41 protein-coding genes and 1 pseudogene are annotated in these 45,408 nt (G+C 69.3%); 24 read left to right on the forward strand and 18 right to left on the reverse strand.

Annotated elements, in window-relative coordinates; genetic code table 11:
• Nucleotides 1–122: 122 nt before the first annotated feature.
• Nucleotides 123–2,105, reverse strand: a complete 1,983-nt coding sequence (locus tag ASG80_RS12385; RefSeq protein WP_200952557.1) for a hypothetical protein — start codon at nucleotides 2,103–2,105, stop codon at nucleotides 123–125.
• A 318-nt stretch (nucleotides 2,106–2,423) separates the two neighbouring features.
• On the opposite strand from ASG80_RS12385, the gene ASG80_RS12390 reads away from it, so the two are divergent.
• The 8 genes from ASG80_RS12390 to ASG80_RS12425 all read left to right on the forward strand — a co-directional run bounded on the left by ASG80_RS12390 (nucleotide 2,424) and on the right by ASG80_RS12425 (nucleotide 11,742).
• On the forward strand, nucleotides 2,424–3,569 hold the full coding sequence (locus tag ASG80_RS12390) for a substrate-binding domain-containing protein (protein WP_162256627.1): 1,146 nt from the start codon (nucleotides 2,424–2,426) through the stop codon (nucleotides 3,567–3,569).
• 211 nt (nucleotides 3,570–3,780) lie between these two features.
• Entirely contained in the window at nucleotides 3,781–5,388 is a 1,608-nt protein-coding gene (locus ASG80_RS12395; RefSeq protein WP_056731135.1) for a sugar ABC transporter ATP-binding protein, read from the forward strand.
• Nucleotides 5,385–6,419: an ABC transporter permease gene (locus tag ASG80_RS12400; protein ID WP_056731137.1), complete on the forward strand. Its 1,035-nt coding sequence runs from the start codon at nucleotides 5,385–5,387 to the stop codon at nucleotides 6,417–6,419. The genes ASG80_RS12395 and ASG80_RS12400 overlap by 4 nt, the downstream gene beginning before the upstream one ends.
• A 201-nt stretch (nucleotides 6,420–6,620) precedes the next feature.
• Nucleotides 6,621–6,914, forward strand: a complete 294-nt coding sequence (locus ASG80_RS12405; RefSeq protein ID WP_056731139.1) for a putative quinol monooxygenase — start codon at nucleotides 6,621–6,623, stop codon at nucleotides 6,912–6,914.
• Between the two features lie 9 nt (nucleotides 6,915–6,923).
• Nucleotides 6,924–7,868 (forward strand): fumarylacetoacetate hydrolase family protein, encoded by a 945-nt coding sequence (locus tag ASG80_RS12410; protein ID WP_056731141.1) that lies wholly within the window; start codon nucleotides 6,924–6,926, stop codon nucleotides 7,866–7,868.
• Nucleotides 7,865–9,247, forward strand: coding sequence for an NAD-dependent succinate-semialdehyde dehydrogenase (locus ASG80_RS12415; RefSeq protein ID WP_056731144.1), 1,383 nt, complete (start codon nucleotides 7,865–7,867; stop codon nucleotides 9,245–9,247). Before ASG80_RS12410 ends, ASG80_RS12415 begins: the two co-directional genes overlap by 4 nt.
• A gap of 106 nt (nucleotides 9,248–9,353) precedes the next feature.
• Nucleotides 9,354–10,697, forward strand: coding sequence for a CotH kinase family protein (locus tag ASG80_RS12420; protein ID WP_056731210.1), 1,344 nt, complete (start codon nucleotides 9,354–9,356; stop codon nucleotides 10,695–10,697).
• Nucleotides 10,698–10,782: 85 nt separating this feature from the next.
• A complete protein-coding gene (locus ASG80_RS12425; protein WP_056731145.1) occupies nucleotides 10,783–11,742 on the forward strand; it encodes a LysR family transcriptional regulator in 960 nt (319 codons plus the stop codon).
• Between the two features lie 81 nt (nucleotides 11,743–11,823).
• Here ASG80_RS12425 and ASG80_RS12430 read toward each other — a convergent pair whose 3' ends face one another.
• The 3 genes from ASG80_RS12430 to ASG80_RS12440 all read right to left on the reverse strand — a co-directional run bounded on the left by ASG80_RS12430 (nucleotide 11,824) and on the right by ASG80_RS12440 (nucleotide 14,314).
• Nucleotides 11,824–12,228, reverse strand: a complete 405-nt coding sequence (locus ASG80_RS12430; protein ID WP_056731147.1) for a nuclear transport factor 2 family protein — start codon at nucleotides 12,226–12,228, stop codon at nucleotides 11,824–11,826.
• A 269-nt stretch (nucleotides 12,229–12,497) separates the two neighbouring features.
• The gene (locus tag ASG80_RS12435) at nucleotides 12,498–13,085 is read right to left on the reverse strand and encodes a TetR/AcrR family transcriptional regulator (protein WP_162256628.1); all 588 of its coding nucleotides are present in this window, start codon (nucleotides 13,083–13,085) and stop codon (nucleotides 12,498–12,500) included.
• A 17-nt stretch (nucleotides 13,086–13,102) separates the two neighbouring features.
• Entirely contained in the window at nucleotides 13,103–14,314 is a 1,212-nt protein-coding gene (locus tag ASG80_RS12440; protein ID WP_056731151.1) for an NAD(P)/FAD-dependent oxidoreductase, read from the reverse strand.
• A 213-nt stretch (nucleotides 14,315–14,527) separates the two neighbouring features.
• Here ASG80_RS12440 and ASG80_RS12445 point away from each other — a divergent pair, with 213 nt between their 5' ends.
• Genes ASG80_RS12445 through ASG80_RS12470 form a run of 6 tightly spaced genes read left to right on the forward strand, consistent with a single transcriptional unit; the run spans nucleotide 14,528 to nucleotide 21,128 of the window.
• A complete protein-coding gene (locus ASG80_RS12445) occupies nucleotides 14,528–15,553 on the forward strand; it encodes a fumarylacetoacetate hydrolase family protein (protein ID WP_056731154.1) in 1,026 nt (341 codons plus the stop codon).
• Nucleotides 15,553–16,614 (forward strand): cyclase family protein, encoded by a 1,062-nt coding sequence (locus ASG80_RS12450; protein ID WP_082590267.1) that lies wholly within the window; start codon nucleotides 15,553–15,555, stop codon nucleotides 16,612–16,614. The genes ASG80_RS12445 and ASG80_RS12450 overlap by 1 nt, the downstream gene beginning before the upstream one ends.
• A 32-nt stretch (nucleotides 16,615–16,646) precedes the next feature.
• Nucleotides 16,647–17,780 (forward strand): FAD-dependent oxidoreductase, encoded by a 1,134-nt coding sequence (locus ASG80_RS12455; RefSeq protein ID WP_056731155.1) that lies wholly within the window; start codon nucleotides 16,647–16,649, stop codon nucleotides 17,778–17,780.
• Complete coding sequence (locus ASG80_RS12460) at nucleotides 17,777–18,871, forward strand: amidohydrolase family protein (RefSeq protein WP_056731157.1); 1,095 nt, start codon at nucleotides 17,777–17,779, stop codon at nucleotides 18,869–18,871. Before ASG80_RS12455 ends, ASG80_RS12460 begins: the two co-directional genes overlap by 4 nt.
• Nucleotides 18,868–19,851, forward strand: a complete 984-nt coding sequence (locus tag ASG80_RS12465; protein ID WP_056731159.1) for a fumarylacetoacetate hydrolase family protein — start codon at nucleotides 18,868–18,870, stop codon at nucleotides 19,849–19,851. The genes ASG80_RS12460 and ASG80_RS12465 overlap by 4 nt, the downstream gene beginning before the upstream one ends.
• Before the next feature lie 38 nt (nucleotides 19,852–19,889).
• Nucleotides 19,890–21,128 carry an MFS transporter gene (locus tag ASG80_RS12470; RefSeq protein ID WP_056731161.1) on the forward strand — a complete coding sequence of 413 codons (1,239 nt, stop codon included), beginning with the start codon at nucleotides 19,890–19,892 and terminating at the stop codon, nucleotides 21,126–21,128.
• An 87-nt stretch (nucleotides 21,129–21,215) separates the two neighbouring features.
• On the opposite strand, the gene ASG80_RS12475 is transcribed toward ASG80_RS12470, so the two are convergent.
• Nucleotides 21,216–22,148 carry a LysR family transcriptional regulator gene (locus tag ASG80_RS12475; protein ID WP_056731164.1) on the reverse strand — a complete coding sequence of 311 codons (933 nt, stop codon included), beginning with the start codon at nucleotides 22,146–22,148 and terminating at the stop codon, nucleotides 21,216–21,218.
• A 173-nt stretch (nucleotides 22,149–22,321) separates the two neighbouring features.
• Between ASG80_RS12475 and ASG80_RS12480 the strand changes: the two genes are divergently transcribed.
• The gene (locus ASG80_RS12480; RefSeq protein WP_056731165.1) at nucleotides 22,322–23,341 is read left to right on the forward strand and encodes a VOC family protein; all 1,020 of its coding nucleotides are present in this window, start codon (nucleotides 22,322–22,324) and stop codon (nucleotides 23,339–23,341) included.
• Between the two features lie 31 nt (nucleotides 23,342–23,372).
• Here ASG80_RS12480 and ASG80_RS12485 read toward each other — a convergent pair whose 3' ends face one another.
• On the reverse strand, nucleotides 23,373–24,272 hold the full coding sequence (locus tag ASG80_RS12485; RefSeq protein WP_082590269.1) for a siderophore-interacting protein: 900 nt from the start codon (nucleotides 24,270–24,272) through the stop codon (nucleotides 23,373–23,375).
• Nucleotides 24,273–24,442: 170 nt separating this feature from the next.
• Between ASG80_RS12485 and ASG80_RS12490 the strand changes: the two genes are divergently transcribed.
• The gene (locus ASG80_RS12490; RefSeq protein ID WP_056731167.1) at nucleotides 24,443–25,687 is read left to right on the forward strand and encodes an NAD(P)/FAD-dependent oxidoreductase; all 1,245 of its coding nucleotides are present in this window, start codon (nucleotides 24,443–24,445) and stop codon (nucleotides 25,685–25,687) included.
• Nucleotides 25,688–25,701: 14 nt separating this feature from the next.
• Here the strand turns inward: ASG80_RS12490 and ASG80_RS12495 are convergent, their stop codons facing one another.
• Together ASG80_RS12495 and fdhD are read right to left on the reverse strand one after the other, a co-directional pair.
• Nucleotides 25,702–27,984, reverse strand: coding sequence for an FdhF/YdeP family oxidoreductase (locus ASG80_RS12495; protein ID WP_056731169.1), 2,283 nt, complete (start codon nucleotides 27,982–27,984; stop codon nucleotides 25,702–25,704).
• A gap of 1 nt (nucleotide 27,985) precedes the next feature.
• Nucleotides 27,986–28,822, reverse strand: coding sequence for a formate dehydrogenase accessory sulfurtransferase FdhD (gene fdhD, locus ASG80_RS12500; protein WP_056731171.1), 837 nt, complete (start codon nucleotides 28,820–28,822; stop codon nucleotides 27,986–27,988).
• Nucleotides 28,823–28,875: 53 nt separating this feature from the next.
• Here fdhD and ASG80_RS24460 point away from each other — a divergent pair, with 53 nt between their 5' ends.
• Nucleotides 28,876–29,724 (forward strand): NTP transferase domain-containing protein, encoded by an 849-nt coding sequence (locus tag ASG80_RS24460; protein ID WP_082590271.1) that lies wholly within the window; start codon nucleotides 28,876–28,878, stop codon nucleotides 29,722–29,724.
• A complete protein-coding gene (locus ASG80_RS12510) occupies nucleotides 29,721–30,872 on the forward strand; it encodes a molybdopterin molybdotransferase MoeA (protein WP_056731174.1) in 1,152 nt (383 codons plus the stop codon). The genes ASG80_RS24460 and ASG80_RS12510 overlap by 4 nt, the downstream gene beginning before the upstream one ends.
• A gap of 66 nt (nucleotides 30,873–30,938) precedes the next feature.
• On the opposite strand, the gene ASG80_RS12515 is transcribed toward ASG80_RS12510, so the two are convergent.
• On the reverse strand, nucleotides 30,939–31,541 hold the full coding sequence (locus ASG80_RS12515; protein WP_056731176.1) for a DUF4232 domain-containing protein: 603 nt from the start codon (nucleotides 31,539–31,541) through the stop codon (nucleotides 30,939–30,941).
• A 140-nt stretch (nucleotides 31,542–31,681) separates the two neighbouring features.
• On the opposite strand from ASG80_RS12515, the gene ASG80_RS12520 reads away from it, so the two are divergent.
• Complete coding sequence (locus ASG80_RS12520; RefSeq protein WP_056731181.1) at nucleotides 31,682–33,580, forward strand: FAD-binding monooxygenase; 1,899 nt, start codon at nucleotides 31,682–31,684, stop codon at nucleotides 33,578–33,580.
• A 10-nt stretch (nucleotides 33,581–33,590) separates the two neighbouring features.
• Here the strand turns inward: ASG80_RS12520 and ASG80_RS12525 are convergent, their stop codons facing one another.
• The 3 genes from ASG80_RS12525 to ASG80_RS12535 all read right to left on the reverse strand — a co-directional run bounded on the left by ASG80_RS12525 (nucleotide 33,591) and on the right by ASG80_RS12535 (nucleotide 35,474).
• Nucleotides 33,591–34,370: a PspA/IM30 family protein gene (locus ASG80_RS12525; protein WP_056731183.1), complete on the reverse strand. Its 780-nt coding sequence runs from the start codon at nucleotides 34,368–34,370 to the stop codon at nucleotides 33,591–33,593.
• Nucleotides 34,367–35,032, reverse strand: coding sequence for a hypothetical protein (locus ASG80_RS12530; protein WP_056731184.1), 666 nt, complete (start codon nucleotides 35,030–35,032; stop codon nucleotides 34,367–34,369). The genes ASG80_RS12525 and ASG80_RS12530 overlap by 4 nt, the downstream gene beginning before the upstream one ends.
• A 199-nt stretch (nucleotides 35,033–35,231) precedes the next feature.
• The gene (locus ASG80_RS12535; protein WP_156401828.1) at nucleotides 35,232–35,474 is read right to left on the reverse strand and encodes a hypothetical protein; all 243 of its coding nucleotides are present in this window, start codon (nucleotides 35,472–35,474) and stop codon (nucleotides 35,232–35,234) included.
• Nucleotides 35,475–35,907: 433 nt separating this feature from the next.
• Between ASG80_RS12535 and ASG80_RS12540 the strand changes: the two genes are divergently transcribed.
• The 3 genes from ASG80_RS12540 to ASG80_RS12550 all read left to right on the forward strand — a co-directional run bounded on the left by ASG80_RS12540 (nucleotide 35,908) and on the right by ASG80_RS12550 (nucleotide 38,336).
• On the forward strand, nucleotides 35,908–36,864 hold the full coding sequence (locus tag ASG80_RS12540; protein ID WP_056731189.1) for an intradiol ring-cleavage dioxygenase: 957 nt from the start codon (nucleotides 35,908–35,910) through the stop codon (nucleotides 36,862–36,864).
• 242 nt (nucleotides 36,865–37,106) lie between these two features.
• A complete protein-coding gene (locus ASG80_RS12545) occupies nucleotides 37,107–37,970 on the forward strand; it encodes a carboxylesterase (protein WP_056731191.1) in 864 nt (287 codons plus the stop codon).
• Nucleotides 37,971–38,120: 150 nt separating this feature from the next.
• Nucleotides 38,121–38,336 carry a three-helix bundle dimerization domain-containing protein gene (locus ASG80_RS12550; protein ID WP_056731193.1) on the forward strand — a complete coding sequence of 72 codons (216 nt, stop codon included), beginning with the start codon at nucleotides 38,121–38,123 and terminating at the stop codon, nucleotides 38,334–38,336.
• 52 nt (nucleotides 38,337–38,388) lie between these two features.
• On the opposite strand, the gene ASG80_RS12555 is transcribed toward ASG80_RS12550, so the two are convergent.
• The 4 genes from ASG80_RS12555 to ASG80_RS12570 all read right to left on the reverse strand — a co-directional run bounded on the left by ASG80_RS12555 (nucleotide 38,389) and on the right by ASG80_RS12570 (nucleotide 42,397).
• Complete coding sequence (locus tag ASG80_RS12555) at nucleotides 38,389–40,506, reverse strand: acyltransferase family protein (protein WP_056731195.1); 2,118 nt, start codon at nucleotides 40,504–40,506, stop codon at nucleotides 38,389–38,391.
• 153 nt (nucleotides 40,507–40,659) lie between these two features.
• The gene (locus ASG80_RS12560) at nucleotides 40,660–41,094 is read right to left on the reverse strand and encodes an SRPBCC family protein (RefSeq protein WP_056731197.1); all 435 of its coding nucleotides are present in this window, start codon (nucleotides 41,092–41,094) and stop codon (nucleotides 40,660–40,662) included.
• Nucleotides 41,091–41,561 carry a MarR family winged helix-turn-helix transcriptional regulator gene (locus ASG80_RS12565; RefSeq protein ID WP_056731199.1) on the reverse strand — a complete coding sequence of 157 codons (471 nt, stop codon included), beginning with the start codon at nucleotides 41,559–41,561 and terminating at the stop codon, nucleotides 41,091–41,093. Before ASG80_RS12565 ends, ASG80_RS12560 begins: the two co-directional genes overlap by 4 nt.
• On the reverse strand, nucleotides 41,558–42,397 hold the full coding sequence (locus ASG80_RS12570; RefSeq protein WP_200952558.1) for an MBL fold metallo-hydrolase: 840 nt from the start codon (nucleotides 42,395–42,397) through the stop codon (nucleotides 41,558–41,560). Before ASG80_RS12570 ends, ASG80_RS12565 begins: the two co-directional genes overlap by 4 nt.
• 222 nt (nucleotides 42,398–42,619) lie before the next feature.
• Between ASG80_RS12570 and ASG80_RS12575 the strand changes: the two genes are divergently transcribed.
• Nucleotides 42,620–42,928, forward strand: a complete 309-nt coding sequence (locus ASG80_RS12575) for a hypothetical protein (protein ID WP_056731204.1) — start codon at nucleotides 42,620–42,622, stop codon at nucleotides 42,926–42,928.
• Between the two features lie 201 nt (nucleotides 42,929–43,129).
• Here the strand turns inward: ASG80_RS12575 and ASG80_RS12580 are convergent, their stop codons facing one another.
• Nucleotides 43,130–44,077 (reverse strand): carboxylesterase, encoded by a 948-nt coding sequence (locus tag ASG80_RS12580; protein ID WP_235508301.1) that lies wholly within the window; start codon nucleotides 44,075–44,077, stop codon nucleotides 43,130–43,132.
• Nucleotides 44,078–44,412: 335 nt separating this feature from the next.
• On the opposite strand from ASG80_RS12580, the pseudogene ASG80_RS24465 reads away from it, so the two are divergent.
• Nucleotides 44,413–44,615: pseudogene (locus tag ASG80_RS24465) on the forward strand (site-specific integrase); the annotation flags it as partial.
• 333 nt (nucleotides 44,616–44,948) lie between these two features.
• On the opposite strand, the gene ASG80_RS24470 reads toward ASG80_RS24465, so the two are convergent.
• Nucleotides 44,949–45,408, reverse strand: a 460-nt coding sequence (locus ASG80_RS24470) for a transposase (RefSeq protein ID WP_235508302.1), incomplete at its 5' end; no start/stop codon positions are given.

A 45,408-nucleotide genomic window follows, 5' to 3' on the forward strand; every position in this document is an offset into this window, starting at 1 on the left:
GCGCTGCCCCTCAGACAACAAACTTCGTGGATGCATACAACTGCTCCCCGGGAATCGGAACTGAATTTCTCAGTCCAACTCCCGGGGAGCAGTTCAGGACGACGCCCCCTTCTGTTCGATGCTCAGCCGAGCGTGATGACCACGTTGCCGGTGTACGTCGTGCCCGCCACGAGCGGGGTCACGACGCCGTCGACCGTGAGGACGGGGGCTTCGCCGTTCGAGCCCGCCAAGGTGGACCCCGCCTCGACGGTGAGGCTGCTCAGGTACGAGGTGCCCGTGACCGTCCAGGTGGAGTCGCCGGTGAGCGACACGATGACGCCGTTGTTGACGACTTCGGAGGCAGTGTTGGTCACGACGCCGAGTTCGCGGTACTCCGCCGAGGTGATCGTGTCGATCCGGTGCTTCGTCGTGGACGCCGTGACCACGCCGGTCAGCGCGGAGCCGTCGAGGTTCACGACGAGGTTGCGGGGCTGTGCCGGGCCGAAGCCGCCGATGTCGCCGCGCATGCCGTTGAAGAAGTCACCCGTCAGCGCGATGTCCGTGAAGGTCGTGACCGCGTCGGTGCCGTGCTGCGTGGTGACATCGAAGCTCGTGTTCTTGGTCACGGGGTTCGTGGGCTCGGTGTAGACGCCCGTGTTGAGCAGCAGCGGGGGAACGGGACCCGGGTCGTCGTTGTCCATCACCTGCAGCAGCACGCCGTTGCCGGCGTCTAGCGTGGCGCCCTCCGAGCCGTCGACCGTGACGCCGATCTGCTGGCCCTTGTCGAGGAAGAGGGTCTCGTCCGTCGCGATCGTGGTGCCGCCCGAGATGTCCACCGTTCCGCGGTTGTGCCACATGACGCCGAAGCGGTCGGACGTGATCGTCGTCGACTCCACCGGCAGCTGCGCCAGCTCCGTCGCCGAGAGGCCGAGCTCCAGTTCGGAGTTCAGCGCTGCGACGGCGTCCTTCGTGCTGTCCCCGTAGACGACGGAGCCGCCCGTCACGATGCTGGCGTACGTGGCCACGTCGAACGTGGTGCCGAGGAAGCGCTCGGTGGCGTTGCCGATGACGTAGGAGCCGTATCCGTCTTCGCCGCTGTTCGCGACGGTGCTGTTGATCGCGCTCAGCTTCGTGTCGGAGCCCGTGTCGACCGACAGCGCGCCCCAGTTCTCACTCGTGATCGAGGAGGAGATGTAGGTGGCCTGCGTGTTCTCCCCGAGGAGGTTGGTCGCCCGGTTGTTTCCTGCGATGCCCAGCATCCACGGGGCGTCCTGCATGTAGGACAGGTTCACCGACGACTGGTAGCCGCCGGGGAGCGTGCCGTCCGCCGTCGTGATCGTGGAGTTCTTGACGACCACGTTCGCGCCGTCCTTCGCCACGATCGCGGGACGCACGACGCCGGTGTTGTCGATCTTCGCCCCGTCGATGACGAGGAGCGTCTCCGCTCCCGATCCGATGATTCCGGCTCCCTGGCCGGCGAAGTCGCTGCGGCCGTTGCCCGTCAGGCTGATCCGCGGGTTGACGAGCGTGTAGTCGGCGTCGACGACGTAGATCCCGTTGAAGAGTTCGCCGGTCGACGTGATCCCGAGCCCCGTGGCCGCCGTGTCCCCGGCGACCCCGCTGACGGACGAGAGCACCGACTTGGAGCTGTCGACACCGTTCGCGTCCACATAGAGCGCCTGCCGGAAGTCGTAGGTCAGCCCGTTGAAGACGATGGGGTTCTCCGCCGCGACGGTGAGGACGATGTCGCCGCGGTACACGCCCGGATGCACCGTCGACTCCGTCGCGCCCGTCGACGCCACCTGCTGGCCCGTCTCGATGCCGTTCACGGTCAGGCTCAGCGCGAAGCCCTCGGGGGCGACCAGTGCGGCGCCCTCCTCGATCGTGAGCGACGTGAGCGTGGTGGTCTCGGTGACGACCGCCGTCTGGCCGGACTCCACCGTCAGTGTGTGCGTGCCGCTGCTGTTCCCGAGCCCGGTCGCGGCGGTTGGCGCGACGGCGTCCACCGTCGCCGCCACGGCGGCAGCGCCTCCTCCCAGGGTGGCGGTTGCCGAGAGCGCGATGACGGCTGCTCCCGTTGTCAGGGACAGGCGCCGCGCGCCCGCCGTTCGTACGAATGACCTCATGAACATCTCCTTCGACGGTTCATCGGGACGACCGCGTCCCCATGGCCCCCGCAGCAAAGCAGGATGTGGTGCGCTGCGAGAACCCCGATGCGCCGATAGGTGGCATCGACCGAGGTCTATGAATCAGCAATGAACTGCACCGCCACCCCTCTCCATCCGCCTATCCGCAGCGGCAATGCCAAGCATCAGCGGAGGACACTTCCCCGTCGACCGCATCGCTGGTGTGATGAGGGCGCTGGCGAAGATGCCAGACCCGACGCGAGGCGACATGGACATGCACCGACGCACCCGCCTCCAGACACACAGCAGGAGTCTCACGTGACCACAACAAAGAAGCTCGCGATGGCCGCGGCCATCGCCGCCCTCGCGCTCACGATGAGCGCGTGTTCCGACGGGGGATCCGCCTCGACGGACGGCTCCGGCACCGAAGAGAGCGTGAGTGCGGACGCGCAGGCCGCACTCGACAGTGCCTACGAGGGCATCGGCTCGACGCTCGACGACCTCGCCCCGGTCTCGACCGATCAGGCGCTCAGCGTCTACGTCGTCTCCTGCGGCGAGCAGGTCCCGAGCTGCGCCGTCCCGGCGGCCGCGGTCAAGGAGGCGGCCGAGACCGTCGGGTGGACCGGAACCATCGCCGACGGCAAGCTCAACCCCGAGGGCTTCGCGACCGCGATCCGCCAGGGCATCGCCGGCGGCGCCGACATCATCATCCCGATCGGCATCGGCTGCGGTGTCGCCCAGGCCGCCTTCCAGGAGGCGGTCGACGCCGGCATCACCGTGATCGGCGGCGGCGGTGTCGACGACTGCGACCCGAAGCTGTGGGCGTCCGAGCGGCTCTGGCTGGCCGACTACACCCCGCAGGAGCAGTGGGAGGCGTTCGGCAAGCTGCAGGCCGACTACGCGTACGGCAAGACCAACGGCGACGTCAAGGCGGTCGTGCTGAACTTCACCGGCCAGGTATGGGGCCAGTGGATCACCGACGGCTTCACGAAGGAGCTCGAGGCGCTCGGCGGCGGCGAGGTCCTCGACACCGTCGACGTGAGCGACCCCGAGTCGGCGGACGGCAGCTACGTGCAGAAGGTGACGACGGCCCTGCTGAGCCAGCCCGACGCGAACGTCCTCGTCGTGCCCATCGACGGCTGGCTGACCAACGGACTGGCCGCCTCCATCGTCCAGGCGGGTCTCGACGAGCAGCTGCTCGTCATCGGCCGCGGCGGTGACGAGCCGGCGCTCGACCTCATCCGCCAGGGCGGCTCGGGCATGGACGCGACGATCGGGTTCGCCGTGCAGTGGGGCGCGTGGGGCTCGATCGACACGGCGCTGCGCGTGCTCGCCGGTGAGGACGCCGCCTACATCGGGGAGTCGATGCAGGCGATCGACGCCGACGACAACATGGTCGACTCGGGGCAGTACACAGGCTCGGTCGACTTCCAGCCCCTCTTCGAGAAGGCGTGGGGCGTCTAGCAGCACGACAGGAGAGCGAGCCCCCGAGTTCCCCGTTCCCCGGAACTCGGGGGCTCGCTCGTGCCCGGTGCAGGCAGGCGACGATGGCGCGCCGTCGCTGATAGCAGGCATCAGCGACGGCGCCTTCCCGAGTCATCCCTGACGTGGTTGCATCGGTCTGTGCGGATCTCTGCCGCACGCACCCCGACAGGGCGCAGACGAAGGAGTCTCGATGGCGAACCAGGAGCACCCCGCAGCCGCGGCATCCGCCGGCACGGCTGCGCTCGCGCTCGACCTCCGCGGCGTCGACAAGCACTTCGGCGGTACGAGGGCGTTGCGCGCCGCATCCCTTGCCGTGCGACCCGGCACCGTGCACGCCCTGCTCGGCGGCAACGGCTCGGGCAAGAGCACCGCGATCAAGATCCTCGCGGGCGTCTACGAGGCGGATGCCGGTGAGCTCTCGATCTTCGGCGAGGACCACTCGCTCTCGGGCTACACCTCGACGACCGCCGCCGCAGCCGGCCTGCGCTTCGTGCACCAGGACCTCGGGTTGTTCGAGGACCTCTCGATCGAGGAGAACTTCGCCCTCGATGCGGGCTATCCGCGGAACGCGGTCGGGGGCGTGCGCTGGCGGGCGCTGCACCGACAGGTCGCGAAGGTGCTCAGCGAGTACGAGCTCGACGTCGATCCGCGCCGGCCCGTGCAGGACCTGCGGCCGTCCGACCGCACGATGGTGGCGATCGCCCGGGCCCTGCAGGGCTCCGAGTCGGAGCGCCTCATCCTCGTGCTCGACGAGCCGACCGCCTCCCTCGCGGCGCACGAGTCCGGCCTCCTGCTCGAGAAGGTCCGGCGCCTCGCGGACCGCGGCCAGACGGTCATCATCGTCAGTCACCGGCTGCAGGAGGTGCTGTCCGTCGCCCACGACTTCACCGTGTTCCGCGACGGCCGCGTGGTCGGGACCCTCGTGGACGCGAGCCCCACGGAGGATGAGCTCATCGCGATCATGGCCGGCGGACTCACCGTCGCCCTGCGTCCGACCGGGAGCGCGAGCCACACGACCGGTCGTCCCACTCTCGAGGTGAGCGGGCTCGTGTCCGGCCCGATCCGGAACGTGACGTTCACGGCGCACGAGGGCGAGATCCTGGGCATCGCGGGCCTGGTCGGCAGCGGCCGCAGCTCGCTCCTGCATGCCCTCTTCGGCGCGTTCGTGCCCAGCACGGGAACGATGATGCTCGGTGGCGCCCCGTATGCGCCGCACAGCGTCGACGACGCGATGCGTGCCGGTGTCGGCATGGTTCCCGAGAACCGCGTACGCGAGGCGGCGTTCATGGATCGCTCGGTGCGAGAGAACCTGTCCATCGCGATGATGATGGAGTACTGGAAGACGAAGTGGATGCCGAGGGCCCGCGAGACCCGTCGGGCCGAGGAACTCATCCAGCGGTTCGGCGTCAAGGTCGCGGACCCGTCGGCGCTGTTCTCCTCGATGTCGGGGGGAAACCAGCAGAAGGTCGTCATCGCGCGCTGGCTGCAACGCGAGCCGCGCCTGCTCCTGCTGGACGAACCCACCCAGGGCGTCGACGTCATGTCGCGCGCGGACATCTACGCCACCATCCGTCGCTCGGCCCAGGCGGGATGCTCGGTGGTCGTCGCGTCGAGTGATATGAGCGAGCTCCACGCCCTCTGCGACCGGATCCTGGTCCTCGCGCGGGGCCGCATCACACAGGAGGTGCTCGCGAGCGACGTCGATGTCGACAGCCTGACCAGCCTCGTGCTCCGCGAGCCGAGCACCCGCCGGACCATCTACGAACCCACCGCCTTCGAGGAGACGAGGACGTCATGACCAACACCGCAGCCCCGCCCACGTCGACACCGCCCGCCCCGGCGACCGAGTCGGTCGCCGTCGTCAAGCGCACGTCGCCGGTCGCGCGGATCTTCGAGAACTACGCGCTGCTCATCCTGACGGCGGCCGTGTTCCTGTTCTTCACGTTCTACCCGCCCTCGAGCGCGGCGTTCCCGACGATCAACAACCTCAACGTCATCCTCGGCAGCCAGGCGGTCGTCGCCACGATCGCGATCGCCGCGCTGTTCCCGCTGATCTCCGGATACTTCGACTTCTCACTCGGGGCGACCGCGGCGATGGCGCAGGTCCTGTGCGCCGGTTTCATGGCGAATTCGGGCTGGCCCATCTGGGCGGCAATCATCGTGCCGATCCTGATCGCCGGCGTGGTCGGCGTACTGAACGGCTTCCTGGTCACACGTCTTCACATGAGCCCGTTCGTGACGACCCTCGGCATGGCCATGCTGCTGTCGGGCGTCACCCTCTGGTACACGGGCGGCCAGACGATCATCTCGGGCATCGATCCCGCGATCACGCGGTTCGGTTCGACGCGGTTCATCGGGCTCCCCGTCGTCGTCTACATCGTGCTGGCCCTCGCGATCGTCGCGTGGTACTTCTTCACCCACACTCCGTACGGACGCTCCCTCTACGCGATCGGCTCGAACGCGGCATCCGCCCGACTCGTCGGCGTGCGCGTCGACCGCAACGTCTGGTGGAGCTTCATCGTCGCGGCGGTCATCGCCGGCGGCGCCGGGGTGATGCAGCTCGCCCGCATGGGCAGCGCCACGGCCTCGGGCGGCAACGAGCTGCTCTTCCCCGCCCTCGCCGCCGTCTTCCTCGGCGCGACCGCCATCACGCCAGGCTTCTTCAACGTCGTCGGCACGATCATCGGCGCGATCTTCGTGTCGATCTCCGTGAGCGGCTTGACCCTGTCGGGTGCGAGCGGATGGGCTGCGAACGTCTTCAACGGCCTGGCGCTGCTCGTGGCCGTCGGCCTCTCGACCTACCTCGGGCGCCGCAAGCGGCGCGGCTGACGCACGGAGGAAGGGGCTCGGTCGGACCGAGCCCCTTCGCCTTCGCCGCGGTCGGTCGCGATACCTGACATCGGCCTCTCGCCCTTCTGGCACCCCGCCCGCGTGCGTACCGTTGGGCTCGCGGTCCTGCGGATCGCCCACGTATGTGCGACGGGTGACGCGAAGAAGCGCCCACCCGACGCTCGACCGAAAGGAACCACCATGGCCCTCGTCCTCAGTGCCACCTGGATCGCCAAGGCCGGAGAGGAGCAGACCGTCCTCGACGCGCTGCGCAACCTCAGCCCGGCCTCTCGCGAGGAGCCCGGCAACCTGTACTACCAGGCCTACCAGGACCCCGAGGAGCCGCGCGTCTTCCGCATCTTCGAGATCTACCGGGACGAAGACGCGGTGACCGCGCACACGCAGTACGCGCACTTCCAGACGTGGGCGGCCGGCAAGGCGATCCCCGCCCTCGAGGAGCGTCGACGCGAGTTCTACCAGACGCTCGACTTCTAGGCCGCTGCCATGAAGCTCGCCCGCTACGAACATCACGGGTTCGCGCACCTCGGCATCATCCGGAACGGCATGGTGCAGTCGCTGCAGACGAACCTCGACGCGCTCGGCGTGCTCGCGTTGCCGATCGCGGAGCGCAACCTGCTCGAAGCCCAGGCGGGGCGCTACTTCCGCGCCCCGCTCGAGTCGGTGCGGCTGCTCCCGCCCGTCGAGCCGCGTGCGATGCGGGACTTCGTCGCGTTCGAGCGGCACATCGCGGGCATGAAGCAGGCCGAGGGCGCCGCGGGCGTGCCGGATGCCTGGTACGAGGCACCGGTCTTCCTCTTCATGAACCCCTGGTCGGTCGTCGGGGCTGAAGACGACGTGCCGGCGCCGCCGGATTCGTCCCTCCTCGACTTCGAGCTCGAGATCGCCGCCATCGTGGGCCGGACGGCCCGCAACGTGGCCGAGGAGGATGCGGCGGGCTGCATCGCCGGCTTCTGCATCATGAACGACTGGTCCGCACGCGACCTGCAGGGCCGTGAGATGTCGGTGGGCCTCGGCCCGTCGAAGGGCAAGGACTTCGCGACGACGATCGGCCCGTGGATCACGACCGCTGACGAGCTCGAGGACCACGTGGTCGACGGGCGGCTCGGGCTCGAGATGCGCGTCTCGGTGAACGGTGTCGAGGTCGGTCGCGACCACAGCTCCAACATGTCGTGGACGTTCCCGCAACTGCTCACCCATGCGTCGCGTGCGGCGACCGTGGGCGCCGGCGACATCCTGGCTTCCGGCACCTGCTCGTCGGGATCGCTCGGCGAGCTGTGGGCGCGTCGCGGCGAGCGCGTGCCGCCGCCCCTCGTTCCCGGTGACGTCGTCACGATGGAGATCGAGGGTCTCGGTCGCATCAGCAACCGCATCGTGCACCCCGAAGACGTGCCGGCGCGCGTGCGCAGCCTCGAGAGGACCACAACGTGAACGCCATCATCACGATCGACCCCGCGACGGGTGAGGAGCTCGGCCGCTACCCGGGCCTCGACGCACCGGCTCTGGATGCCTCGCTGCAGCGTGCTGCCGACGCGCAGCGCACGTGGCGCGAGGTGCCGGTGGAGCAGCGCGTGGAGCCCCTGCGCCGACTCGCGACGCTCCTTCGCGACGAAGCCCAGACGCACGCGGAGCTCATCAGCCGCGAGATGGGCAAGCCCGTGACCGAGGCGCTCGCCGAGGTGCGGAAGTGCGCCGTGACGTGCGACTACTACGCCGACCGCGCGGCGGAGTTCCTCGCGCAGCAGCCCGTCGAGACGGAAGCATCCGCGTCGTTCGTGGCATACGAGCCGCTCGGCGTCGTCCTCGCCGTCATGCCATGGAACTTCCCCTACTGGCAGGTCATCCGTTTTGCGGCGCCGACCCTCGCCGCCGGCAACGGCGGACTCCTCAAGCACGCCTCGAATGTCACGGGCTCGGCCATCGCGCTCGAGTCGCTCTTCCAGCGGGCGGGCTTCCCCGAGGGGCTCTTCCAGACCCTCGTGCTCACCGACCACGGCATGGTCGACGAGATCATCGCGGACCCGCGGGTGGCGGCCGTGACCCTCACCGGCTCGGAGGCCGCGGGTGCGAGTGTCGCCACGGCTGCCGGACGGGCGTTGAAGAAGACCGTGCTCGAACTCGGCGGGTCCGACCCGTTCGTGGTGCTGGCGGACGCCGACGTCGAGAAGGTCGCACCGCTCGCCGTGCGAGCGAGGTTCGTCAACACGGGCCAGAGCTGCCTGTGCGCCAAGCGCTTCCCGGTCGAGGCGGGGGTCATCGAGGACTTCGAACGCCGCGTGGGCGACCTCGTCGAGGCCCTCCGGATCGGCGATCCGCTCGACCCGGCCACGCAGATCGGCCCCTTGGCGAAGCCGTCGTTCGTCGACGACATCGACCGGCAGGTGCGGGAATCCGTCGCGCTCGGCGCTCGTGTGGTCACCGGCGGGCATCGCCTCGACGGGCCGGGCAACTACTACGCACCCACGGTGCTGGCCGACGTCACGCCCGACATGCCCGTGTTTCGCGAGGAGACGTTCGGACCGGTGATGGCGATCGTGCGGGCCGAAAGTGCCGACGAGGCGATCGAGCTGGCCGACGACACCCGCTACGGGCTGGCTGCGAGCGTGTGGACGGCGGACATGGAACGCGGTCTCCGGCTCGGCCGAGGCATCCGCTCGGGGGCGCTGTTCGTCAACTCGGTCGTCGTCTCCGACCCGCGGCTGCCGTTCGGCGGCGTCAAGCTCAGCGGCTACGGGCGCGAGCTGAGTCGTGAGGGGATGCTCGAGTTCACGAACATCCGCGCCGTCTGGGCGATGGAGTCCGTCGCGTAGGGGTGTTCGGCCGGTCGGCCGGTTCGGAGGGGGCTCGCAGTCAATCCATCGGAAGTGCATGGCCGAGACCAAGAGCGGGCATGCCGACGTTCGCTGGAGTGGCACCATGTCCCCGATCACGAGCAGCACCCGCATCCTCGCCGTCGGTGTCGCCCTGGTCCTCGGCGCGGGCCTCACGGCGTGTTCGACGTCGACGGCGTCAGGCACGTCGAGCTCGAGTTCCGCGGCATCCGCCGCACTGGCGGCCGACGGATTCTGGGACTCGTCGGCCGTGCACGACATCGCGCTCGAGGTCGACGATTCGGCACTCTCCGAGGCGATCGAGACGTACCTCGACTCGGGTGAGAAGGTGTGGGTGACGGCGACCGTCACCATCGACGGTGAGACGTTCACGAACGTCGGCCTGAAGCTCAAGGGCAACTCGAGCCTGCGCGGCATCTCGGCGGACGACGACCCGGCGACCCTGCCGTGGATCATCCGCCTGGACGAGTACGTGGACGGCCAGTCGCTCGACGGCGAGACGGAGTTCGTGGTCCGCGGCAACACCAGCGAGAGCTCGCTCAACGAGGGCGTCGCGCTCACGCTGCTCGCCGACTCGGGGCTCGCGAGCCAGGCCGCGGTGTCGTCGCGGTTCAGCGTGAACGGCAGCGACGAGACCCTGCGGCTCGTGGTGCAGAACCCGGGCGACGAGTGGGATGCGTCGGCCTTCGGCGACGACGGCGGCCTCCTGTACAAGGCGGAGAGCGGGGGCGACTACAGCTACCGCGGCGACGACCCCGAGGCGTACGTGGATGTCTTCGAGCAGGAGGCAGGCGACGACGAGCTCACCCCGCTCATCGAGTTCCTGCAGTTCATCAACGAGTCCGACGACGCCACGTTCGCGGCCGACCTCGACCAGGTGCTCGACGTCGAGTCGTTCGCGACCTACCTCGCGTTCCAGGACCTCGTCGACAACTTCGACGACATCGACGGCCCGGGCAACAACTCCTACCTGCACTACGACCCCGAGACGGGGCTCATGACGGTGGTGTCGTGGGACCTCAACCGCGCGTTCGGGGCGCGGAACGGCGGCCCGGATGGCGGCGCGGGCGGTGACCAGGGCGGCGGTGGCGGCCCGACGGGCGACATGCCCGCGCGTGAGACGACGGATGCCACGGATGCCGCGGATGCAACGGATGCCGCGGCCGGCGGCGCTGGAGGCGCAGCGCGTGGCGCCGGCGGCGGCATGGTCGGCGGCAACATCCTCTCGGAGCGCTTCCTCGAGAACGACGACTTCGCGGCACTCGTCGACACGGCATCCGCTGAGCTCACCGCCTCGCTCTACGACAGCGGGCGGGCGCAGGAGATCCTCGACGCGTGGACCGCGACCCTCGAGTCGCAGGCATCCGACCTCATCGACGTCGCCACCCTGCAGAGCGACGCCGACGCCGTGGCCGCGTACCTCGACTGATGGGCGGGAGCGGCCTCGGTAGAATGGGCCGCGGCGGTGTCCATCGCCGCGGCACGACCATCGCAGAAGGATCCGGGACAACGCCGTGACCGACGTCCGCAAACTCGATCTCAATCTCGTGGTCGTGCTCGACGCGCTCCTCGCGGAGCGCAACCTCACCCGCGCCGGCGAGCGGGTCGGCGCGTCGCAGCCGGCCGTGAGCAGCGCGCTCGCGCGACTGCGTGAGTTGTTCGACGACCCCCTGCTCGAGCGGGACGGTCGCGGCTTCGTGCTCACCCCGAGGGCCGAATCGCTCATCCCCGTCGTCGCCGAGTGCATGCGAGAGGTGCAGCGCATGTTCGACGTGCTGCCCGAGTTCGACCCCGCGACGAGCACCCGGACCTTCCTGGTGACCGCCTCCGACTATGTGCTCTCTGAGATCACGAGCCCACTGCTCTCGCTCCTCGCCGAGGAGGCGCCGCACACGCGCGTCGAGTTCGACGGGCTGCCCGTCGATCAGATGGTGTCGCCGGTCGACCTCCTCCGCCGGGACGTGACGATCGCAGGCACCGGACGCGGCGTACCCGGCAAGCGCGCGTCGCTCTTCTCCGACCGCTTCGTCTGCGTCGTGGATGCCGGCAACCCACAGCTTCACGACGGTGCGTTGTCCCTCGAGGCCATCGCGCGCCTGCGCCACGTGCGCTCGGTGTTCGGGCCGCACGCGTCGACGCATATCGACGACATGCTCAGCGCGGCGGGGATCGCGCCGATGACCGCGGTCACGGTGCAGGGATTCCTGCCGGTTCCGTTCGCCGTCACCGGCACGGACTGGGTCGGATGGGTGCCGGAGCGCACTGCGAACCGGTACGCGGGCAGCCTCGGGCTCGTCATCGCCGAGACGCCCATCGTGCCGAGCGTCCTCGTGGAGGCGGCCCACTGGCACCCGTCGAAGACGGCGGATCCCGCGCTGCAGTGGCTCGTGCGGCAGCTGCGGGCGGCATCCGAGATGGTCGAGTTCGGTGACGAGGCGGCATCCGACGAGACGCTCGCCGGCGACGACGTCTGATGCGCCGGCGCCGGGCGACCCTGCAGGAGCGGCGCGTGTCGAACCGGCGACCCGCTCTCAGTGCGGGATGCCGAGGTCGCGCTATTCGCCGCGGACGTCGGTGAACACGAACGAGTTGTAGGCGACCTGGATGTCCTTGAAGCGGTCGGTCTCGTCGAGCTCGTACATGATGAGGCCGTTGAACTCGAAGGTCTCGCGCTTCCTGACGGGACCGAAGAGCGTGTCGTCGCGGTCGGCGAGTGCCGTGAAGAGCGTGTTCATGCGGATCGCGATCATCGGGCCGTCGGTGACGAAGCGGGGGACGGTGAGCACTTCCCGGAACCTGCCCCAGATCCGCAGGTTGTAGTGGTCCTTCATGCCCTGGATGCCGGAGTACTCGAGCGTCCCGTTCTTCATGTGCATGTCGGGCGCGAGGTAGTCGTCGAACGCCGTGTCGTCCTCTTGGTTGAACCGGCGGATGTACTCGCGGAACCGCGCCTCGTGCATGCGGGACCCTCTCTGCTGCTCTGAATCGTCGAACCCGACGTTAGGTACGAACGCGCGATCGGGGAACGTCGTGGAGCGGATACCTTGCATGGGCTGGTGGCATGGCGGGAGGCGCGGTGCATCCACAGCAATGATGCCGAACATCCTCGATCGGCCACTGATAACGGTGGTCGAGGTTGGCATGGCGGTGGCATGCCCATCGCGGCGGCCCTCGATCCCGAGGCGTACCGGAGCTGACACGCCCGCGCCGGCAATGCCGACCCGAGTGGTCAGCCGTCCGCGTCGAGCATCCGCCGGGCGACGAAGTTGAGCCGGGCGGTGAAGGCCTCCCTGGACTCCGGCGTGCTCGACAGGAATCGCTCGCCGTACATGGCACGGAAGGCGCACTCGGTGTACAGCATCCAGGCGACCGGCACGACCATGTCCTCGCGGTCGTGGGGGAGCGCCGCGATGATGCGGCCGAGGACACGGCGGGATTCGGCCGCACCTCGATCCAACAGCTGCGGGTCGGAGGACGAGTGCCGGATCACCGCACGAAGGAACGCCGCGTGCATCTCGAAGACCTCGACGATCGCCTCGACGGTGCGCTCCACCGAGCCGGTGGCGCGTCCGAACGCGTGATCCTCAGTAGCGACGACCCGCGCGATGCCGCGCTCGTAGACGGCGAAGAACGGGCCGAGGCGTCCGTCGACCCGGGCGTAGATCGAAGGCGCCGACACGTCGGCGCGGCGGCACACCTCACTGATGGTCAGCGCCTCGTACCCGCCCTCCTCGAGGAGGGTGAGACCGGTGTCGAGGATGCGCTCCCAACCGACTCGGCTGCGCTCCTGCAAGGGTGGACGGACGATCTCGGACACCGGTCCATGTTCCCCCATCACCGCGCCGCGACGATACCCGTGCCCATCTCGTCGAGCTGCGCCACGATGTCCCGCGGGTTCCGTTCGCCCATCTGGCGCTGCAGCAGGGGCGTGTGGTCGAGCACGAAGTCGCGCAGCGGGCGCAGGGGCGCCGGAGCATGGTGGAACACCTGCCCCAGCACGTAGGCCGACTGCACCTGTTCGGTGGTGTGCGGGATTCTCGGCGTCTCGTAGTCGACGAGCGCCTGCGTCACGGCGGCGGTGTCGCCGAGGTCCACGCCGGCGAGCACCTGGCCGATGAAGTAGCCGTCGCAGATCGACATCCCGGCGCCGTAGGCGGCGTAGGGCGAGGTGGCGTGCGCGGCGTCCCCTGCGAGGGTGATTCGGCCCTTCGACCAGTGCTTCAGTGGCCTGAGGTCGCGGATGGGCCAGCGCTGCAGGTTCTCGCGCGGCGTCGCCGCCAGGAGCGCCGACAGGGGGCCGGGGAATCCGGCCGCGAGCTCGGTCGCGTGGGCGTGCAGGTCCGTCGGCGCCGGACGGTCGTCGGGCCACGCCTCGAGCACCCACCACTGGTAGCCGTCGCGGCCTTGACTGCGGATCGAGGTGTAGGAGCCCTGCACCGTGCGGTTGTGCGTCAGCACCACCTCGTTGGGTTCGGCGACGACCGAGGTGTCGAACGTGTACCCGCCGATGATGTGCAGGTTGTGGGCCCGCTTCGGGGTGTCACCCCAGAGATGGCGGCGCACCATCGAGTCGATGCCGTCGGCACCGATGAGCACGGGCGTCTCCACGACGGCGCCGTCGTCGAACGTGAGCGTGACGCCGTCGCCGTGATCGTGGATGCCGGTCAAGTGCCGGTCGGTCTGGAGGACGCCCTTGGGGATCGCCTCGAGCATCCTCGAGTAGAGGTCGGGTCGCAGCATTCCGATGAACCCGCCGCCGTACCGCTCGACGACGTCCTGCGGGATCTGGACGTCGGCGCGCACCCGCCCCTTCGCGTTGCGGAACGTCGCGTGGCACGGTGCGCCGAGATCCTCGGTGTCGACGCCCATCTCCTGCAGCGCCTTGATGGGCGGCGGCCAGAGGTTCAGGATGTTGCCCGCAGCGCGGGCCCGCGGATACCGCTCGTAGATGACGACGTCGTGACCGGCCTTCAGCAGGCCGAGGGCTGACGCCATCCCGGCCGGACCGGCGCCGAGGACCGCGATGTGGGGGCGGGGATCGTTCATTGCTCTCCTCCTCGGGTGCGATGACCAAAGCGTAAGACCATTACAGTTCTGGACTGATCGACGTCGCTGATACGCGGCATCAGACCGGGGTGCACCGCACTCCATCGATCGCGGTGATGACGAACATCAACGATCTGGCCTTCACTGATACCCCCTCCGGCGGTTGACTGGACTGACGCACGGCACCGACGCGTGCGGAATGGAGACCCACCCGTGACATCGTCGTCCGACGGCCTGACCGCGCCCTTCGCCCTCGTCCGCACCCGCGCGGGCGACGGCACGGAGCCGCGCCTCTGCCTCCTCGCGGGTGACCGGGTGCGACCGATCGGACCCGACGAGCTGGGCGCTCCCGACCTCAACGCGTTCCTCGCCGAGACGCCCGCGTCGTGGGGTCGACTCATCGCGGTCGCCGAGCAGGCTGACGCCACGTGGCATCCGCTCGCCGACGTCACCCTCACCGCGCCGGTGGCACCGCGCCAGGTGCTGCAGACCGGCGCGAACTACCGCACGCACGTCATCGATCTCGTTGCCGCCGGGCGGGCGAAGAACGACCCGCGCCCGATCGAGGAGCTGCGCGAGTGGGCGGCGGACATGATGGACCGCCGCGCTCGCGAGGGCTCGCCGTACTTCTTCATCGGCCTGCCCGCCGCGGTCGTCGGCGACGACGTCGACCTCGTGCTGCCGGGTTATAGCGACCAGCACGACTGGGAGCTCGAGCTCGCCGTCGTAATCGGCAAGGAGGCGTTCCGCGTCGACCGCGAGCACGCCATGGAGCACGTCGCCGGCTACACGATCGTGAACGACATCACCACGCGCGACCTCGTGTTCCGCGAGGACATGAAGGAGATCGGCACCGACTGGTATCGCGGCAAGAACGCGCCGGGCTTCCTGCCCACGGGTCCGTTCCTCGTGCCCGCGCCGTTCGTCGCCGACCCCGGTAACCTGCACCTCGAGCTCAGCCTCAACGGCCAGACGATGCAGGATGCCACGACCTCCGACCTGCTCTTCGACATTCCCGCGCTCATTTCGGGGGCGTCGCAGAACATGCCGCTGCTGCCCGGGGACCTGCTACTCACGGGCAGCCCGGCCGGCAACGGCATCGTGCACGGAAGGATGCTGCGGGACGGCGACGTGATGGTCGGCGCGATCGAGGGGCTGGGCGCGCAGACCGTGCGCGCGGTCGCCGAGACGACGACGGATGCCGCGACCGCCGCCGCTCCCGCCGAGGCGGTGGCGTGATGAGCTCGCCCGCCGCCGCGGCATCCGCTGCCCGTACCGCCACGACCACCCCGACCGAGGACCCCGCCGCGCTCGACCGCACCGACCCCGAGCGTCACATCGCCGAGGCCGCCGAGGCGTACCGCAACTGGGGCCGGTGGGGCGACGACGACCGCCTCGGCACACTCAACTTCATCGGCGCCGCCGAGCGCGCCCGCGCCGCCGCCCTGGTGCGCCGCGGCGCGAGCTTCTCGCTGTCGCAGCCCTTCGACATGGACGGCCCGCAGCAGGGCTGGCGGCGTCGCACCAACCCCGTGCACACCATGCTCGACACGGGCACGGATGCCGCCGCCGGCGCCCAAGGGTTCCCGCACGGCATCGGCGGGGCCGACGACGTCATCGCGATGCCGCTGCAGTGCTCGACGCAGTGGGACGGCCTCGGCCACATCTTCGATCGCGGCCTGGCGTGGAATGGACGTCCGGCGGGATCCGTGGTCACGAGCGACGGCGACCTCGTCACGGGCATCGAGCACGCGGCATCCGCTGTCGTCGGCCGCGGCGTGCTCCTCGACGTGGCCCGGTTCCTGCGGCCCAAGGTATCCGGCGACGACGGCACCGGTGCGGGCGAGCTGCCCGACGGCCACGCGATCACGGCCGCCGAGCTCGAGGCCTGCATCGCCGCCCAGGGCGCGACGAGCGCCGTCGGCCGCGGCGACCTCGTGCTCGTCCGCACCGGCCGCTTCGCGCGCGCCCTGCGCGAGGGCTGGAACGGCTACGCCGGCGGCCCGAGCGCGGGACTGTCGTTCACGACGGCCGGATGGCTGCACCGCACCGAGATCGCCGCGGTCGCGACCGACACGTGGGGCTTCGAGGTGCGGCCGAACGAGTTCGACGACGCGTTCCAGCCGCTGCACCAGGTCGTCATCCCGAACATGGGCCTGACGATCGGGGAGTTGTGGGATCTCGAGGCGCTCGCCGCCGACTGCGCCGCCGACGGCGTCTACGAGTTCCTGCTCGTCGCGCCGCCGCTGCCGATCACCGGGGCCGTCGGCTCGCCCGTGAACCCCATCGCCCTGAAGTAGGACCCGAACCCAATCCCGAAGGAGGGATCCCCATGATCGCAGTCTCCCGAGTGGCCGTCGTCGGCTCCGGCGTGGCCGGCACCGCCGCCGCCATCCTGCTCGCCGAGGGCGGCGTCGACGTGGACGTCTTCGAGCTCAAGCCCGACCTCTCCGCTCTCGGCTCGGGCATCACGCTGCAGGGCAACGCGCTGCGCGTGTTCGACCGGCTCGGCGTGTGGGAGAAGGTCAAGGAGGCCGGCTACCCGTTCGACGTGCTCGGCCTCCGCGCGCCTGGCCCCGAGGCCCAGGTGATCGCGCAGATCCCCGACGCGCCGACCGGCGGCCCCGACTATCCCGCGACCGCGGGCATGTACCGGCCCGACCTCGCGCGCATCCTGGCCGACCGCGCGACCGAGGTGGGCGCGCGGTTCCACTATGGCACCACGGTCGAAAGCTTCGAGCAGGACGCGGACGGCGTGGACATCACGCTGAGCGACGGTTCGACCGGCCGCTACGACCTGCTCATCGGCGCCGACGGCCTGCACTCGTCGATCCGCGCGCAGCTCGGAATCGAGGTCGAGCCGCAGCGCACGGGCATGGGCATCTGGCGCGCCTTCGTGCCGCGGCCGAAGGACGTCACGCACACCGACCTCTACTACGGCGGCCCCGTCTACATCGCCGGGTACTGTCCGACCAGCGACGACATGATGTACGCCTACGTCGTCGAGCCCGCGCAGGACCGGCACCTGCTCTCGCCGGAGCAGGGCGTCCAGGTGATGAAGGAACTCTCGCGGGGGTACGGCGGGCCGTGGAACGAGATCCGCGAATCGCTCGACGACGCGTCGCGCGTCAACTACACGTCGTTCACCCAGCACGTCGTGCCCGACGCGTGGAACCGCGGCCGGGTCGTCATCATCGGCGAGGCCGCGCACAGCTGCCCGCCCACGATCGCGCAGGGCGCCGCGCAGGCCGGCGAGGATGCGGTCGTGCTGTCCGAGCTGCTGCTCTCACGCGACGCCGTGAACCAGTCGCTCTGGGACGAGTTCCACGCGCGTCGCCTGCCGCGCGCGACCGAGGTCGTCGACGCATCCGTGCAGCTCGGCCAGTGGCAGATCGACCACGTGCAGGATGCCGACGTGCCCGGCCTCGTCCGCCGCATCGCGATGCTCGTGAGCCAGCCGGCATGAACGAGGTGCCTTCGACGGATGTCGCATCGCCCGCCGGTCACGGCGGACCCGTGGTCGACGTGCACGCTCACCTGCTGCTGCCCGCGCTGCAGCAGTCGATCGGCGCGCGCGACCCCGACGGGTTCGCCGCGGCGCAGGCCCTCGAGGCCCGGCGCAATGGGCCGGAGAGCCTCGCCACGTCGGGCCGCATGATCGGCGAGCGGATGGCGCTCCTCACCGCGCTCGTCGTGCGCCTCGCCGAGATGGACCGGCAGGGCGTCGACGTGCAGGTCGTGTCGCCGTCGCCGTCGCACTACTACCCCTGGGCGGGCGAGGAGCTCGCCGCGTGGGCCGCCCGCGAGGCGAGCCGTGCCATCGCCGAGCACGTCGCGGGCGCGCCCGACCGGCTGCTGGGCCTCGGGCTCGTGCCGCTGCAGCATCCGCATCTCGTGGTCGACGCGCTCGAGGACGCCGTGGTCGCGAACGGCCTCGCGGGCGTCGAGCTGTCGTCGTTCGCGGGTGACGTCGAGCTCTCCGACGAGCGGCTCGAGCCGTTCTGGACGCGCGCGGAGGAGCTCGACGCGATCGTGTTCCTGCACCCGTTCGGCTGCAGCCTCGACGAGCGGCTCGACCGCTACTACCTCTCGAACACCGTGGGGCAGCCCGTCGAGAACGCGGTCGCGCTGTCGCACCTGATCTTCTCCGGCGTGCTCGACCGACACCCGAGCCTGCGGCTGGTCGCCGCGCACGGCGGCGGCTACCTGCCCACGTTCCTGGGTCGCTCCGACCACGCGTGGCAGGTTCGGCCCGAGGCCCACGGATGCCGCGAGCTGCCGTCGTCGTACCTGCGCCGCCTGCGCTTCGACTCCCTCGTGCACACGCCGGGGGCGCTTGGTGCGCTGGTGGACGCCGCAGGCGCAGACCGGGTGCTGCTCGGCTCGGACTACCCGTTCGACATGGGCGTCGACGACCCCGTGGAGCGCGTGCACGACGCGGGGCTCGCCGAGGCGGACGCACGCGCCATCCTCTCGGGGAACGCGGCCGAGCTGCTCGGGTCGCGCCTGCCGCGCGCGCATGCAGGCGTCACGGTGACGGAAGGAGGAGCGGCATGAGGATCGCCAGGTGGACGCATCAGGGCACCGTCGCCGAAGGGTTCGTCATCGGCGACGGCGTCGTCCCGTTCCCGCGAGGGCTCACCGTCGCCGACGCGCTCGCCGCCGGCCTCGCCGAGCTGCCCGGGCTCGCCGCGGAGGTCGTGGATGCGGCATCCGTACCGCTCGTGCCGCTCGCCGAGGTCGAACTGCTCGCGCCGCTCACGCCCGCGAGCGTGCGCGACTTCGCGGCCTTCGAGGAGCACGTCGACGGCGTCACCGCGTCGGTCGACGGGGTCAGCCACGTCGCCCCCGAGTGGTACGAGCTGCCCACCTTCTACTTCACCAACCCGCACTCGATCATCGCGACGGGCGAGGAGGTGCGGCCGCCTACGACGGCGCGCCTCGACTTCGAGCTCGAGGTGGGCGTCGTCATCGGCGGCGTCGCGGGTTCCGACGGCCGCGATCTCGCCCCCGCGGACGCCGACTCGCACATCTTCGGTTACACGATCTTCAACGACTGGTCGGCACGCGACATCCAGGCCCGCGAGATGAAGGTGCGCCTCGGGCCCGCGAAGGGCAAGGACTTCGCCACGACGCTCGGCCCCTGGATCGTCACCGCCGACGAGTTCGTCGGCCTGGTCGACGACGACGGTTTCCTGGCCATCGAGCTCGAGGCCTTCGTCAACGGCGAACGAATCGGACACGACCTGCTCTCGAACATGGGCTGGCCGTTCCGTGACCTCGTGGCCTACGCGTCCCGCGACTCGCGCGTCGTGCCCAGCGATGTGCTCGGCTCGGGCACGGCCGGCAACGGCGGATGCCTCGCCGAGCTGTGGGGGCGAGCGGGGGAGCTCAGCCCGCCGCCGCTCGCCGAGGGCGATGAGGTCGTCATGCGCGCCGAGGGCATCGGCGAGATCCGCAACACCGTCGGACGTGCGGTTCACGTCCCCCCGATCCCTCCGGCACGGCATCGCTCGCGCGCCCGCCGTAGAGGGTAGCTCCACCCATCCACACACCCACCACCCGAGGAGTCTCAATGGCGAACACCTCAGTCCAGACCGCACCCGGCACCCGCCGGGCCGGTGTCCTCCAAGCCGAGCTGCTGCTCGCGGGCAGCTGCATGCCCGTGCTGGGGTCGGTGCTCCTGACGCCGATCCTGCCGCAGCTCTCGGCCGAGTTCGGCGGCGTGCCCGGGGGTGAGATCCTCGTACCGCTGGTCGTCGCGATCCCGGCGCTGATGATCGCGCTCTTCGCGCCGTTCGCCGGGCAGATCGTTGACAGTCTCGGGCGCAAGAAGCTGCTCATCGTCGCGATGTTCGTGTACACCCTCGTGGGCATCGCGCCGGCGTTCCTCGACACGCTCCCCGCGATCCTCGCGACGCGCGTCGGCGTCGGCATCACCGAGGCGGCCATCATGACGGTCTGCACCACGCTCATCGTCGACTACTGGCACGAACCCGAGCGGCGCGCGAAGTACCTCGCGCTCCAGACCATCGTCACCACCCTGGCCGCCACGGCCTTCATCGCGATCGGCGGCGCCGCGGGTGCGGCGGGCTGGCGCACACCCTTCTGGATCTACCTGGCCGCGGCGATCATCGCCGTGCCGATGATCTTCCTGCTGTGGGAGCCGAGCCGGGCCGACACCACCGATGAGCACGTACGAGCGCCCAAGGTGCCCATCCCGTGGCGCAGACTCGCGCTGCCCCTCATCGTCGGCCTGTTCGGCGGGTTCACGTTCTACGTGCTCATCATCGAGGGCGGCTACCTCCTCGTCGGCGCGGGCGTCGCACCGACCGACACGCCGACGATCGGCGGGATCGCGGCGGTCGCCTCGCTGGCGACGGCAGCCGGGGGCTTCACCTTCACGCGGATCGCCAAGGTCGGGCCGAAGCGGCTCCTCCCCGCGGCGTTCGCCCTGCAGGCGGCGGGAATGTTCCTCATCTGGCTGGTCGGCGGCGTTCCCGGCGTCGCCGCGGGGGCCATCGTCGGCGGCGCGGGCTCGGGCCTCCTGCTGCCGACGATGCTCACGTGGGCCCTCGCGTCCATCCGCTTCGAGGAGCGCGGGCGCGCTACCGGGCTGTGGACGGCGTCGTTCTTCTTCGGCCAGTTCCTCACGCCGATCCTGATGGGCGCGATCACCGCCGCGGTCGGCGGTGCGCTGCCTGTCGCGGTGGGCGTGGTGGGCATCACCTGCGCGGTCGCGGCGTTCCTGCTGGGATTCGGACTCAGGCGATCGGCGACCACTCAGGTCGACGAGGTGACCGCGACGGCGTGAGGTCGCGCAGACCGGGCGGGTCCGGCGCCTCGACGGCGTCGGCCCGGTCGGCTGCGCTCGCGCGCCCAGCCGGGCGGAGCCACGCGCTCAGGCGGTGTCGTCGCCCAGGCCCGCCGCGGCCTCGACGACGAGTGTGCGCAACCACTCGTGCTCGGGGTCGCGGCGATGCACCGGATGCCACCACATCGCGTTGTGGATGGGGGTCGCGTCGAACGGCGGCTCGAACACCCGCACCCCGGCGACGCGCATGGCATAGTCGGCGAGCCCGGCCTGGACGAGCGCGAGACGGTTCGTGCCGGCGATGAACATCGGCAGCGCGAGAAAGCTCTCGACCACCGACTCGACGTGGGGTTCGATGCCGAGCTGCTGGATCTGGCGGGTCGCCGACGTGAACGCCGTCCGCGACTGGTACGTGAACACCCAGGGCAGGCGGGCGACGTCGTCGATCGTGACCTGCTCGCCGATGGCGCGGTTGTCGTCGGCTGCGACGATGACCCAGCCGTCGGTCCAGAGGTCGGTGAAGGGGAGGTCGGTCAGGAATCCGTGTGGCATGAGCATGGCGTCGGCGCCGCGCAGGCGGTTGACGGCGTCCTCGACGATCTGCGGAGTGTGCAGCATGAAGCGGAAGCGCACGCCCGGCGCGCGTTCGGCCGCGAGTGCGGCCACGCGCCGACCCGTCGTCGAGAAGCTGTAGTCCGAGCCGTAGATCGAGAACTCGCGTGTCGACTGGCTGGGATCCCATTCCGCCTGGCTCTCGAACACGCGTCGCGCGGCATCCAGTGCCGCCGCGGTGTGCTCGGAGAGGCGGGACGCGAGCGGCGTGAGCTCGTAGGTGTTGCCGGTCCTCGCGAGGATCGGATCGTTGAAGTGCGTGCGGAGCCGCGCGAGTGATGCGCTGAGCGCCGGCTGGCTGAGGTGCAGGCGTTCGGCCGCGCGCGTGACGCTGCGCTCGGTGAGCAGCGCGTCGAGTGACACGAGCAGGTTGAGATCGAGTCGGGAGAGCGGGGCCCGGTCGGACACGACGTTGTGTTCCTTCGATGAGGTCAGGGGAGCTCAGTCTATCAGCGCGATCGATGTTCGGCATCATCACTTTCGGCTTCCCTGATACCGACGTCTGACCGAAAGTGGAAGGGTGCCGGCGCTCGGCACCCGAACCACGCGGCCAGCACCGCACCTCGAACGAAGGATCGACGATGATCAAACTCCTTTCCCACCTCTCCCACATCGAGATCACGGCGCCCGACCCCGCGGCATCCGTGGCGTACTACGAAGAGCAGGTCGGACTCCGCGCCATCGCCAGCGAGGGCGGCAAGACGTACCTCCGCAACTGGGGCGACTACTACACCTACAGCCTCGTCATCTCGCACGGACCAGAGCCGTCGCTCGCCGTGATGGCCTGGCGCACCACGAGCGACGAGGCCCTCGACGAGGCCGCGCGCCGCATCGAGGCCGCCGGCGTGCAGGGCGACTGGCACGACTCCGGCTTCGGCCATGGACGTTCCTACACCTTCACCGGCCCGTACGGCCACGCGATGCAGCTGTACTGGGAGGTCGAGAGGTACCACGCTGAGGGCAGGTTCGTGTCGATCTACCCCGACCGCCCCGAGCGTCGCTCTCGCCACGCCGTCGCACCCCGCCAGCTCGACCACGTCACCATCGCGGCCTCCGACGTGCGCGGATTCGCGAAGTGGTACAGCGACGTGCTCGGCTTCCGCATCATGGCCTACACGAACCTCGACGAGGGCCCCATCACGGTGTTCGGCGTGCTCACCACGAACGAGAAGTCGCACGACCTCGGCGTCGTGCTCGACGGCTCCACCCGGGCGGGACGCATCAACCACTACGCGTTCTGGGTCGACACCCGCGAGGACCTCCTGCAGGCGGCCGACGTGCTCATGGAGAACGGCACCGACATCGAGTACGGTCCCTCGATCCACGGCATCGGCGAGCAGAACTTCCTCTACTTCCGGGACCCGAGCGGCATGCGCGTCGAGGTGAACACTGGCGGATACCGCAACTACGTGCCCGACTGGGAGCCGAACGACTGGACCCCGTCGGGCGGCTCCAACAACTTCTACCGCAACTCGGCGATGCCGATGTCGATGACGGAGTCGTTCCCTCCCGCGGACGGCCCGAGCGCGACAGAGGAGGGCGTGCACCCCGACACCCGAGAGGCGCTCCTCAACCCCTACGCCAAGCACGGGCAGGGCTGAGCGGGCGGATGCCGCGTCGCCGGTCGCCCGATCACTCCTCCGGATCGTCGGGGTCGATCGGCGCGTGGTGGTCGAACGCCGCCGTTCCCCGCTTCCAGTAGCCGCTCAGCGCGAACTGGTCGCGGGGGAGGGCGAGCTCGCGTCGAAGGAATCGTCGCAGGGCCACCAGGCGGGATGCCTCGCCCGCCGCGAAGACGTACGTGCCGCCGTCGACGCCCGCGTCGCGGAGGGCGCCGACCAGGTCGTCGCCCGTCGCAGTGACGACCGCCTCGCGACCGGTCTCGGCTCGGAGGTAGGTGCGGACCCACTCGAGCTCGCCCGCCACGTCGGCGAGCACCTCGACCCGCGTGGACGCGGGCACCTCGGCGAGCCATCGGCCGGCGGCCGGCAGCGACGTGCCGTCGACGATGCACAGCACGTGCGGCGCGTTCTGCGTCGCCGACTTCGACCCGCGGGGGCCGACGACGACCAGACGGTCTCCGACGGCCGCCCTCATACCCCACTGCGCCGCGGGACCGGGGTCGACATGGAGGAGGATGTCGACGTCGATCGCACGATGCCCGGTCGCAGGGTCGAGCCGGGCGTTGAGCGGCGTGAAGTCCCGCGCGAACGCGGGCGCATCGGGGCGGACGATGCCGTCCTCGCCCCGTCCGACGGCGCGTGGGGCGATGAGTTCCCCCGTGATCGGGTCGGGGAAGAAGACCTTGACGTGGTCAGTTGGGCCGGTGCTCTCGAAGTCGGCGAAGTCCGGACCCGACAACGTCACGCGGACATACTCCTCGACCGGCCGGCTCACGGCCGTGACGACGGCCTCGCGCGCCGTGAAGCGGTTCCGACGGCCTGCGCGGAAGAAGGTCGAGGTCGGGTCTCCGGGCGGGCGGGGCTGGGTGCGCCCATCGCGCGCCTCGGTCTCGGTCGTGGCATCCGTCATGGTCATCTCCTTCGGCCGCAGGGCGTGGAGCGGCCCATCCAAGCAAACCACCACTCCGGCCTTCATCTCCCGCCGGGGGTACGCTGGTGACCGGTCGCGCTCGCTGGGAGCTCCGTTCCGAATCGCTCCTCGTCGTGGCACGGCGCTCCTGCTCGAGCAAAGGAGGATGCATGTCCCCGCCGTCCGACTTCGTCACACTCGAGTCCCGGCCCTTCAACGGCCAGGTACACGTGATCGGCGCAGGGCCGGTCGGTCTCATGCTGACGGCGCTGCTCCAGCCGATCGAGGGCATGTCGGTGCATCTCTACGAGAAGCGGAGCGAGTACACGCGCACGCGGATGGTCCAGCTCGCCCCATACCTCGTGGCGGACTCGGTCGAGACCTACGAGGTGGACGCGATCGACGGGGACAGCATCGGAGCGCTCTTCGATCCCGAGGAGCTCGCGGACGGCATCGCGTTCCGGCAGTCGCTCCCTTCGGACCTGATGGGGCTGCTTCGCGAATGGTCGCTGGGGTTCTGCGCGCTCAACGAGATCGAGCGGTCCGTCAGCGACCTGATCGACGAGCGGGTGTCGAACCCGGTGCAGCGCACCTCGGCCGTCGTCAAGGCGGATGACGCGATCGCGATGCTCGAGCCGGGGAGCATCCTGATCGACTGCACGGGCAGCAACTCGCTGCTCCGCGACCACCTGACCACGGGCGACGACGACGTGGACGCGCACGCGAACACGGTCAAGGTGCGGCTCGAGTACGCCCTCGTCATCACGTTCCTGTACGGCCAGCCGTACGACTGCAACGAGTACTGCAAGTACTACAAGAACATCGAGAACGCGCACTACAAGTTCATCCCGATGGTGCACCGCACCCACTACGACGGCAGCGTCAGCCACGTGACGGGCATCATCAGCATCACCGCCGACGAGTTCCACGCGATGCCGTCGCGCTTCGACGGCGCGTGGCTGCGCGGCAACTTCCCCGGCGTGGCCGAGTCGATGGACCGGTTCATCGACAAGGTCCGGCAGGAGACCCACGGCGAGGTGATCGGCGACCTCGAGATCGTCCGCATCCCCCTCGACTTGTACCGCGCCCGGAACACGACGAGCCGGCAGTGGCTCAGGTCCGGGCGGCGCGACCATCCCCTGGCCCACTCACTGGTATTCCTCGCCGGCGACTCCGCCATCGGCTCGCCATACTTCCAGTCGATCTCGCTCGGGTTCGAGTGCGCGACGAAGCTGGCCGAGCTCCTCACCGAGCCCGACCTTCCGCTCCACGAGATGCTCGATCGGTACGAGCTGTACATGTACAAGCAGTGGCTCCGCGTCTACATGCGCAGCAAGATGATCAAGCACAACAAGGACCTCTTCGAGTCCCTCGACGACCCGCTCGCGATGCTGGAGAAGCTCCACATCTTCTAGCGGGGCCCGAGGCGCTACGAGCGGGGCTCGAGGCGCACGATGACCGCCTTCGAGACCGGTGTGTTGCTCTCGTCCGCGGCGCTCTCGAGCGGCACGAGCACGTTCGCCTCGGGGAAGTACGCGGCCGCGCACCCTCTGGCGGTCGGATACGCGACGATCCGCTGGTTGGGCAGCACCCGGTCGGGTTGCCCCGGCCACTCGCTGTGCACGTCGATGCGCTGTCCGTCGGCGAGGCCGAGCTCGGCCAGGTCGTCGGGATTCACGAACACGATGTCGCGGCCCTTCCTGATGCCGCGGTACCGGTCGTGGAGGCTGTAGATCGTCGTGTTGAACTGGTCGTGCGAACGGAGGGTCTGCAGGATGAGCCGACCCGGCGGCCGCTCGAGATGCTCGAGTTCGTTGACGGTGATGATCGCCTTACCGCCCGGGGTGTCGAACCGGCGCTCGTCGCGCGGTCCGTTCGGCAGCACGAAGCCGTCCTTCCTCCGCACGTCCTCGTTGAACGACTCGAAACCAGGCACCACGCGCGAGATGCGGTCGCGGATGAGGTCGTAGTCGTCCTCGAACGCCTGCCACGGGATTTCGTGGCGGCCGCCGAGCGTCGCGGTCGCGACTCGGCAGACGATCGCCACCTCGGACAGCAGGCCGGGCGCGACCGGCGGGAGCGCGCCATGGCTGGCGTGCACCGCGCAGACGCTGTCCTCGACCGACACGAACTGCGGATGCCCCTGCTGCAGGTCGATCTCGGTGCGGCCGAGGGTCGGCAGGATGAGCGCCTCCTCCCCGGTGACGACGTGTGAGCGATTGAGCTTCGTCGAGACCTGCACCGTGAGCTTCGCCCCGCGCATCGCCGACTCGGCGACCGCCGTGTCGGAGATCGCGCCCACGAAGTTGCCGCCCATCGCGAAGAACACCTCGATCTCGCCGTCCCGCAGGCCGTGCACCGTCTGCAGTGCGTCGGCGCCGTGCCTGCGCGGCACGGGGAAGCCGAACTCGCCTTCGAGCGCAGCGAGGAACCGCTCCGGCATCCGTTCCCAGATGCCCATCGTGCGGTCGCCCTGCACGTTGCTGTGCCCGCGGATGGGCGACGCGCCCGCTCCAGGTTTCCCGATGTTGCCGCGGAGCAGGAGGAGGTTGACGATCTCCTTGATCGTCGCGACGGCCTTCTTCTGTTGCGTCAGCCCCATCGCCCACGTGATGATCACCCGGTCGGCCGCGAGGTACTCGGCGGCGAGGTCGTCGATCTCGCTGGAGGCGAGCCCGGTGGCCGCGAGCACCGCCGCCTCGTCGAGGTCGGCGAGGTGCGCGTGGAAGGCATCGAGGCCGGCTGTGTGCTCGGCGAGGAACTCGTGGTCGAGCACGGTCCCCGGCGCGGCATCCTCGGCGTCGAGCACGCGCCTCGACACGGCTTGGAGCAGCGCCATGTCGCCGCCGGCGCGGATCTGCAGGAACCGGTCCGCGATCTCCGTGCCCTTGCCGATGATGCCGCGCACCTTCTGCGGGTTCTTGTAGCGGATGAGTCCCGCCTCGGGCAGCACGTTCACGGAGACGACGCGGCCGCCGTTGCGCTTCGTCTCCTCGAGGGCGGTCAGCATGCGGGGATGGTTCGTGCCGGGGTTCTGGCCCATCACGATGACGAGGTCGGCCTTCGCGAAGTCGTCGTAGGCGACGGTCGACTTGCCGATTCCGATGGTCGCCGTCAGCGCGGTCCCGGTCGACTCGTGGCACATGTTCGAGCAGTCGGGCAGGTTGTTCGTGCCGAACGCGCGAACGAACAGTTGGTAGAGGAACGCCGCCTCGTTCGACGTGCGTCCGCTCGTGTAGAACGCGGCCCGGTCGGGCGAGTCGAGGGCGTTGAGGCGCTCGGCTATCAGGCGGAACGCGTCATCCCAGGCGATCGGCTCGTAGTGGTCGGAGCCGGCACGCTTGACCACGGGCTCCGTGAGCCGGCCCTGCTGGCCGAGCCAGTACTCGCTCCGGTCGAGCAGCGACGTGAGCGAATGCTCGGCCCAGAACGACCGGGGAACGGTGATGGGCGTGGCCTCCCAGGTCGTCGCCTTCATGCCGTTCTCGCAGAACTCGAGCACGTTGCGATGGCCCGGATCCGGCCACGCGCAGCTCATGCAGTCGAAGCCGTCCTTCTGATTGATGGCGAGCGCGAGCCGCGCCGTGCGTGCCGGTCCCATCCTGCCGAGCGCCGACTCCATCGAGTGGAGGATCGCGGGCACGCCGACCGCCCACTGCTTGCCGGGGCCGACTTCGAGGTCGGGATACGGGTCGGTCGTCGGTTCGCTCACGTCAGCGCGCCTCCACGGTCTCGGCGATGCGTTCCGCGCCCGCGTAGATCACCATCGACTCCCCCCGGAGGAAGCCGACGAGCGTCAGGCCGGCGTCCTTCGCGTGCTCGACCGCGAGCGACGATGGAGCCGACACCGCGGCGAGCATGGGGATGCCCGCCATCGACGCCTTCTGCGTCAACTCGAAGCTCGCGCGGCCCGACACCTGCAGCACCGTCCCGCGCAGCGGGAGGAGCGCCTCGCGGGCGGCCCATCCGATCACCTTGTCCACCGCGTTGTGGCGGCCGACGTCCTCCCGCAGCACCAGCAGCTCGCCGGTGCGGCCGTCGAACAGCGCGGCCGCGTGCAGCCCGCCGGTCTTCTCGAAGACCTCCTGCCCGGCGCGCAGCCGGTCGGGGAAGGTGATGAGCCGTGCCGGGTCCACTCGCAGGTCGTCCTCGATCGGGTAGGAGGACCGCGTGCGGACGGCGTCGATGCTCGCCTTGCCGCAGACGCCGCAGGAGCTCGTCGTGTAGAAGCTGCGCTGGAGCGAGGCATCCGGTGCCGGCACTCCGGGCGCGAGCGTGAGGTCGAGCACGTTGTAGGTGTTCTCGCCATCTGCACCTGCGCAGTGGATGGCCGCCGCGACCTGGTCGCCCCGGAAGATCGCGCCCTCGGAGATCATGAAGCCGACGGCGAGGTCGACGTCGTGACCGGGAGTGCGCATCGTCACGGCGAGCGGCGTGCCGCCGACACGGATCTCGAGCGGCTCCTCCACCGCGAGCAGATCCTCGCGGCGGGACGTCGCCCCGCCGACCGTGATCCGTGTCACCCGCGTCCTCGCCGTGATCCTGCCCATGCCTCCTGCCTATCACGGATGGGGCTGCGGCGGATGCGATCTAAAGTGAAGCCGTGCTCGTAGTCGATGCGGTGATCCTGATGGGCGGTCGCGCGACGCGCATGGGGGGTGCCGCGAAGGGCGACCTGCGTGTCGACGGACGCACCCTCCTGGAGCGTGTGGTGACCGCGGCCGAGGTCGCTCGCGATCGCGTCGTGGTCGGCGAGTCGGGCGAATCCATGTTGCCGCCCGACGTCCGCGTCGTGCGGGAGCAACCGCCGTTCGGCGGACCCGCCGCGGCTGTCGCCGCGGGCGTCCACGAGCTGGCGCCGGGCGGCGATGCCGTGCTGCTCCTCGCGGGCGACCTGCCTTTCGTGGCCGTCGCGATCCCGCTGCTCCTGGCCGCCCTCCCCGAGGACGGGGACGGTGCGCGTGCGGTGGACGCGGACGGCCGGCCGCAGCACCTGACCTGCGTCGTCCGCCGCACGGCTCTCGATGCGGCGATCGCCGCCGCCGGGCAGCTCGACGGTGTCTCGATGCGCCGGCTGCTCGAGCCGCTGCGGATGGTGGATGTCGAGGTGCCGCCGACCGCGACGATGGATGTGGACACGTGGGCCGACGCGAACGCGGTCGGCGCAACGGGAGGAGGGACGATGAGCGTCTCAGACGAGGAGTTCGACCGCATGCTGGCGGACTGGGCCGACCGGGTCCGAGCGGAGCTCGGCATCGTCGATGCGCCACTCGATATCCAGCAGGTGCTCGGGGTCGCCGGGGTGGCCGCGCACGCGATCATGCGACCCGCTGCGCCGATCACGACCTATTTGGCCGGCTATGCCGCCGGCCTCGCCGCCGCTGCCGGCGCGGACGCCGAGGCCGCGGCCCGCGACGCGCTCGACCGCGTCCGGCGGCTCGCCGCCCCATGAGCCGCGGACTCGACTGGCACGACGCCCGTGCACGTGCCGCCGCCGCGACGCCGGTCCCGGCAGTCGAGTCCGTGCCGCTCGAGCACGCCGTCGGACGCGTGCTCGCCGAGGACGTTCGCACGCCGATCCCGCTGCCGCATTACGCGTCATCCGCGATGGACGGCTGGGCGGTGCGCGGCGAGCCGCCGTGGCGCCTCGTCGCCGGTCCGGAACCGGGGGCGGGCGAGACGGTCGCCATCGTGACCGGCGGACTCGTGCCGCCGACCGCCGACGCCGTCCTCCGTGCCGAAGCGGGCCGGGTGGTCGGGGACCGGCTCGAGCCCGTCGGAGAGACGGGTCGGCGGGATGTCGCCGAGCACCGCCATATCCGGCCCGCTGGCACCGAGGCGGCGGCCGGCGAGTCCGTGCTCGGAGCCGGTGTCCTGCTTACCCCGCCGCGCGTGGCCCTCGCGGCGGCGACGGGTGCCGACTGGCTGGCGGTCCGGCGTCGTCCCAGCGTCGCGCTCGTGCTCACAGGGGACGAGGTCGTCGAGGCCGGCATCCCAGTGCCGGGCCGGGTGCGCGACAGCTTCCGCGTCGCACTGCCTGCAATCCTCGAGGAGCTCGGAGCCGAGGTCGCCGCCATCCACCGGGTGGGCGACGACACCGACACGACCCGTGCCGCGATCGGCACGGATCCGGTCGATCTCGTCGTGACGACGGGCGGCACCGGGCATTCGGACGTCGATCGGGTCCGGGCCGCCTCGCGCGACCTCGGCGCGGAGTTCATCGTGCCGTCGGTCGCGATGCGCCCCGGCGGCCCGACCTTCCTCGCGCGGACCGCTGACCGGCTCATCCTCGGGCTGCCGGGCAACCCGCTCGCCGCGGTGCTCGGGCTCCTCGCCGTCGGCGGCCCGCTGCTCGCGGCGTGGACCGGCCGGGCGATCGGCGCCACGCTAGTGACGCTCACGACAGGGCTGGAGGGTCGCCTGCGCACCACCCGCCTGGTGCCGGTCGCGGTGCGCGACGGGGTCGCGACGCCGACCGCGCACTCCGGCTCCGGGATGCTCCGCGGCCTCGCCGCGGCGGACGCGGTGCTCGTCGTGCCCGAGGGAGGCATCGCTCCGGGGGCATCCGCCGTGGCGCTCCAACTGCCGTGGCCGACCTGACGGGACCCCAGGTGGCGACTGTCGATTGGGCGGCGCGAGTCGTGGACGCGCCGACCGGGCGAACGGTCAGAAACCGAGCGCCGCGACCCGCGGCTCGGAGTCGACCGGGCCGTACCGGAGCATCCGTTCGTCGGTGCAGACCTCGATCTCGGCGGGCGCCGTTACCGGGACGGTCGCACCGGGCAGCGTGAGCGCCAGTTCGGTGGTTGCGGCCGGGAACTCGCACGGCGGTGCGCCCGCCTCCGGCTCTCCCCGGTCGACCCAGATCCAGACGTACGCCGATGCGCCCGGGTCGACCGTCACGGTGGTGCCCGCTCGGTCGAAGCCGTCGGCCTGCTCGCCCTGGTCGTACGAGACCGTCAGTGGATGGCCGTCGGCGAGAAACTCGACACCGCCGGGGAAGCCTGTGAGGTCGCACCGCCTCGCACCCCCGTTGGTGAGCTGGACGACCGCGGTCACGGGGACCTCGCGATCGGGATCCCACCGCAGGTCGGCGCTGAACTCGTCTTGGCAGGCCGCCGGCTCGGTCGCTGCCACGGAGGCCGCCGCCGCCGCCGCGGGGCTCGTGGCATCCGGCCTGACCGGGTCGATGGGGAGAGTGCAACCAGAGAGGGCGATGCCGGTGAGAACGGCTCCCGCGGCGGCCACGAGTCGCGCGACGTTGTGCATAGCGGTCAGCGTACTGGGGGGTGCGGTTTGCGCGTCGCTGGTCCTGGGCATATCATCGCCATGCGCGATATGAGAATGGTGCATTCGATAATCGAACAAGGCACCGATCGCCACCACACGACGATGTGAGGAGAGAGCCCGTGCAGTTCCACCACCACGGATACGTCTCCGGCGACCCCCGGGTGCTCCCGGCCGCCGGTGTCGGCATCGACCGACCCGAGGAGCTTCCCGACGAGGTCGACGTGCTCATCGTGGGCTCGGGTCCCGCGGGCATGATCGCCGCGGCGCAGTTGTCCATGTTCCCGGATGTCACGACCCGCATCATCGACCGGCGACCCGCGCGCCTCGAGATCGGCCAGGCCGACGGCATCCAGGCGCGCAGCGTCGAGACCTTCCAGGCGTTCGGGTTCGCCGAGCGCGTCGTCGCCGAGGCGTACTGGCAGACCGAGATGGTGTTCTGGAAGCCCGATCCCGCCGATCCGTCGCGCATCGTCCGAGCGAAGCGTACCCCCGACGATCCGAGCGGCGTCAGCGAGTTCCCGCACCTCCTCGTCAACCAGGCGCGGGTGCTCGACTACTTCGCCGAGTTCGCGGCGAACGCGCCGACACGCATGCAGCCCGACTACGGCTACGAGTTCGAGGGCCTCGAGGTCGCCGACGAGGGGGAGTACCCGGTGACCGTGACCTTGGCGCACACTGCCGGGGAGCGCGAGGGTCAACGGCGCACCGTACGCGCGAAATACGTCATGGGGGCGGACGGGGCGCGCAGCAAGGTCAGAGCGGCGATCGGCTGCCACATGGCGGGCGACCAGGCCAACCACGCGTGGGGCGTGATGGATGTGCTCGCGGTCACCGACTTCCCCGACATCCGCACCAAATGCTCGATCCAGTCCGAGGCGGGCTCCATCCTGCTCATCCCGCGCGAAGGCGGCTACCTGTTCCGCATGTACGTCGACCTCGGCGAGGTCGCCCCCGACGACCACCATCACGTTCGCCAGACCACGATCGAGCAGATCATCGCCAAGGCCAACGAGATCCTGCACCCGTACACGCTCGACGTGAAGAACGTCGCATGGCACAGCGTGTACGAGGTGGGCCACCGCCTCACCGACCGGTTCGACGACGTGCCGACGGATGCCGCAGGCTCGCGCACCCCGCGCGTGTTCATCGCCGGCGACGCCTGCCACACGCACAGCGCCAAGGCAGGCCAGGGCATGAACGTGTCGATCCAGGACGGCTGGAACATCGGCTGGAAGCTCGGCCACGTGCTCGAGGGGCGAGCGCCGGAGAGCCTGCTCGCCACCTACTCCGCCGAGCGCCAGGTGGTCGCCAAGAACCTCATCGACTTCGACAAGCAGTGGTCGACGATGATGGCCAAGAAGCCCGAGGAGTTCGCCTCGCCGTCGGAGCTCGAGGAGTTCTACGCCCGGACCTTCGAGTTCCCCGCCGGCTTCATGACCCAGTACGCCCAGTCGCTCGTTGTCGCCGAAGCGTCACACCAAGACCTCGCGACCGGGTTCCCGATCGGCAAGCGCTTCAAGTCGGCGCAGGTCGTGCGGGTCTGCGACGCCAATCCGGTGCACCTCGGTCACCATGCGACCGCCGACGGCCGGTGGCGCATCTACGTGTTCGCCGACGCGGCACATGCCGGCGAGGCATCCGCCGTCGCAAGCCTCGCCGAGTGGCTCGCGACCGCCGCCGACTCGCCGATCGCGGCGACCCCGGCCGACGCCGACCGTGATGCGTGGTTCGACGTGAAGGTGATCTACCAGCAGGACCACACGGCGGTCGACCTCGGCGTCGTGCCCGACGTGTTCCTGCCCCACTCCGGACCCTTCCAGCTCATCGACTACGAGAAGGTGTACGCCGCCGATCCCCAGGAGGACGTCTTCGAGGCGCGGGGGATCGACCGCGGGGGCGCCGGCGTGGTGGTGCGGCCCGACCAGTATGTCGCGCACGTGCTGCCGCTGACCGCGACCGACGAGCTCGCCGCGTTCTTCCGGCCGATCCTGAGGGGGAGCCGGCCCGTCACGGTGTGAGACGTAGACGCTAGGGAGTGTTCGGCCCTTGCCCGATGCTCAGCCACTCTTCGGCCCGGCCGTCTCCTTCGTCGGGGCGCTGGGGCCCGGCTGCGGCGTCGGCCTGCTTCATCGCCTGCAGTTGGCGCTCCACCTCTGCCTGCGCGCTGAGTGCCGACAACTGCCGTTCGATGTCGGCGTCGGGCGCAACGGTGAGGTCTTGCAGCGCACCACTGGAGAGCAGCTCGTCGGTGGCGGCGGCGCGGGCCTGCATCTGGGCGACCCGGTCTCGTGCGCGGTCGAGGCTGGTGCCGATGTCGTTCATCGTCGCGCCGATGCCCGCCACGGCCTCGTTCGCTTTCACCTGCGCTGCGGATGCGGTGTAGGTGGCCTTGATCGTCTCCTTCTCGACGCGGAACGCGGCGACCTGTTCGGCGAGCTGACGCTCCCGCGCCTCCAGTTGCGCCGTCTGCTTCTGCAGCGCCGTGTACTGCTCCTGGAGCCTCGCGACCTGCCTCTCGATCAGGGAGCGGCGCTCCAGCGCGGCGCGTGCGAGATCCTCGCGCCCTTGGCTCAGTGCCTCGTGGGCCTGGCCGGCCAGCCGTTGGTACCGGGCGCCCATCTCCTGGCCCTGGAGGTCGATCCGCTTCTTCGCCGTCGCCACCTCGGCGAGTGCCTGACGGACCTGCTGCAGCAGCTTCACCTGCTGGTCGTAGCTGTCATCGAGCATCTCACGAGGGTCCTCCACCTTGTCGAGCGCTCGGGAGGTCTTGCTTCGGAAGATGGTTCGCATTCGCGACGTGTTGCTCATGGTCGGGTCCCCTTATCTCGAACGGTTGAGGCTTCGGTCGGCTGGTGCCCTGTCGGGTCGACGAGTCCGTCGCGGTTCAGGGTGCGCAGCTCCTGCACCCCGGCATGCAATGCGGCCACTTCCCGGTCGACATCGGAGCGCAGCGTGGTGAGGGTGTCGTCGGTGACGCCTTCGAGCCCGAGAGCGACGGCCGAGCGGAGCCGACGGACCAATCCGGCGACCTGCTCGACGCGAAGGCCGGCAGCCCTGAGTTCCTCGGCGAGCACGGCGGAATCGGTCTCGCTCTCCATCAGTCGGAGCTGCAGGTCCAGGGCGGCGCCTTCGTGCTCGATGCGCCGGAAGAGTTCCGGAAGTTCACCACGTGGTCCATCGCCGCGGGCGGCGAGGTCGACTGCCGCCTTCCCGCTGGCGAGGATCTCCTCGAGCCGTACTCGCAGCCTGAGCACCTTCCCGTGCGGACCCGAACTGAACCGGGCGCGAGTTCGCAGCACGCCGCCGGCGATCGCGCGACTTCGGCGGATGCGCTTGACCAGCGCTCGCACGATGAGGAACACCGTCGCGATCGAGACGACGACCAGGATCAGGAGTGTGACGAACACCCAGATGAGGACGTCCACGACCACCACCTCCACGTTCGAGAAGCGCTCGCGGTGTGCCGTCACTCATTCAGGTCCATAGGCCCCGTCTTCATCGAGCACCGTTGCTGCGCCACCAGGTCAAACACGCGATATAACGCAAACCTACGCTCGCTGTCGTCCGAGCGTTAGGGTGTGTGCGAAATTCGCAGCTTTCGAGCGGGATCGAGGTCATGGCCAGGCACCATCGAAAACCTCCACCACCTGCTCGGTCGTCCTGACAGATTCACCCGGGTGCTGTCGTCCACGCCTGCTGGAGGCCGACCGCGTCGTGCGACTCGTGCAGCCACCGAGCCAACTCGTCGTCGAGGTCGGCAACCGTCATGATGCGCACCAGGTGCGCCTGCCACCCGGGACCGTAGTCCTCGACCTTCCAGATGCGGGGGCTGTCCAGTCGTCGCCGAAGCGCGAACGACACCACGAATCCCGACTTGCGCGGGTAGAGCCCGGCGAACCGGACGCGGGCCACGCACACGAGCCGGCTCTTCTGCGGGATGACCTGGACCCAGCTCGAGCGTCTCCAGGACGGCGACGAAGGCCCGGGCGGTCTCGAGGACGCCCGGCTCGGCACCGTCGAACAGGGCCTCCAAGGTGTGCGTGCCGCAGGAGTGCCAGAGGTTGCGACTCGCGAGTCGCGCACCGCACAAGGGGCAGATCCAGATCGGCCGCTCCTGGCTGGACACCCGTCCATCATCTCACCGCATCCGGCGCGTCGGCGTGGCGTAGGCGGCCGCCGTATCGAAAGAACCCGTTGAGCTGGTCTCAGGATTCGGACAACCCGCGCCGATGGACGACTCTCAGTTGGATGGGGCCTGACGGGGTTTGGGAGCGTTCCCATAGGCCATGCAAAGCAGCGCTCCCTACCGTGAGTGCGAACGAGTCACCGACATGAAGGAGCCACGATGACATCTCCCACCCAGCCCGAGTATCAGGGCAGGCGCCTACCCCGCCCCGAGGAGGAGTTGGTCGACCAAGGGCTTGGGTTCGATGTCGGAACGCTGCTGAGCCGACGCAACGTGTTGACGGTACTCGGCTTCGGTGCGGTCAGCTTCGGTCTCGCCGCCTGCAGCCCGAGCGGTTCCGGAGCGACGAGCGGTGCGAGCGCAGCTACGACCGGGCTGAGTGAGATCCCCGAAGAGACCGCGGGCCCGTACCCCGGCGACGGGTCGAATGGCGCGGACGTGCTCGAGCAGAGCGGCATCATCCGCAGCGACATCCGGTCCAGCTTCGGCACGAGCACTACCACCGCCGAGGGCGTGCCGATGACCCTCAAGCTCAACATCTTCGACCTCGCGCAGGACGGCGCGCCGTTCGAGGGAGTCGCGGTGTACGTCTGGCACTGCGACCGCGACGGGAACTACTCGATGTACTCGACCGGGGTCGAGGATGAGAACTACCTGCGTGGCGCGCAGGTGACAGATGCCAGCGGCAACGTCACCTTCACGAGCATCTTCCCGGCCTGCTATACGGGCCGATGGCCGCACATCCACTTCGAGGTCTACCCCGATGCCGAGAGCATCACCGACTCGACGAACGCGATCGCCACCTCGCAGGTGGCCTTGCCGCAGGACTGGTGTGAGAAGGTCTACGCCACGAACGGCTACGACCAGTCGGTCCGGAACCTCGCACAGGTCTCGCTCACCACCGACAACGTGTTCAGCGACGACAGCGGCGCAAGCCAGCTCGGCACCGTGACCGGCAGCATCGAGGGCGGCCTCACCGTCACGCTCGACGTCGGCGTTGACACCACCACGGCCGCAGGCGGTGGCGGTTCCGCCCCGGCCGACGGCCAGGGCGGCGGTCCAGGTGGCACCCCGCCCACGGACGGTCCGGGTGGCACCCCGCCTGCGGACGGCTGAGCACGCGCGCTCATCGAGCGGCCCGAAGTGCGCGTCTACGGCACTCCAGCAGAGATCGGAAGACGGCGACGGTGGCAGCTGAGGCACAGTGCGGCACCGCGGGAATGAGAACACCCCCGGCGAACCGGGGGTGTTCTCGTGTTGTGGCTCCGACCCGCGCCTCGCCGTCGGGTTGTCATCGTCCTACGCTGGAGACGGCTTCGGCCGCGCAACAGGCACGGCCGCCGTTGAGAGGACGACACATGAGTGACACCACCTCCACTCTCGCCGACTGGGAACGAGGCGAGATCGCTCGGGCGAATGAGTCGGATCGGATGCCCGTGCTGTTCGTCCACGGCCTCTGGCTTCTCTCGAGCAGCTGGGCGCCGTGGCGCGAATTCTTCGAGGACAACGGATTCGTCGCACTCGCTCCCGGCTGGCCCGACGACCCGGCCACCGTGGCAGAGGCGCGCGAGCACCCAGAAGCATTCGCGAAGAAGATGGTCCAGCAGGTCACCGACCATTACCTCGAGGCCATCGCCGAACTCGATCGGAGTCCGGTGGTGATCGGTCATTCCTTCGGCGGACTCATCGCGCAGAAGATCGCCGGCGAAGGTGTCGCCGCGGTGACGGTGTCGATCGACAACGCACCGTTCAAGGGCGTACTCCCGCTGCCGGCTTCGTCGTTGAAGTCGGCGGCGCCTGTGTTGGCGAATCCGGCGAACGTGGGACGAGGGGTGTCCTTGACGTGGGAGCAGTTCCAGTACGGCTGGGTCAATGCTCTCAGCGAGGAGGAGGGGCGGCGCCTGTATGAGGAGTTCCACGTCGCGGCCGCGGGCGTCGCGCTCTTCCAGGCGGCGTTCGCGAACTTCAATCCCTTCGGCGGCGACACGCAGGTCGACTCGAAGAACCCCGCCCGCGGACCCTTGCTGATCATCGGCGGCGAGAGGGACCACACCGTCCCGCCCGCGATCATCAACGCCAGCTACAAGATCCAGGCGAAGAACAACATCGGAATCACCGAGGAGATCATCATCCCCGATCGTGGGCACTCGCTGACCATCGACTCCGGCTGGCGCGAAGTCGCCGACGAAGCGCTCGCATTCGTCCAACGCTTCGTCGAATAGGGCGCGAGCCAGACGGGACGACGGGGGAGCGCTTCCCCACGGTCGAAGGACAGCGCTGGTGGTCCTGTCAAGGGGTCTGCCGGGACAACGAGCGCCCCTGCCGCGTCGCGATTTGTTGACGGCCCATGCATATGCACAGAGACTCGGATCATGCAGGAGCGCGAAGACGGCGAAGAACGCAGCGTCGAAGAAGTGATCGACCGTCTCGCGCAGAAGTACCCCGGTGTCGAGCGTGCGGAGATCGAGAAGATCGTGGCGGAGGAGCACCGGGCCTATGATGGCCGGCCCGTCCGTGATTTCGTGCCTGTCCTGGTGGAGAAGAGCGCGAAAAAGCGCGTCAAGCACCTCGCACACCCTGAGGCGTGATGAATGCTCAGGTGCATGATGACTCGCATCATGCGTTCGCGGGGCGTCTGCCCTAGCCGACGTGTCCGGCCAGGCGTGCTGCCGTCGGGCGGGTGGGCAGCACCCCCAGTTCCGCTCGGAGCACGTCGGCCATCGCGCGTGCGAAGGTGGCGGTCACGTGGTGGCTGTCGCGGTACACGAGCACGTTTCCCGACACCGGCGGGCACGCCCTTGCGTCGCAGAACCATCCGGACAGGTCGACGAGCCGTGCCCCGGTCGCCGCAGTCGCGGCGAGCTCGGCCTCGCTGATCGTCTCGGCCAATGCATCCGCCCGCGACGGCGCGCACGGGGAGAGGTCGTCGCGGTGCACCGACAGGCATGTCGCAGGGTTGAAGCCCAGGTCGGGTGTCTCAGCGATCACGACCACGAAGGTCTCATCCGGTAACAGCCGGATGGTGTGCTCCAGCCCATCCCGCCACCGCTCGGCGACCTCCCCGTCGGGCACCGCGAACTCGCTGCCGGCGTAGTTCGCGAGCACCACGACGTCGGGCGGGTCTGCACGCAGCCGCTCGAGCACGGAGGTACGCCAACGATCGCACTCGGGGTAGTCCTCGGATCCTCGGAATGTGGCCGGGATGTCCACCGACGGGCACGAGCTCTTCGAGTGGTTCGACAGCCGGATCAGCCCGCGTTCTGCGAGCTCCTCGAAAGCGGGCACCCAGTGCGCGGTATGCGAATCGCCGAACGTCACCACTCGCGGCCCGCGTGAGCCGAACGAACACCCCGTCGAATCGGTCCCCACCCGTCCGAGCTCGCAATCGGTCTCGAAGATCGAGGGGAGGTCATGCTCCGCCGCAGCAAGGGATGGCACGAGGTCGACCGGCACAGGACCCGTCGGCGTAGGCGAGCGCGCCAGCCGGGGTGCCTCGATCCCATCGGCCGGCGGGGCGGACGGGCCGACGACGTCGCGCGCCGGTCCGATCTGCCCGACCGTCAGGCACGCGACGGCCACCGCAACGGATGCGGCGAGACCTGCAGTGATAGCGCGACCAGGCGGCTGGGCGATGCTCCCACGAGACCGCCGGAATGGCGCCTCGACCGTGCGGTACACGAGCCACGCCAGCGGGACGCTGGCCGCGGCGAGCAGCAGCCGCACCGGCACCGGCAGGTCGCCGCCCGTGACCAGGGTGGACTGGGGGAGAGCCTGCATCGGCCAGTGCACCAGGTACAGCGAGTACGAGATCGCCCCCACGAAGACCATTGGACGCGAGCCGAGCACCGATCGCGGCGAGATTGCATGCTGGGCGTCCCCGCCCGCGATCGCCAGGGCAGCCCCCACGACAGGGATCACCGCCCAGGCGCTGGGGTACGCCAAGTCCCCGGTGAGCGCGAAGGCCGCCGCCGCGATCGTCGCAATACCCGCCCATCCCGCAATGGCGCCGAGGCCACCGTCGAGCCACGCGGGTGCGCGCCGAAGGAGCGCCGCGAGCAGCCCGCCCACCGCGAACTCCCATGCCCTCGCCGATATCCCGAAGAAGGCCCATGAGGGCGCGGCCTGCGACTGCGCGACGCACCAAGCGAGGGAGCTTACGATCACGAGGACGGCGACGGCTGCGACGACGATTGAGGCCCGCGCGGCATCCGTTCGCTGGAGGCACTTACGCGGCCCGCGTCGTCGCCGGGCGTGGACGAGCAGCAGGAATCCCGCGGCGAGGAGCAATGGCCACACCAGGTAGAACTGCTCCTCGACTCCGAGCGACCAGTAATGCTGGAACACGCTCGGCTCATCCTCCGCGAGGTAGTCGGCACCTTCGACGGCGAAGCGAACGTTCGGAACGAAGAGGACCGCCGCGACCGCGTCACCGAGGAGGCGTGGCTGTTCGAGCGGCGGCACGACCGCCAGCCCGACAGCGACGGTGGCGGCGGCCACTACGAGCGCCGCGGGAAGGATCCGGCGCGCGCGTCGTGCGAAGAAGTCCGCGAAGTCGATCCGCCGCCGCTCAGCGAGCGCCGCCATGAGGTGACCGGTGATGAGGAAGCCCGAGATCACGAAGAACACATCGACGCCGATGTAACCGCCGGGGAGCAGCGCGACTCCCGAGTGATACACCAGCACGAGCAGCACGGCGATCGCCCGGAGGCCCTGGATGTCGGGCCGGTAACCCTGGCCGGTCGACCGCTCGACGCGCACGTGTCCCCTCTCGACATCTCCACGGCGACTTCCACGCTAGGGCGCGGGCCCGGGCTAGGAAACGGGTTGACAAGCTGATCGGGGGCCGACCCCACGAAGTTCAGCGAGGATTCACCGCACTGTCACAGTGGCGACGTCTTTGTCCCGCGCACCCTACGTGTGGATCTCGATTTCGGGACCACCACCTGCACCGCGACGGTTGATGACGTCGGCCAGCCGTTGCAGCCGAAGCCCGGGGAGTGCGGCGGTCCCACCGCCGAGCACGACCGCCAGGGCACCTCGGCGCTCCACTTCGTGGACGACGAGGGTTCCCTCCGGCGTGTCCTCGAGCTGCCAGGCGCACCACTCCGCGAGGCCAGGAACCTGCCATTCCATCTCCACGCGAGCAGGTTGCACCGCGGTGTACGTGAAGACGCCGCGCAGCCCGCCGAGTACGGTCAACGGGTGTTCGTCGCCCACGACGGCTGCGCCGGCACCGCCGAGTGCGACGAACGCCGGATTCCACTCAGGCAAGGTCGTGGGGCTCAGCAGCACACTGCGGACCGCGGCCGCGGGCGCCGCGACGAGTCTCGACCCCGTGCTCCTCATGGGATCGACCGTTCGACTCCCACGCGGTTCGCCAGCGCGTGGCCCGAGGGCTGGCCGTCCGAGAGTCGACGCAGCAGCTCGATCACCGAGCCCGCATCGACGCCCTCGAGTGCGGCGTCGATCCTCGAGTAGAGCGTCGCCTCGACCTCCCGGACCTGAGCCTCCACGGCGCGTCCTTCCGCGGTGAGACTGAGCTGGACCTGGCGTCGGTCATGCGGCGCGGGTACCCGTGCGACGAGTCCGGCGTCCACGAGGCGGTCGACGAGCCGGCTCGGATTCGTCCCGCTCTCGCAGACAAGCAGCTCGCCCACGCCGCTGAGTGTGAGCGGCCCGTCGTCGCCCAGGATGCGAAGCACCTCTGACGCCGAGGGCGTGAGTTCGAGTTCGCGGAGCGCGCGACTCAACCACCGGTTCCCCTCGCGCTGTGCCGCCAGTACCGAATAGCGGATGAGCTCGGCCGGCCTCACGAGACCACCGTCTGCCCCATGGCCGCTGACAGCGCCGCCGCAGCACCCGGGTCGTGGGCCGCGAGCACCGTCGAGCCCGGATTCCGCCGAGCGAACTCGTTCACCGCCCTGGTCGAGGCGAGGAGACGGCGTCGGTGACCGACGCCCGGCAGCTTCTCGGCATCCAGGCGGAATCGATCGTAGGTGAGATCTCCGACGAAGAGGAGCGGTGGCATGCCGGCCTGCCGGGCGAGGAGCGACATGGATCCCGGCGTGTGCCCAGGCGTGTGCACGAGCGTCAGGGTTCCGTCGCCGAAGAGGTCGTGGGCGGCCGTGAACGGCGCGAGCGCGGGGTCGTCGACCGGGCTGGGTGAGATGAACTCCCACTCGAGTTCCGGAAGGTCGATGTGACGTGTGAGGAAGCCGTTCTCGGCCGCGAACCTCCGATGGATCTCGGACCAGTCGGCGGGGTGCACGATGATCTTCGCGTGCGCAAGCTCCGGCAATCCGCCGATGTGGTCCTGATGGAGGTGGGAGAGCACCACCACGCGCACGTCGGCGATGTCGCATCCCAGACGTTCCAGCCGGCGGGTCAGTGTCTCGTGCGGCGCGATCTCGAAGCGGGCGAGTCGCCGGTAGATGTGACCTGCGAAGCCGCTCGGAAAGTAGTCCGGCTCGGTGACCGACGCACGATCCTGCCCCGTGTCGAAGAGCACGAGGCCACGCTCATGCTCGATGACGTAGACGTTGATCGGGCGAGGCTGCGTCCAGCGACGGGACGTGTTCAGCCACCACATGAGCGGTGTGCCGTCCGATTCTGCGTGCTCTGGACGGATCATGACGGTTCCCGTGCTCACCACGGACACGCGGCGTATCGAATTCATCGTTCTCGGCTCTCTTATGTGTTGAATCATTTAATGACATGACATGTATATCACCAAGGGGTCGGAAGTCGCAACCGATCCGGCGTGCGTTGCTCGCAGGCGGTCCGTCGTTCGATGCCGCCTTCTGCTCGCACGAGCTGGGGGTCGCCAAGCCTGCTTGCCTTCGAGCGCGATCGAATCCGTAGCGTCAGGATCATGACGACGACCAGCGACATCAGGATGTGGCGCATAACCGGCGCCAGCTCGGGCATTGGCCTGGCGCTGGCCGCCGCCGCGATGCAGGCCGGAGAGCGGGTGGCCGGGACGGCGCGGCGAGTCGATCGGGTTCGACGCGCTCAGGGCTCGCTACGGGGATCGGCTGTTGGCGATCGAGCACGACGTGAGGGACACGTCAGCATCCCTGCAGACGTACGCGGGACGATCGTGGCCGAGCTAGTGACGGACGCGTGGCCCGTGCAGGCTCCGAAGTATCTGCGGCGTGAGCTCGACGACGTCGGCTCTTAGAGCAGCCCTGACTGGACGCGGGAGCTCGGGGGCAGTCGGCGCGAGCCAATTTTCCGGGATGACGAATACCGGAGGCGATTCATCCAGGCGCAGTCGACGCCCTGGCGCGGCGCTCAGCGCGCGTGAAGAACACGAATGGCCCCGACCGTCTTCGTGAAGGGTCGGGGCTAGACGCCTGAGGGAGAGACCCGTCCGCGATGCTTAACGGGACGTCGCGTGCTTCAGGGCCCAGTCGAGTGCGAAGTCTGCGATGGCCTCCCACTCCGGGATCGCAGGCAAGAAATGCGGTCCGTCGAACTCCACGATCTCAGTCACAGTGTTCGACTCGTAGTGCTTGACATTCGAATGGCCCACCTTCGGCGGAAAGAGAGGATCCTGTTTCCCCGAGATGAACAGGAGCGGCGGCCGGGCGTCGTTGTGGTAGTCGACGTAGGTGTCGTCCTTCCCAGGGTGGATGTTCGCGAGCGCGCTGCCCCAGAAGATCATGCCGGAGGCGGGGATGTGGTACCGCTCGTACAGTGCCAGCGACTCCTCCTCGCTGAACGTGTTCGCGAACACGTAGTACCACTGCTCCGGGGTCAAGCCGACCGCTCGATGCCGGTTCGCAGGGTTCTTCAGGATGGGGAACGAGGCCTTGATCTGGGAGAGCGGGATGACCTTCACGCCCTCGGTCGGCGCCGAGTTGATCGCCACCCCCGCCGCGCCGAATTCATGGTCGAGCAGGATCTGGGTGAACGCCCCGCCGGCCGAATGGCCCATGATGATTGGCGGGCGGTCGAGTTTCCCGATCAGGTTCTCAAGCATGTCGATGATCTCTCGCACCTGGAGTTTCTCGATCGGTGTCGGATCTGCGCGGAGCGCCTCGACCTCAACCTCGAAGCCTGGGTACGCGGGCGCCAATACCGTGTAGCCCTTGGCCTCGAAATGCGCCTTCCAGTGCTCCCAGCTGCGAGGCGTGACCCAAAAACCGTGGATCAGCACGATCGTGTCCGGAGCGGTGTCTGATGCCGAAGTCGCCATGACCGTCCTCCTTCGCTCCACCCTCCGGTCTACACCTCCTCCATGCCAGATGAAAGTAGCGATACCGCCGGCTGCGTGCTCGCGGAGTTCCGGATGCGCGTGAGACGTCCGCGACATGCGGCCTGGCACGGACCCCCGTCTACTGGCCGCGCGAAGATCTACGCTGAATGTCTTCCTCTCGCTTGACTGCGCGAAGGAGAGCGTCCTTCGTCGTCTTCTCGACGTTGAGGGCCTCAACAGTCCAAAGAGCCCATTCAGCCCCCGCTCCGACGAAGAGCGCCCGTCCAACGGTCGCCGCCACTCAAGGATTGGCGAAGATGTGGCCTCTCTCGTGTGCGTCGATGCGATTGACAACCAGTTCGACTAAGACGTTGCCCGCTTGGGCTGAAGCCGTTGTGATCTCCTGCGCAGATGCACGTGTACCCGCTGTTGCGATTGTCATAACAATCGCGTCCGATGACAGTGATCTCCGCCACACCGCAGCCTGTCTCGCGGTGTCAGCGGGGCGAACGTTAAGGCTGTCCAGCGCATGCTAAGGCACGCATCTGCAGCCATGACGCTCAACGTTCATGCCGACCTTTTCGACGACGATCTCGACGCCGTTGCTACCGCGCTCAATCACAGTGCAATCACACAAGGTGTGGGCAAGGCAAAGGGATCCACGTGAAGGTTCGTGGCCTCCCCGTGGAAGCCGAAAACCCCCGGCGAACCGGGGGTCTTCGATGTGGCTCCGACCGGCATCGATCCGGTGACCTTTCGATTTTCAGTCCGCGTGGATGCCGCGGAATCTCGGGGGTCGGGATCGCGTGCCCAATCAATACGCGCCAAGCAGGCCTTTCGTGATCACCGTGCGACCGGATCGTGGCGGCGCGGTTGTGGGCAGAATGTGGGCACGCCTTGGCGCCCCGCTGGATTTCGCTATTGTGATGTATCGGGACATGCCTGACGGTTCTGCATCAGGACATCTCTGACAGTTGATGTATCAGGACATCCCTGACGGTTAGAGGGTTTGGCGGGCTCGYCCGCGGGGTCGGCCGTTGCTGACGTACTTGGTGCCGGGCTTGGGCCAGGGGTGCTCGATGATGAGTGTGCCTTGCAGGTCGAAGATCATCACTGTCTTCCCGGCGTCGATGACGCAGACCCGGTGTCCGGCGGTGGCGCGGCCGATTCCGAATCGGATGCCGYGGAACTCGACAGCACCGGTGTTCCCGACCAGCTTCACCCGGATCTCCTSCGAGGGTTCCGGCAGCGGCGTGTGCGGGGTGGCGGGTCGGGGTGCTTCGGTCTTGGGTGTCGTGTCCCAGGCTGACTGCGGGGTGATCCTGCCGGGAAGGGCTTGGTGGGGCCTTTGGGTGTTGTAGATGAGATCGAAGTCGTCGATCTGGGCTTGGAGCTGCTCGAGGGTGTCGGCGAGGGGCTGCTTGTCGAGATACCGGAACAGGGTCTGGTGGAATCTCTCG

The sequence above is a fragment of the Agromyces sp. Soil535 genome, assembly GCF_001428255.1.
In the GTDB taxonomy this organism is placed as follows: domain Bacteria; phylum Actinomycetota; class Actinomycetes; order Actinomycetales; family Microbacteriaceae; genus Agromyces.

Bases quoted from the DNA above. Each gene is read 5' to 3' on its own strand.
- ASG80_RS12385 (WP_200952557.1), bottom strand. From the start codon at position 2,105: ATGAGGTCATTCGTACGAACGGCGGGCGCGCGGCGCCTGTCCCTGACA.
- ASG80_RS12395 (WP_056731135.1), top strand. From the start codon at position 3,781: ATGGCGAACCAGGAGCACCCCGCAGCCGCGGCATCCGCCGGCACGGCT.
- ASG80_RS12400 (WP_056731137.1), top strand. From the start codon at position 5,385: ATGACCAACACCGCAGCCCCGCCCACGTCGACACCGCCCGCCCCGGCG.
- ASG80_RS12405 (WP_056731139.1), top strand. From the start codon at position 6,621: ATGGCCCTCGTCCTCAGTGCCACCTGGATCGCCAAGGCCGGAGAGGAG.
- ASG80_RS12410 (WP_056731141.1), top strand. From the start codon at position 6,924: ATGAAGCTCGCCCGCTACGAACATCACGGGTTCGCGCACCTCGGCATC.
- ASG80_RS12420 (WP_056731210.1), top strand. From the start codon at position 9,354: ATGTCCCCGATCACGAGCAGCACCCGCATCCTCGCCGTCGGTGTCGCC.
- ASG80_RS12430 (WP_056731147.1), bottom strand. From the start codon at position 12,228: ATGCACGAGGCGCGGTTCCGCGAGTACATCCGCCGGTTCAACCAAGAG.
- ASG80_RS12440 (WP_056731151.1), bottom strand. From the start codon at position 14,314: ATGAACGATCCCCGCCCCCACATCGCGGTCCTCGGCGCCGGTCCGGCC.
- ASG80_RS12450 (WP_082590267.1), top strand. From the start codon at position 15,553: ATGAGCTCGCCCGCCGCCGCGGCATCCGCTGCCCGTACCGCCACGACC.
- ASG80_RS12455 (WP_056731155.1), top strand. From the start codon at position 16,647: ATGATCGCAGTCTCCCGAGTGGCCGTCGTCGGCTCCGGCGTGGCCGGC.
- ASG80_RS12460 (WP_056731157.1), top strand. From the start codon at position 17,777: ATGAACGAGGTGCCTTCGACGGATGTCGCATCGCCCGCCGGTCACGGC.
- ASG80_RS12465 (WP_056731159.1), top strand. From the start codon at position 18,868: ATGAGGATCGCCAGGTGGACGCATCAGGGCACCGTCGCCGAAGGGTTC.
- ASG80_RS12470 (WP_056731161.1), top strand. From the start codon at position 19,890: ATGGCGAACACCTCAGTCCAGACCGCACCCGGCACCCGCCGGGCCGGT.
- ASG80_RS12480 (WP_056731165.1), top strand. From the start codon at position 22,322: ATGATCAAACTCCTTTCCCACCTCTCCCACATCGAGATCACGGCGCCC.
- ASG80_RS12485 (WP_082590269.1), bottom strand. From the start codon at position 24,272: ATGACGGATGCCACGACCGAGACCGAGGCGCGCGATGGGCGCACCCAG.
- ASG80_RS12490 (WP_056731167.1), top strand. From the start codon at position 24,443: ATGTCCCCGCCGTCCGACTTCGTCACACTCGAGTCCCGGCCCTTCAAC.
- fdhD (WP_056731171.1), bottom strand. From the start codon at position 28,822: ATGGGCAGGATCACGGCGAGGACGCGGGTGACACGGATCACGGTCGGC.
- ASG80_RS12510 (WP_056731174.1), top strand. From the start codon at position 29,721: ATGAGCCGCGGACTCGACTGGCACGACGCCCGTGCACGTGCCGCCGCC.
- ASG80_RS12515 (WP_056731176.1), bottom strand. From the start codon at position 31,541: ATGCACAACGTCGCGCGACTCGTGGCCGCCGCGGGAGCCGTTCTCACC.
- ASG80_RS12525 (WP_056731183.1), bottom strand. From the start codon at position 34,370: ATGAGCAACACGTCGCGAATGCGAACCATCTTCCGAAGCAAGACCTCC.
- ASG80_RS12540 (WP_056731189.1), top strand. From the start codon at position 35,908: ATGACATCTCCCACCCAGCCCGAGTATCAGGGCAGGCGCCTACCCCGC.
- ASG80_RS12545 (WP_056731191.1), top strand. From the start codon at position 37,107: ATGAGTGACACCACCTCCACTCTCGCCGACTGGGAACGAGGCGAGATC.
- ASG80_RS12550 (WP_056731193.1), top strand. From the start codon at position 38,121: ATGCAGGAGCGCGAAGACGGCGAAGAACGCAGCGTCGAAGAAGTGATC.
- ASG80_RS12560 (WP_056731197.1), bottom strand. From the start codon at position 41,094: ATGAGGAGCACGGGGTCGAGACTCGTCGCGGCGCCCGCGGCCGCGGTC.
- ASG80_RS12575 (WP_056731204.1), top strand. From the start codon at position 42,620: ATGACGACGACCAGCGACATCAGGATGTGGCGCATAACCGGCGCCAGC.